This window comes from Variovorax stachyos, assembly GCF_051400855.1.
GTDB lineage: Bacteria > Pseudomonadota > Gammaproteobacteria > Burkholderiales > Burkholderiaceae_C > Variovorax.
In genome coordinates, this window is record NZ_JBLFFN010000017.1 from 56,510 (window position 1) to 107,020 (window position 50,511).

Sequence of the window (50,511 nt, forward strand, 5' to 3'; positions counted from 1 at the left end):
GCCTGCGAGTGGTTACGCAAGCAGTTCGGCCCGCGTTTCCCGAACATCCCGGACCGGGTGAAGGTCTCGACCGCGACCGCGGCCGTCCTGGCCACGCCCGCTGCCGCTGTGGCGTCTCCGCTGGTCGGGCGCACTCGGGCGGGGTGAGCGCGATGTGCGGCGCCAGTGTGCTGCAGGAGCTGTCGCATGCCTTAGGCGCGCGCGGGTTTGCGTACGCCGGCATGACGCCTGACGGATGGCCCTGTTTCCATGGTCGGCTGACGGCCGCTGGAGCGGCCCACGCCGCGAGGGTGTCGGTGGATTTGACGGGGCAGGAGCTTCCCCGTGTGTACGTCGACCCTCCTGCTGGCGCACCGCCTGTGATGGCGCACGTGGGGGCCAATGGCTTCGTGTGCTACGCCGTCAAAGGGAGCTTGGTTCTCGACATCTTCGACATCCCGGGCCAGACGCTCGCCTGCCTGGACCGCGCAGCAGTCGTTCTGGACCTCGCGCTGCGCGGGGAGATGCAGCAGGACTTGGAAGATGAGTTCTTCGCATTCTGGGGCGGAGAACTCTGCTTCGTGGACGTGGGCCCCACGGACAAGTCGCCCCTGACTGTCCTGCACTTCGAAGACGCAGGTCTGGCGTTCGTCACCAACAACCAGGAGCGGACGCAGCGCAAGCTGAAGGCCATGCAGCTTCACGGGGCGACCGAGGCGTCGGTGGTCGCCGGCATCAAAGTGGTGAGCACAGCCAAGCCGAAACCCACCCAGGGTGTATGGCCGCCGCGGACCGTGAACGAACTTCTGCGCTGGCAAGAACTGCTTGACCCGAAGGCCCGCCGTGACATGGAGCAGCAGCTGCTGCGCGCCTGCGCGCGCCGCAAGCGAATGGCCTTGTGCGTAGTCAAGACGCCCAGGACGCAATATGCCTTCTGGGTTCCCTTGACCAAGGACCAGAAACAATCCCCTGCCCAGGCTCTCGCAACTGCAAGGCCCCGGCTTCTTGCAGCGAAGGTGTACCCCATGACCACAGTGCGCATCGACGACGACTACGCGAGCCAGCGCAACACGCCAGGCAAGACCACGCTGGCCGGCAAGCGCATCGCCCTCATCGGGTGCGGCACCATTGGCGGGTTCCTTGCCGAACTGCTCGTGAAAGCTGGCGCAGGCTTGGACGGGGGCGAGCTACTGCTCGTTGACCACGACATCCTGATGCCGCAGAACGTTGGGCGCCACCGCCTCGGCCTGCACTACGCACTGAAGAACAAGGCGACGTCGCTGAAAACTGAACTCACGTTGGGCGCCCCGACCGCGAACCTGCGTGACCTGCCGGTCAAGGTGCAGGAGGCCGAACTCGGCACGCTGGACCTGCTCATCGACGCCACCGGAGAAGAGGGCCTGAGTTCTCAGTTGACGCGCCGTCTTTCTGATTCCGGCAAGTTCGTCCCGTCGCTCACGACATGGGTCGAGGGCCTGGTGTAGCAGTCCGAGCCCTCCTGCGTGACAGTCAAGACCAAGGCTGCATCCGCTGCATGTGCAAGGCCCATGGAGAGCAGCTGTTTCCTGTGGTGCAGGGAGCGATGCCTGACGAACTCGCAGGGCACGGCTGCGAGAGCCTGTACGTTCCGTTCCCGGCTACCGTCTCCATCCAAGCCGCATGCCTGGCAGCAGATGTGGTTTCCGACTGGCTTGCCGGCACCCCCGCCCCGCGGCTGCGGACCGCGTTGACGCGAAGAGGCTTCATCAACGCGATGGAGGACAACGACGTTCCGCGCCGCGAGAACTGCCCTGCATGCAGTTCGTAAGTGAGTGGGCCACGGCCGACCGGCGCCGGCTAGTGGTCCTCAACGAAGCCGTGACGCAGGTCTTGGTGCGTCACAGGCAGCGCTTTCCCTGGCAGACGGAAGCTGGTGGCATTCTGCTCGGGCGCCGGCGCGGCAATCACTTTGAGGTGGTCGAAGCCACGGAGCCGACGCACCGCGACCGCAGGTTGACCTACTTGTGGGAACGGGAGGCCTTCGGCCATGCACAAGCTGCTACGCGCGCATGGAGGCTCGCCGTGGGGACCGTCGACTACGTCGGTGAATGGCACACACACCCACAACGCGTGCCCATCCCGTCATCGTTGGATCGGCGCGAGTGGCATGCGCTGGCTTTGGATTGCCCGACGGTGTTGCGTCTAGTGATCGTCGTCGGAACCAGTGAGCTGCACATCGAACTGGTCAGTGCAGCAGGGCAAGTAGAGCTCATGCCGCTCTCATGACATGGCGCGAATGCCCTCGGCCAGACGCACAGTTCACCGAAGCTCACTGCACAGTCGCACAGCCGGGACACGCGACCGACGCAGCCATCACACTGACTAGCGAAAACGCACCATTACCGCTAGCTGCCCGGAGCTGCACGTCCGCTTCCGACCGCTCGCGTCGTTCGCGCGTCTTCAGGTCGCTAGCGTGGCTCAATGACTGCATTGGAACCGAGACCGCAAATTGGGCTTCCACCGGTGACCGACTGCAATCGCTGCCTATGTGCCCTTCGGACGGGTGCAGCGCAGCGGGCCAAGGCTGCCGACGGCGGTGGGGGATTGTCGTCGGCGTGACTATCGCTGGTCCGGGTTCGACCTCTGCGGGCGCTGCCGACCGTCCGGTTCACAACCACGCACACGTTCTAGAGCCGTACTATTTCCAATCTGAGTCGGTCCAGGCTCTCTTCCGTTCCACGTATGCGCTGGGCTCGGCCGAAAGTCGCGAAACGGCGCTCCGGGCCAAACGCCATTCCGCCAGCCTGAGTAGCGGACATTCGCCTCGTACATTGCCCTCCCGGCGCGTTCTCGGGGTTGTGGCCGCCAGCCCTCCCCTGAACCAAGGTTCAGTGCGCCCAACCATGTGCGCAGGCACTCTGCCCGACGGTTGGTGACCGCCTGCGTTTCTTGGGCGGCGATCGTGCGCGCCGATGCCAAGAGCTCGAACCGCTCGACCACGGCGCAATACAAGCCAACCACAGTGCCCGGCATCCTCACTCCCGGGTTGTGAACGTTTGCAGTCACACCTGAATTCATCATCCAAACCATCGAAGGAAACTGAAATGAAGACCTCAAGTTACATCGCCACCTCCGCATTCTCGCTTTTCGCAGCGGTCGGCGTACTCGTCAGTGCCGGCGCACAGGCTGAAACCTACCAAGGCGTGCATGCGCCTGTGTCGGCCAACAGTCGGGCCGACATTCGCGCCCAGGCCGTGATCGCAGCGCACAGCGAGAACCCTTATGCCGAAGGCGCCTCCTCGCGCGTCGCGCCCCGGTTGATCGCTTCGACCGACCGCGCCACGGTGCGTGCCGAAGCGGTGGCGAGCGCGCACAGTGCGAACCCCTATGCTGAAGGTTACGGGCAAGGCGTCGCTTCGGTGCCGGTTGGCACAGTCGATCGCGCCGCGCTACGCGCCCAGGCTCGCGCAGCCGCGCGCAGTCAGCACCTGCCACTGTAAGAGGAGTCCGCAATGACCAACAAGATTCAAACCGTGCTGCTCACCGGCAAGACCCATACGACGGCAAGCCGTCGTGAAGGCGCCTCTCTCGGCGATGACCGCGTCGACATGCAGCTCTCGACCCCTGGCAATGCCGGCAACGAGATCGCGTTCACGGCAATTCAGCTGCATCCGACCGCGGAGCAGCTGTTCGCCGGCGCCTGGTCGGCCTGCTACACCGGCGCGCTTGGCCTCATCGCCAAGACGAAAAAAGTGGCGCTCCCCTCCGACATGTCCGTCGACATCGAAGTGGATCTCGGCAAGACGGGCAATGCGTACTTCATCCAGGCGCGGATCGAGGTCCGCATGCCGGGCGTTCCGCTGGAGGTGGCAGATGCCATCGCGCAAGCGGCGCACGACATCTGCCCGTACTCGAAGGCCGTTCACGGCAACATCGACGTCACCACGAACGCCGTTGCCACGGACGCCTTGCCCGCGTGATGCGGCATGCCGCCGGGCTTGCCCCGGCGGCATGTCGGTCGAGGATGGCAGCAAGCTCTCGCGCAGCCGTCCTCCCCCACCCATCTCGGAGAGCACGATGATTCACTTCACCAGCGCACAACGCCAGTTCGCCGAAGCCGGCATCGACGGCATCCGCTTCGCTTCCATCTGGGGCGAGAACGGCAATGGCTCGGACTTCATCGAGGTCATGGCCGACGCTCGCTTCCCGCTTCACGACCATGGAGGCCCGGAGGAGATCCTCATGATCTCGGGACGCATCCGCTTCCGCGATCTCGAGCTGTCGGCGGGCGACTACCTGAAGACCGGCCCTGGTGAGCAGCACGACGCGCAAGCGCTCGAGGACTCGCTGTTCTTCCTTGCCCACGTGAGCAGCGCAGTGATCAAGGAATGACATTGGCTTGCGGCGTTGGGCTGGCCAGCCGTTCGAGCCAACTTCGGTAGCCACAAGAGCAATACCAACACCGACCCTGGGGCCCTTGCCTCCCGCCCCGGATGCGCGGAGGATAGGGCACGAACAGGGGGCAATGTGACAACTTGCAACGTGGAGCGCTTCCGTGGAACTTCAATCGTTGACGAAAGGGGTGTCGGACTCTGATGCCTGCGTTGTGGTCATCGACGACGACACGGAATTTCGTGATTCGCTCGGACGACTCTTGCGGTCGGCCGGGCTGAATGCACTCGCGTTCGCGTCGGTTGCCGAGTTCGCGAAATCCAAGCCGCCCGATAGCCCTACATGCCTGGTTCTCGACGTGCGAATGCCGGGAAGGAGCGGGCTGGAATTCCAGCGCGATCTTGCCGCGGCGGGCGAGACGCTCCCGATCGTCTTCATCACCGGACATGGAGACATTCCGATGACGGTGCAGGCGATGAAGGCGGGCGCCATCGAGTTTCTGACGAAGCCATTCCGCGACCAGGATCTTCTGGACGCCGTGAACGTGGGGCTCGCCCGAGATCGCGCACGCCGTGAGAACGATCAATCCCTGAGCGCGCTCAAGGCCCGGTTCGAAGACCTGACGCCGCGAGAGCGCGCGATTCTGGTCCAGGTCGTTCAGGGCCGCCTGAACAAGCAGATAGCCGGCGACATGGGCATCACCGAGACCACCGTGAAAGTTCACCGGAGCAACATGATGCACAAGATCGAGGCCGCCTCGCTTCCGGAACTGTGCCGCATGGCGGACAAGCTCGATCTGCTGCCGAAGAAGGTTGAGCGCTCGTAGCCGCCAAGGCCACCTTGAGTCAATGGTTCTGCAGCTGCCCGCCCGCTCACACCTAAACCAAGGCTTAGAGATCTAACCTCGCTACGGCAGTACGCTTGGCAACAGTGCGGTACGGCCGTGCCATCGGGCACGTTGTTGAGGCTGCAAGTGACGAACCGGAAACTGTCGTGCCCGAGCCATCCCTGATCTCCATCGTCGATGACGACCAGTCCTTTCGCGACTCCATGCGAAGGCTGCTCAAGTCGCACGGCTATACCGTCGCGGTGTTCCCGTCCGCGGCCGAATTCCTCGCATCCGCCCAACTGCCAGCGACCGCCTGCCTGGTGGCCGACATCCACATGCCCGTGATGACAGGCGCGGAGCTCTACAGGCACCTGATCGCGTTGGGGCATGCGATCCCGACCATCCTGATCACGGCCCATCCGGAAGAAGGCGTCCGGCAACGCATGCTGAGCCTGGGAGTCGGCTGCTACCTTCACAAGCCATTGGATGAGGCCGTCCTGATCGATTGCCTCCGCCGCGCCTTCACGCGCGACAAGGCGCATCGGGTCGCGCCATGAACGCTCCCGGCGCCGGCTTGGACTCGCCAGAAGTGCTGTGGGAGGACGCCGAACGTGCCTTCTGCAGACTGCGCCGAGAGGGCGCCGAGGGCGCCCGGCACGCTTTCATACCCGTGACCTCCGGCGCCGGGCAGCCGACGCAAGAGAGCATCGATCGCCTCTCGCACGAGTACGAACTCAAGGACTACCTCGATGCGGCATGGGCATTGCGCCCGGCGGAACTCGTGCGCGAGCCCGGACGGACGATGCTGGTGGTCGACTTTGCAGGAGGTGAGCCGCTGGACCGCCTGATCCGCCAGCCCATGCAAATCGGACGATTTCTGCGCCTGGCAGCGGCGATGGCGTCAGCACTCGGCCGGCTTCACGGGCGTGGCCTCATCCACAAGGACATCAAGCCTGCCAACGTTATCGTGGATCCGGCGACGGAGCGAGTCTGGCTCTCCGGCTTTGGCATCGCATCTCGCCTCCCGCGCGAGCGGCAGCCGCCTGAACCTCCGGAGTTCATTGCAGGAACGCTCGCCTATATGGCACCCGAGCAGACTGGGCGAGTGAGCCGCTCCATCGATTCCCGAAGCGACCTGTACTCGCTCGGGGTCACGTTCTATGAAATGCTGACCGGCGGTCTTCCGTTCACGGCATCCGAGCCGATGGAGTGGGTGCACTGCCACATTGCGCGACAGCCGACGAACCCCAGCGAACGATTGACGAGTATTCCGATAGCCGTCTCCGCCATCACCATGAAGATGCTCTCCAAGACCGCCGAGGAACGATACCAGTCGGCGGCGGGTGTCGGGCGCGACCTCCGGCGCTGCCTCTCCGAATGGAACGCGCAGGGGCGCATCCACGATTTCGCGCCGGGCGATCATGACGCTCCAGATCGCCTCATGATCCCCGAGAAACTCTACGGGCGCAGATCGGAGGTCGACACCCTTCTCGCCGCGTTCCATCGCATCGTCGCCGGGGCCAGGCCCGAGTTGGTGCTCGTCTCCGGGTACTCGGGCATCGGCAAATCCGCAGTTGTCAACGAGCTGCAAAAGCCGCTTGTTCCACACCGAGGCTTGTTTGCGGCGGGCAAGTTCGACCAGTACAAGCGCGACATTCCGTATGCCACGCTGGCGCAGGCCTTCCAGGGACTGATCCGGCCGCTCCTGAGCAAGAACGAAGAAGACTTGTGCAAATGGCGCGACGCCCTTCGCGAGGCGCTGGATCCGAACGGACTGCTCATGGTCGAGCTCGTCCCGGATTTGAAGCACATCATCGGGGAACAGCCCCCTGTGCCCGAGCTTCCTCCGCAGGATACGCAGGGGCGCTTTCAGCTGGTATTCCGGCGCTTCATCGGCGTATTCGCGCGGCCCGAGCATCCGCTCGTGCTCTTCCTCGACGATCTGCAATGGCTGGACGCGGCCACGCTCGACCTGCTCGAGGAGCTGCTGACGCGCTCCGACCTGAAACACCTTCTGCTGATCGGCGCTTATCGTGACAACGAGGTCAGCGCCACCCACCCATTGGTGCGCAAGCTGGACGCCATCCGCCAAGGCGGGGCCGTGTTGCAGGAAATCGTCCTCGCCCCGCTGGATCGCGACGACCTGGGACGCCTGCTGGCGGACTCTCTTCGCTGCGAACCTGAGCACGTCAGCCCGTTGGCGCAACTGATCCACGAGAAGACGACAGGAAATCCGTTCTTCGCGATCCAGTTCATCTCCACATTGGCAGACGAGGGCTTGCTCGCCTTCGACTACGGTGAAGGGCGATGGTCATGGAATCTGGACCTCATCCATGCCAAGGGCTACACCGACAACGTCGTGGAGCTGATGGTCGGAAAATTGAACCGCCTGCCCAAGGCAACGCAGAAGACGCTGCATCGGTTCGCTTCCCTGGGGAACAGCGCCGGGTTCGACGTGTTGCGGGTGGTGTGCCAGGAATCGATCGAGGAGTTGCATGACCACCTGTGGGAGGCGGTTCGCGCTGGCTTGATCTTCCGCTCGAACGACGCTTATTGCTTCCTCCACGACCGCGTGCAGGAGGCGGCCTATTCACTGATCCCGCAGGAACTGCGTGCCGAGACGCATCTGCGCCTCGGCACGCTCCTGGCCGAGCACACGCCTGCGGAGAGGCGCGAGGAGGCGATATTCGAGATCGTCAATCAGTTGAACCGCGGCTCCCATCTCATCACCTCGGTCGAGGAGCGGGAGAAAGTTGCAGACCTCAATCTGGTCGCTGGTCGGCGCGCCAAGATCTCGACCGCCTATGTCTCGGCGCTCAAGTACCTCAGAGCGGGCAGCGTCCTCCTTGCGGAGGAGACCTGGGAGAGCAACTACTCGCTCATGTTCTCCATCGAGAGCCTGTTGGCCGAGTGCGAACTGCTGACGGGAGATATGTCGACGGCCGAGAATCGGCTCTCGCGCTTAGCCGAGCGGGCCAGGAGCCGCCATGACTACTGCGCCGCGACGCGCCTGCGGATCGTGCTTTACACCAATTGGGACAGAAGCGATCAAGGCCTCGACGTATTCCTGGAGTGGCTCCGTCGCGATGGAACCTTCTGGTCGAAACGCCCGACCAGGGAGGAGGCGATGCGCGAATATGCGCGAACCCGCACGCTGCTTGGGGGTCGGCAGATTGAAGAGCTCGTGCACCTCCCGCTGATGACGGACCCTGAGATCCTGGACACCGTGGACGTCTTTTCGGAAGCCGCTACACCGTCCTACTTCTTCGATGAACACCTGTCGTCACTCGTGGTCTGCCGCCTGGTCGGTCTCAGCCTCGAGTACGGAAACTGTGATGCGTCGTGTTTCGGCTATGTCTGGATGGCCTTCTTCGCCGGACCGCGCTTCAACAACTACACAGACGGATTTCGGTTCGGCCAACTGGCATATGACCTAGTCGAGAAACGTAGCTTGATTCGCTATCAAGCGCGAACATACCTGTGCATGGGGGCGCTCGTCATACCGTGGAGCAAACACCCTGGCAGCGGGCGCGAACTGGTGCGCCGTGCGTTCGACGCCGCGTATCGCGGCGGTGAACTCGCCTTCGCGGGATATAGCTTGGAGAGGTCGATCACGATCAGCTTGGCGGTAGGCGATCCCCTCGCGGAAGTGCAAAAGGAGGCCGAGAACGGCCTTGCCTTTTCCAGCAAGGCCCAGTTGGGTCTTGTTCATGCCATCTGCGGCTCGCAGCTCGGGCTGGCACGGAGCCTGCGCGGACTGACGGCGGTTTTCGGGAGGCTGGATCACGAGGGATACAGTGAGCGCGCTACCGAACGCGATCTGGCCAGCGATCCCAATCTGGGGCTTGCGGAATTCGACTATTGGGTCCGCAAGTTGCAGGCACGGTCTCTTGCGGGAGACCACGCCTCTGCCATCGACGCGGCGCTGAACGCCCAACGGCTCCTTTGGCGCGCGGCGGCCAACTTCGAAGCCGCCGAGTTTCATCTTTACGGGGCGCTCGCACATGCTGCAGCCTTTGATTTCGCCGCTGGCGACCAGAGGCGGCAACACCTCGAGGCTTTGGTCGGTCACCACAGGCAGATCGAAGTATGGGCCGAGCACAACCCCGTGACCTTTGAGAACCGCGCAGCGATCGTTGGTGCGGAGATCGCCAGGATCGAAGGCCGCGTGCTCGAGGCTCAAGACCTCTATGAAAAAGCCGTGCGCTCGTCGCACACCCACGGCTTTGTCCACAACGAGGCGATCGCCAACGAGCGGGCCGGATGCTTCTACGCGGCGCGCGGCTTCGACAAGATTGCGACCACCTACCTGCGCGATGCGCGGGCCTGCTACCTCCACTGGGGCGCTGATGGCAAGGTTCGACAGCTCGAGCAGTTGTATCCGCACCTCAGGGCGGACAAGCCGATCTCGGAGCCCAGCACCACGATACAGACGTCCGCCGAGCTTCTCGATCTGGCGACCGTGATGAAGGTCTCGGAAGCGCTGTCGGGCGAGATTGTTCTGGAGAAGCTGATCGACACGCTCATGCGTACGGCCATCGAGCATGCCGGCGCCGAACGAGGTGTGCTGGTTCTTCCGAGAGGCGATGAATATCGGATAGAAGCGGAAGCCACGACCAGCAGTGGCAAGGTGGAGGTCCAGCTCCGACAAGCGAGCGTCACCGCAGCAGATCTGTCCGAGTCCGTCTTCCGCTACGCCCTGCGTACCAAGGAAAGCGTGCTGCTGCAAGACGCCTCGGGCGAGAACCCGTTCGCTGCCGATGACTATATTCGCAAGCACCATGCGCGGTCGGTACTCTGCCTGCCGATCCTCAAACAGGCCCGCGTGCTCGGAATGCTGTACCTGGAGAACAACCTCACGCCGCATGCATTCACGCCCGCTCGAATGGCCATCCTCAAGTTGCTGGCCTCCGAGGCGGCGATCTCGATGGAGAACGCTCGCCTCTATCGGGATCTCGCCGAACGAGAAGCCAGGATCCGGCGTCTGGTGGATGCCAACATCATCGGGATCATCATTTGCGATGTCGATGGTCGAATTCACGAGGCCAATGACGCGTTTCTGCGCATGGTCGGATACGAGCGTGAAGATCTCGTGTCGCAAAGCATCCGCTGGACGGATATGACGCCGCCGGAATGGCGCGTGAGGGACCAACAGCAGCTGGTGCCGGAGCTGAAGACGACAGGCAGCCTGCAACCGTTCGAAAAGGAGTTCTTCCGGAGGGACGGCAGCCGCGTGCCTGTGTTGATCGGCGTGGCCAACTTCGAGGATGGCGGACATCAGGGCGTCGCGTTCGTGCTCGACTTGACGGAGCGCAAGCGCGCTTCGGATGCGCTTCGCGCGCTGCAGATGGATCTGGCGCACGCGAACCGCCTGGCCACCATGGGACAGCTCGCGGCTTCCATCGCGCACGAAGTCAACCAGCCGATTGGGGCGGCACGCAACAACGCTCACGCGGCGTTGCGCTTTCTGGCCCGAGATCCGCCGGAGCTTGCGGAAGTCAGTGAGGCTCTCGAGTGCGTCGTGAGCGATACCTACCGGGCTGGCGGCATCATCAGCCGAATCCGCGATCAAGTCAGGAAAGTGCCTCCCCGCAAGGAGAGCGTCGACCTGAACGACGCCATCGGGGATGTGATGGCGCTCGTGCGAGGTGAGCTGTCCAAGAATCAGGTGTCGATCGAGACGCAGCTCGCGCAGAGACTGCCGCCGGTTCATGGGGATCGGGTTCAGTTGCAGCAGGTCATGCTGAACCTGATCCTCAATGCGATCGAGGCCATGGGTGGCGTCGACGCCGAGGTGCGGAAGTTGGTGATCTGCACCGAATCGAGCCCGCCGAAGGGCCTGCTCGTCACGATCGGCGACTCGGGCCCCGGCATCGCACCGGAGGACCGCGAGCGGGTTTTCGAATCCTTCTACACCACCAAGGCCAGCGGAGTGGGCATCGGCCTCTCGATTTGCCGCTCCATCATCGATGCCCACGACGGAAGACTGTGGGCGGACGCCCATCAGCCTCGTGGCGCGGCTTTCAGGTTCACACTGCCAGCCCTCTTCTGAACCAAGGTTTAGTGCGCCCAACCACGGGTGCAGGCTCTCGGCCCGTTGGTTGAAGACCGCCTGCGGTTCGCGTGCTGCAGTCTTGCGCGTCGATACCAGGAGGTCGAACCGATCGCCTACGGCGCAATACAAGCCAACGGCCGCACGACGCATCCTCACTCCCGGGTTGTGAACATTTGCAGTCACACCCGAACGCAACCACTGGTTGCCGAGGAGTCCGTCATGCAATCGACCGCTTCGCAAGACGTGCACTTTCCGCTCGGCGCGCACGTCGTGACGCCTCGCCGCTGGTACACGCATCACGGCATCTACGTCGGAGCAGGCCAGGTCGTTCACTACCAGGGCCTGTCTTCGTCGATGCGCTGCGGTCCGGTCGCGAAGGTCAGCCTCGCCGAGTTCGCCCATGGCCAGCCGGTGCGCATGCACGGTGAAACAGACGTGGCGTACTCCGGAATGGAAGTCGTAGCCCGTGCCTGCTCTCGCCTGGGCGAAGACGCCTACGACGTACTGCGTAACAACTGCGAGCACTTCTGCTCCTGGTGCCTGATCGGAGCCGCCCGCAGCCCGCAAGTGGAGCGCCTGTTGTCGAGTCCGCGCGCGGTGGCGCTCGCCGCCCGAGTTCTGGCCGTCCTCGTCAGCGGGTGGAGTACCGCCCGCGAGGCACTGCCTCTCATCAGCTGACCGGTGCGGTGCGCACAACGCTACGCATCCGCCAAGGAGTCCACCATGGCCCTCGACAAGCTGCGGTACGCCGCTGAGAACCACCTGGCTGCCAGTCGCGGCGGCCGCATCCTCCTTCACATGCTCGCGATGCTGGGTGACCGATGCGTGCGCTTCCATCTGGCAGGCATACGCAGGGAGTTGCCGTCCTATCGCACGGCCTCGTCCCTTCCTTCGAACCGAGGGGCGGTGGTATGACTGGCCCGCAAATGCTTTTCGTGCAGCTGGTCCAACTGGCGCTGCTTGCCATCTGCGCCTTCGTTGCGAGGCGAGTTGCCGCGCTGCCGTTGCGAGGGCTTGTGAACGCCGCAGGCGCCTTGGGTCTTGATCTCAAAGGAACGCCACTGCCAGAGGGTGGGCCCACAAAGGTGGCCCGTGCATCCACGGCCCTGGGCATCTCCATGCAGGATCACGGCGTAAGGCATCGACTCCTGGCGATCCTGGCTGCTGACGCGGTTGGATACTCGCGCATGATGGCCGCAGACGCCAAGGCCACCCTGCAGGCGCTCGATGCGGCTCGCCAGGTTTTTCGCACCACCATCGAATCCTCGGGTGGACGAGTCGTCGACACGGCAGGAGACTCCGTGCTGGCCGTTTTCGGTACGGCAACTGGCGCAGTGGCTGCTGCGATGAGAATCCAGACGCGGTTGTCCTCCGACAGGGATAACGGTCACCAGGATGTGGCGATGCAATTTCGTATCGGCGTTCATCTCGGCGAGGTTCTCGAGAAGATGGATGGCACTGTCTACGGCGATGGGGTCAATGTCGCTGCTCGCCTGCAGGCGCTTGCGGCGCCAGGAGGGGTCGTTGTCTCGCACGCGGTACACGATGCGGTCTCTGGTCACATCGAAAAGGTGTTCGAAGACATTGGCGAGCATATGGCGAAGAACGTTGCCGAGCCGCTGCGTGCATTCCGATGGCTTCAAGTCCCGACGCGGCGCGCTCCGCGAACGCGGCAGCGGCAAGCTCTCGCGCTTCGGCCCGCGCAGCGAGCGATCGATCTGCACGGGCAGGCTCGGCAATGCCGAGGGACTGGGCGGCGTTCTCGTGGCCGCGCCTCCGAGTAGCAGCTGGAGCAGTCGGCGCGCGGCGAGATGTACACGACCGCGGTGTCACCGACGATTGCCTGTTGCGCCAGCCTGAGCCTGATCGTAGGCGGCGGCGGCAGAACGCGGCATGCATGACCGCAGCAACTGATCGGCATGCTTCGCGCGATTGCAGCGGCGGCAGATCTGCCGTGCGCTGAGCTGCGTGGCGTCGCACCGACTCGGCAACCGGCGCGCCTCGCCGAAGAAAAACCGCTGGACGGCTCTGCCCCCGCGATCAGGTCCTGGTTGGCGCTGTCCACCCATCGGCCTCGCGCCACCGCTGTCAGATTCACGCTGCCAGGCCTTCCCTGAACCAAGGTTCAGTGCACCCAGCCATGTGCGCAGGCTTTCGGCCCGCTGGTCAAGTTCGCATGCGTTTCGCGTGCCCTAGTCATGCAAGTCGATACCAAGAGCTCGAACCGCGCGACCACGGCGCAGTACAAACCAACCACAGTGCCCGGCATCCTCACTCCCGGGTTGTGAACATTTGCAGTCACACCCGAACGCAACCAACGGTTGCCAAGGAGTTCGTCATGCAACAGACGCCCGATCTCGGTCGCCGTCTCTTTTTCGGAGCTGCAGCGGCAACCGCTGCAAGCACCCTGGGTCTTCTCACTCTTTCAGAGAGGTCTCAAGCCATGAATCAAGTTATGCAGCAGATGGGCAGCGACGGGATTGCCATCCGTCCTTTTCATGTGAATTTCCCGGAATCGGATCTCGCCGAACTGCGCCGGCGCATCAACGCGACAAGGTGGCCCGAACGGGAGACGGTCGCGGACGATTCGCAAGGCGTGCAGCTCGCCACGATTCAGGCGCTCGCACGCTATTGGGGGAAGGACTACAACTGGCGCAAGGTCGAGGCGAAGATGAATTCGTACCCGCAATTCATCACCGAGATCGATGGGCTGGACATCCACTTTCTCCACATCCGTTCGAAGCACGAGAACGCGTTGCCCCTCATCGTCACACACGGATGGCCCGGATCGATCATCGAGCAGATGAAAATCATCGATCCGCTGGTCAACCCCACGGCCCACGGCGCCAGCGCATCGGACGCATTCGACGTCGTGATCCCTTCCATGCCCGGCTACGGCTTCTCGGGCAAGCCCACCACCCCCGGCTGGGGCCCCGAGCGCATGGGCCGCGCCTGGCACCAGCTAATGACGCGGCTGGGCTACACGCGCTACGTCGCGCAGGGCGGCGACTGGGGCGCCTTCGTGGTCGAGCAGATGGGCCTGCAGGCGCCGGCGGGACTGCTGGGCATCCACACCAACCTGCCCGCGATCGTGCCGGCCGACGTGTATAAGCCCCTGCTCAGGGGCGAGCCGCCGCCGGCGGGCCTCTCGGCCGAGGAACGGCGCGCGTACGAGCAGCTGGAGACAACTCTTAAGCGCGTCGCATACGCCCGGATCATGTCGTCGCGGCCGCAGACCCTGTACGGCATCGCGGACTCGCCGGTTGGCCTGGCCGCCTGGCTGCTCGACCATGACGATGCCGGCGGGCAGCCGGCCGCGGCCATGACTGCCGGACTGCGCCGCACCCACAGCACGAGCGGCGAGCTGACGCGCGAGGAGATCCTGGACAACATCACCCTGTTCTGGTTGACGAACACCGCTGTCTCGGCGTCGCGTCTGTACTGGGAATACAAGGGCGGCTACTGGGACGCCAAGGGCGTCAACATCCCGGTGGCGGTCAGCGTCTTTCCCGGCGAGCAGTACGAAGCGCCGCGCAGCTGGACCGAGGGGGCCTACCCGAAGCTCATTCACTTCAACAAGGTGGACAGGGGCGGCCACTTTGCGGCCTGGGAACAACCGAAGATCTTCTCGGAAGAGGTTCGCGCGGGCTTCAGGTCGCTGCGCGCGTAACGTGCTCGCGCAAGCTCCACGGATGAAGCATTGCCCGTGGAGCTTCCGGAGCCCGCCTTGCGCGTGTGCCCAAGAATCACAGGAGAAAGATCAATGGAACCATTTCGCGTCGAAGTGCCCGATGAAGTGCTCAACGATCTGCACGCGCGTCTCAAGCTCGCACGCTGGGCTGACGACTACGCCAACGAAGACTGGCAGTACGGCACCAACACCGCCTACCTCCAGGAACTGGTGGCCTACTGGATTGAAGGCTACGACTGGCGCACGCAGGAACGCGCGATCAACGCATATCCGCAGTTCCGCACCGAGATCGATGGTGTGCCGATCCACTTCATCCACGTGCGCGGCAAGGGACCCGCTCCCAAGCCGCTGATCCTTTCGCACGGCTGGCCCTGGACGTTCTGGGAATACCGAAAAGTGATCGGCCCCTTAAGCGATCCCGGTGCGCACGGTGGCAATCCCGCCGATGCCTTCGACGTGGTGGTGCCGTCCTTGCCGGGATATGGATTCTCCACGCCGCTACGCAAGCCCGGCGTCAACTTCTGGCGCACTTCCGGCCTTTGGGTGAAGCTCATGGAACGGCTGGGCTATCCGCGTTTCGCCGCGCACGGCGCCGACTGGGGCGCGCTGATCACGGCCGACCTGGGACACCGCTATCCCGAGCGCCTGATGGGCGTGCACTTCACGATGATGCTGCCATTGGACCTCTTCAGCGGCGGTACGCCGGCGCCCGAGGACTACGACGCCGACGAAGCGCCGATCGCCGCACGCCTGCAGAACTTCTTCGCCGCCGAGTCGGCCTACTCGGCACTGCAAAGCACCAAGCCGCAGACCATCGCGGTGGCGCTCAACGATTCACCAGTGGGACTGGCGTCGTGGATACTCGAGAAGCAACGCAGCTGGAGCGATTGCCACGGCGATGTCGAAACCCGCTTCAGCAAGGACGATCTACTGACCACGATCATGATCTACTGGGTCACGCAGAGCTACGGCACGTCGGCGCGCTACTACTACGAGGCCGCACACGATCCCTGGACGCCGATACGCAACCGCACGCCCGTGGTCGAGGCTCCGACCGCCATCTCGGTGTTGCCGGAGGAAGTTTGCAGCGCCCCGCGCCGCTGGGCCCAGCGCTACTACAACCTCAAGCAGAAGCGGTGTCACCCCAGCGGCGGCCACTTCGGAGCCTGGGAAGAGCCGCAGGCCATCATCACGGACGTCCGCGATTTCTTTCGCACGCTGAGCTGACCAAGCCTTCAGTCCGCTTGTGGCGGCGGCCTCGCAGTCGGACGGATCGACCAACTTCTTCGATGCATGCACGCAATCAGGGAATGACGTGCGTTGCGTGCGGCTGACTGGTCCTGAAGCGGGTGCGGATGAGTGGCCGCTTGGGGGCAGACTGCGGAAGCTCAGTATGCTGCGGGCAACGACCGCTTCCGCTGCATTGCGGGCATCCAGCGCCTTGGGGCGAGCCGCAACTAAGCAGCCATCTCCTCAAGGGTTTTTCCCGCGTCTAACGCTTCTTTCGATCTCGAAGACGCAGCGCCAGTCGCGAATTCCTCCAGCGTCCTGCCAGCGGCGAGTGCATCGCGCAGCCAGTACGGGCGCTTTCCGATCCCTGACCATGAGTTGCCTTGGCCGTCGCTGTACTTGGCCGGACGGTTGGCTGCTGCCTTACCCGCTTTCGCGTTTGCCTTCGCACTGTTGGCGGTCGCGCCGAAGCCCAACTGCTCCGCGGTGAGTCCGTAGTGCGTGATGGCAACCTTGATACGGGCGATCACGCCATCGACTTCTCGCGCGCGAAGCTTCTCGGCGTGACGCTGGAGGGCCGCGATCTGCTTCTGAATCTGCTTGTAGCTCTGAGTCATTGACCTAGGGAGATGCTGATCAATAGATCGCGGCGGGCACGGCGCATGCATGCGTGAAGACACCGCAAATCACAGCACCACAGAGATGAACCAACGCAGCTTTGCCAGTGCCGAGTACGCGATGAAGAAGAAGCGCACGCGGCGCGAGAAGTTTCTGGCCGACATGGAGCGCGTCGTGCCGTGGGCGCGCTTGATTGCCGTGATCGAGCCGCTGTACCCGACGAGCGGGCGCGTCGGCCGCCAGCCGATCGGCGTTCCAAGGATGCTGCGCATGTACTGCCTCCATGTATGGACCCGACGCCTTTTGCAAGCCCTGTGAATCGGAAGATGGTCTGCGCACATGTATACGGCTCGCTTGTTGGGCAAGCTCTCAGCATGCCCGCAGCCTCGATGAGATTCGCGCATCCCGTCCTTAGCAACAGTTCGGCTCGAGAGGGAGGCTCAGCCGGGAGGCAGTTCAGGGTCTTGAGATGCTGGTCTGACCGGTTCGTCATCACTTGGTTGGACTTTGCAAACCTGGGATGGATTGGTTCTCCTTGTCGTGTGACCCTCTCCAACTGACAGAAGGCGGGATAGGTGATTGATCTGTGTATTAGCCCGCGACCGCTGGTCGGTAGGCGCGCTCGCTGCTGAGCACCGCTTGGATGACGCGTGCGTTCTTGTTTGCAAGAGCGACCGCTGCGCAGTTGTACCCGCGGCGATCAATCAAGGCACGCAGCCATCGGCTTTGAGCATCTTGCTTGTCGCCCAGCCATCGAAGAACCGATCTTGCTCCGTGGATCAGCAGCGTCCGCAGGTATGCGTCACCGCGTTTGCTGATGCCATAGAGGCGCGAGCGACCGCCCGATGAGCGCTGCCGGGGCACAAGGCCCAGCCACGCAGCCATGTGCCTGCCGTTCTTGAAGGCGCTGGCATCGCCAACCGCGGCGACGACGGCCGTGGCGGTGAGCGGCCCAACTCCTTCGATCTGCCCGAGCCGTCGGCACAGCTCGCTGTGCTTCATCAACTGCTTGACTCGCGCGTCGGCATCGTCAATGCGCTGCTCGATACTCTGGAGGTGCTGCAACGCGTCGAGCAGCAGGCCACGGCAGTCTGCTGTGATCTCGCCATCCTGTGAGGCCAACACCGCGGGCATCGCCCGATGGAAGGCCGCCGGCGACTTGCTGATAACAAAGCCACGTTCCGCCAGGGCGGCACGCACGTGGTTGATGACTGCGGTCCGTTGGTGAACATACAGCTCGCGCAAGCGATGGAGCGCTTGAATGTCCTGCTGCTCAATACTCTTGATGGCGACGAATCGCATGGCCGGCCGACGCGCAGCCTCGACGATGCCCTCGGCGTCATTTCGGTCGTTCTTGTTGGTCTTCACGAACGGCGCGACGAACTGGGGGCTGATCAGCTTGACCGTGATGCTCCTGGCCAACAGCAGGCGCGCCCAATGATGGGCCGAGGCGCACGCCTCCATCACAACCATTCGCGGGCTCAGGCGCTCGATGGCCTGCAACAAGCTTGGACGGCTGACCTTGGAGCGATGAACCGCCATGCCACTGCTTGTCACGCCGTGGAGCTGGAACACACGCTTGGCGAGGTCGATCCCGAGAACATCGATCTGCATGTTGGCCTCCAATTAGAGCTAGGGTGGGCCTTCAGTGTGACGCCGAAAAGGTGGCGTCGGGTCCATCTCAGTAACAGTGGTACGGCCTGGCCGACGAGGCGCTGGAAGATGCGCTGTACGACAGCCAGGCGCTGCGCGACTTCGTGGGCATCGACCTGTCGCGCGAGTCGGTGCCCGACGCCACCACGCTGCTGAAGTTCAGACGACTGCTGCTGGACAACGACCTCACCAAGGCGCTGTTCGAGGAGATCAACGCCCACCTTGCCGAGCAAGGGCTTCTGATGCGAGCGGGCACCATCGTGGACGCGACCATTATCGCGGCGCCCAGTTCGACCAAGAACGAGGGCAACACGCGCGATCCCGAGATGCACCAGACCAAGAAGGGCAACGCTTGGCACTTCGGCATGAAGGCCCATGTCGGTGTGGATGCCGGGTCGGGTCTCGTGCACACGGTGGTCGCCACGGCGGCCAACGTCCACGACGTCACGCAAGCCGGCGCGCTGCTGCACGGCGAGGAGATGGTGGCCTTCGGCGATGCTGGCTATCGGGGTGTCGACAAACGCGAAGAAGCGCAGGGCCCGCAGTGGCACGTGGCGATGCAGCCGGGCAAGCGCCGGCAATTGGACCCGACGCGCAAGTGGGCGCGGCTGCTCGAGAAGGCCGAGCAGCTGAAGGCGAGCATCCGGGCCAAGGTCGAGCACCCGTTCCATGTGATCAAGAACCTGTTCCGTCACAAGAAGGCCCGCTACAAAGGCCTTGCCAAGAACGAGGCTCAGCTGTTCAGCCTGTTCGGGCTGGCAAACCTCGTCATCGCCAAGAGGTCGTTGCTGGTCGCTCATGCCCGAGGTGCGTCTTGAACACCGAAAGTGGCCTCGAGAGAGGCTCGAAACGCCTGGCGAGCAGACCTCATGGCGCGAAGTCGACCAGTATCGCGAGCGCCTCGCGTTGTGATGTCCACAGGTCCAACAGCGCTGCTCATTGATCAGCATCTCCCTAGAACTCGATACTTCCATCCGAATAGTTGTTGATTGCTCGGAACGAATTTGAGTCCTCAGGTAAAGTCGAACTCAGCGTGCGGGAGACAAAAAGTGCGCTCAGGTAACTCCGACGATCTACGAGTGCGGGACTTGACCGCCGCTAGGCCCTGCAGGCGTCAAGCGCGGCGGTGCGAAACCGCGCCGCGGCAGGGCTCTCAGTCTCTGCCATGTACGCCAATGCAAGCCCAACAGAAGCGCCATCTGGCAGCTCAAGCAGTGGACGGTACTCGATCTTGTCGCTGGCGTAGCGCTGCATCACCGAGGGCACGAGGGCGATGCCGAGGCCGCTCTCCACCAACGCCAGCAACGTCTGAACCTGCACGCCTTGTTGTGCGACGCGTGGAATGAAGCCCGCGCTTTGGCACGCCAGCATGGCGGCGCTGTGAAGGCCGGCGGCGGCGCCTGCGCCGTACATCACGAAGGATTCGTTGGCCAACTCGCGCAGGTGCAATGGCCCCTTGCAGGCGAGAGCGTGACCGCGGGGCAATGCAACGATGAACTCGTCGCGTTCAAGCGGCACAAGGGTGGCGGACGTGTTGCGCAACAAGGGCGTGCGCACCAGGCCAACGTCCAGGCCATGATCCTCCAGCTGTTGCAGGATCGACACCGACGTGGCCTCATGCAGCACCAACTCGACACCGGGATATTCCGCGCGAAATCGCGGCACGACTTTCTGAAGCATGCCGTAGGTGGTCGTACCGACGAAACCCACGTGCAATGTGCCGCCAGTGCCTTCGAGGGCGCTGCGCGCTATAACCCCCAGCTGGCTGCCATGGAACAGCAATTTTCGTGCTTCGACGAGCACCGTGCGGCCTGTGGGTGTGAGCGACACGCCGCTCGCGCCGCGGTCGAACAGTTTGGTGCCGAGTTCCGCCTCCAATTTCTGGATTGAGACTGTCAAAGGCGGCTGCGCCATGTGCAGCTTCTCGGCCGCGCGGCGGAAGTTCAAGGTCTCGGCAAGGACGACAAAATGACGGATTCGGCGCAGGTCCATGGTGGGGTTATGGTGTTGCCACCATGCATAGCCGAGCGGCACGTCAGCCCCTGCCGCCAACGTCGGCAAGGCGCCCACGGCGTCATCCCTTGAAGACGGGCGTGCGCTTCTCGAGGAAGGCCGAGACCGCTTCGCGGTGGTCGTCGGTCTGGTGCGACAACGCCTGGAACGACGCTGCCATCTCCAGAAGTGTATCGAGCCGCGAATGCATGGCTTCGCGCAGAAGTCGCTTGGTCAGGCGCACCGCATGGGGCGGATTGGCTGCGATGCGCCCGGCCAACTCGTTGGCCGAATCCAGCAGCTTGTCCGAAGGCACGACGCGAGAGACCAGGCCCCAGTCCAGCGCCTGCTGGGCGCCGATCACATCGCCCGTGAACGACAGTTCGCTGGCCCGCGAGAGGCCAATCAGTCGCGGCAGAAGCCAGGCGCCGCCGTCGCCGGGGATGATGCCCAGCTTGACGAAGCTCTCGGCGAACTTCGCATGCTCGGAAGCGATGCGAATGTCGCACATGCACGCGAGGTCCATGCCGGCACCGATGGCCGCGCCGTTGACTGCGGCGATCACCGGTACCTCGAGATTGAAGAGCGCGAGCGGCAGCCGCTGGATGCCCGTACGGTATTCGTGGCGTATCTGCATGCCGCCGACGGCGCCCGACGACTGGCGCTCCATGTCCTTGATATCGCCGCCGGACGAGAACGCGGTGCCGGCGCCCGTGAGGATCACGGCGCGCACGCCGCGGTCGCCATGGATGCGCTCGATGGCGTCGAGGAAGTCGGCCACCGCGGTGTTGCCGGTCAGCGGATTGCGCCGCGCGGGCTCGTTCATCGTCAGCGTGACGACGGGGCCTTGCTGTTCATAGAGGAGGAAGGAGGACATCGCGGCTTTGGTTGTTCGGTGGAAGGCCGAGATTAAGGACCGAGCCAGCGAATGTCCAATAGTAAAAGCCTTTGAATCGATACCGACTGAGTATCGACAAGTTTAGGTGGAATCTCAAAATCCCGCCGGCGTGTGCGCCAGTGGCAATACCGTTCATGTATCGGAAGCCATCGATTAAATATTGGAGAAAAAATCTCACCGCTTCTATTCTTGCCGCCACGGCATGAACACGGAGACACCATGAAAACAGCGCTGGGCCACCTCAAGGTGCTCGACCTCACACGGATCCTCGCGGGTCCCTGGGCCACCCAGAACCTCGCCGACATGGGAGCCGAGGTCATCAAGATCGAGCGTCCGCGCGTGGGCGACGACACGCGCGCCTGGGGCCCGCCCTTCCTCAAGGACGCCGACGGTAAGGAAACGCGCGACTCTTCCTACTTCTTGAGCGCCAATCGCGGCAAGCAGTCGGTGACGGTCGACCTCGCGACCCCCGAAGGGCAGGAGATCATTCGCCAGCTGGCCGCGGATGCCGATGTGGTGGTCGAGAACTACAAGGTCGGCACCCTCGCGCGCTACGGCCTCGCCTACGAAGACCTGCGCAAGATCAATCCCGGCATCGTCTATTGCTCGGTCACCGGCTTCGGCCAGGACGGCCCCTATGCGGCACTGCCGGGCTACGACTACGTCTTCCAGGGCATGGGCGGCCTCATGAGCATCACCGGCGTGCCCGACGGCGAACCCGGCGCCGCGCCGATGAAGAGCGGCATCGCGATCAGCGACCTGCTGACCGGCATGTACGCGACGACGGCCATCCTGGCGGCGCTGGAGCACCGTCACATCAGCGGCGAAGGCCAGTACATCGACATGTCGCTGCTGGACTGCATCGTCACGATCAACTCCTACCAGGCGATTAACTACTTTCTCTCGGGAAAAATCCCGCAGCGCATGGGCAACGCCCACTCGAACATGGTCCCCTACCAGGTGTTCGGCTGCAAGGAAGGCAACATCATCATCGCCGTCGGCAACGACGGCCAGTACGCCGCCTTTTGCCGCGTGATCGGCCGCGAGCACCTTGCCGTCGATCCGGCCTTCGCCACCGGACCTCAGCGCAATCGCAACCGCAAGGACCTGATTCCCCTGATCGCCGAAGCGATGCTGGCGAAGACGATGGAGGAGTGGGTCGTCCTGCTGGAGGCCAACAACGTGCCCTGCGGCCCGATCCACAACATGAAGCAGGTGTTCGAGGATCCGCAGGTGCGCCACCGCGAGATGCAGCTGACGCTGCCGCACGGCGCCGGCGTGCAGGTGCCGAGCGTCGCCAATCCGATCCGCCTTTCCGACACGCCGATCCGCTACGCCAGGTCCGCGCCCTTGCTCGGCGAACACAACGAGGCCGTCCTGCAAGAGCGCCTGGGCCTGTCGGCGACACGGATCGCCGAGCTGCGGGCCAAGGGCGTGGTCTGAGCCGGCCGCCCATTCCCGATCAACTTCCGGAGACATAGCGCATGCGCATTTCAATCACTCGTCGTTCACTGGCCGCGCTGGCCCTGGCCGCGGTCGTCACGCCCGCTCTGGCGCAGAAGCCGCCGATCAAGTTCGTGGTGCCCTACCCGGCGGGCGGTGCCGCCGACCAGATCACGCGGCTGGTGGCGCACGAGACCTCGCTGGTGCTGGGCACGCCGATCATCATCGACAACAAGGGCGGCGCCGCTGGGATGATCGCGGGCGAAATCGTCGCGCGCGCCGAACCCGACGGCAAGACCTTCTTCGTCGGCTCCAACGCGCCGCTGGTCATCAACCAGGCGCTCTATGCCACGATGCCCTACGATCCCGAGAAATCCTTCGTGCCCGTCTCGGGCATGGGCAAGTCGCCGCTGCTGCTGGTGACGCGCCAGAACCTCGGGGCGAAGGATATCAACGCCCTCATCGCGCAGGGGAAGAAGGAGCCGGGCAAGCTCACCATGGGCAGCGCCAGCAGCGGCAACATCACGCACCTGGCCGGCGAAGCGGCGTCCACCCTGATGGGCTTCAAGGTCACGCACATCCCGTTCAGCGGCAGCGCGCCCGCCATCACCAGCATGATGGGCGGCAACGTCGACATCATGTTCGACGCACTGCCCTCGTCGATGCAGCAGGCCAAGGCGGGCAAGATCGTGCCGCTGGCGCTTCTCGACATCGCTCGCTTTCCCCAGCTGCCAGACGTGCCGACGCTCAAGGAGGCGGGCTTCGCCAACGCCGAGGCCAGCGCCTGGTTCGGCGTGGTCGCGCCCGCCAGGACGCCTGCGTCCGTGGTCAAGGAACTCAATGCCGCGATCAACGAAGCGCTCAAGAAGCCGGAGCTGATCGAGAAGCTCCGCAACATCGGCGCGGTGCCGATGCCCGGCTCGCCGGAAGTCTTCGGCAAGTTCATCGCCGACGAGCGCGCCAAGTGGATCCCGGTGGCCAAGTCCCTGGGCGTGAAGGCCGACTGATGCGCAGAAAATCATTCGATTCCATCGCCGCGCTGAAGGCCTTCGTCGGCGAGCCGGCCGTGAGCGGGGAAGCCATCGTGGTCGATCAAGCCATGATCGATGCCTTCGCCGACGTCACGCACGACCGGCAATGGATCCATGTCGACCCGCAACGCGCAGCGCTCGAGTCGCCCTTCAAGACCACCATCGCGCACGGGCTGCTCACGCTGTCGCTGGTCACGGGGTGGTATCACCGCTGCTTCGACTTCCCGAACCGGAAGCTGGCCTTGAACTACGGCTTCGACAAGGTGCGCTTCACGAGCCCGGTGCCCTGCGGCACGCGGCTGGTCGGCAGCTTCGAGCTGGCGAAGGTGGAAGACCTGAAGCCGGACGAGATCCGCTGCTTCTGGAACGTCAAGGTGCAGGGCGAAGATGCCGAGCGCCCCGCGATGGTCGCGCAGTGGCTGATGCAGCTGCGGTATTGAACGAGGCACCATTCATGTCCATCCTCCTTGTGGAACGCCTGGGCGGCACCGCGGTGCTGACGATGAACCGCCCCGAGCAACGCAATGCACTGAGCCTCGAGCTGCGATCGGCCTTCGAGCAGGCCGTCGCCGAAATCCGCGACGACCCGTCGGTGCGCGCGGTCGTGATCGCCGGCGCCGGCGGTCACTTCTGCGCTGGTGGCGATGTCAAGTCGCTGGCGTCGGGCGACGGCAAGCGCGACGTCTTCGAAGGCCGCGAGCGCATTCGCAAGATCCACCGCTGGTTCGACGAACTGGTGGACCTCGAAAAACCCGTGATCGCGGCGGTCGACGGCGTGGCCTTCGGCGCCGGCCTTTCGATGGCCCTGGCGGCCGACTTCGTGATCGCTTCGCCGCGCGCCAAGTTCTGCAGCGTCTTCGCCCGCCTGGGCTACGTGCCCGACATGGGCGCCATGTACCTGCTGCCGCGCGCCGTCGGACTGGCGCGTGCCAAGGACATGGTCTTCAGCGCGCGCGTCGTCGATGCCGACGAGGCGTTGGCCATCGGCCTGGCGCAGCAGGTGGTGCCGGGGGACCTGCGCCAGGCGGCGCTGGACTTCGCCGAGCGCTTCCACACGGCGCCGACCGAGGCGCTGGGCCTGGTCAAGGGCGTGATGAACCACGCCTTCGAGTCGGACCGGCGCAGCGTCTATGCGCAGGAAGCCATGGCGCAGGCCATGTGCCGTGAGAGCGACTTTCACCAGGAGGCCGTCCGCCGTTTCCTGGCCAAGGAGCCAGCGCTGTACCAGTGGGCGGACACCGCCAAGCCCCGGACCTGATCTGCGAAGGACAAGAGCCACATGCATCCCGAACAAGAGTATTTCGCGCACCTCGTGCAGGGCCGCTTCATGCTGCAGCGTTCGCGCAGCAGCGGACGCTTCTACTTTCATCCGCGTGTCGCCGAGCCGGTGACCGGCGCCCGCGACCTCGAGTGGGTGGCAGCGAGCGGCCGCGGCACGGTCCACGCCACGACCGTCGTGCGCCCCAAGCCGCCGCAGCAGCCCTACAACGTGGTGCTGGTCGACCTCGAAGAGGGACCGCGCGTGATGTGTCGCGTGGAAGGCATCGAGCCCGAAGCCGTGCGCATCGGCATGGCGGTGCAATCGCGCATCGGCAGCCAGGACGACAAGCCGATCCTGCTGTTCGAGGTGGTGGGGGTCGCAGCATGACGAAGGACCGCTTCCCCCGCGGCCGCACCGCGATCGTCGGCGCCAGCACCTACGGCATGGGCGAATCGCCGGGCCTGAGCTCGATGGACCTCGCGGTGAGCGCCAGCCTGCGCGCGCTCGATCAGGTCGGCCTCGCGCCCGGTGATGTCGACGGGCTGTTCATCGGCCTGCCGGACGACTTCCTGTCCGGCCTGACCTTCGCCGAGTACCTGGGCATCCAGCCACGCATCACCGAGAACAACCGCACCGGCGGCTCGGCGTTCCTCACCCACGCGATGTGGGCCGCGCTGGCCATCGAGGCCGGGCAATGCGACGTGGCCCTCATCGCCTATGGCAGCAACCAGCGCACCGCTTCCGGCGGCCTCGTGAGCGCCATGCGCCCCACGGCCTACGAAGCACCCTACAAGCTGATGCGCCCGGCCGGTGCCTACGCGCTGGCGACCTCGCGCTACATGCACGAATACGGCCTCCGGCGCGAGCAGCTCGGCGCGGTGGCGATTGCCGCGCGCCAGTGGGCGCAGCGCAATCCCGACGCCTTCATGCGCGAGCCGCTGACGATGGAGGACTACCTCAAGTCGCGCATGGTGTGCGATCCGCTTGGCGTGCGCGACTGCTGCCTGGTGACCGACGGCGCCGCCGCGGTGGTGATGGTGAGTGCCGATCGGGCGCGGGACCTTGCGCGGCGGCCGGTCTACCTGCTCGGTGCCGCGGCCGCCACCGACCACCGCGACATCACCTCGATGCCCGATCTGACGACCACGGCGGCCGTGCATTCCGGGGCCCGCGCCTTCGCCCAGGCCGGCGTCAATCCGTCTGACATAGACGTCGTCGAGCTGTACGACGCCTTCACCATCAACACCATCCTCTTCCTCGAGGACCTGGGTTTCTGCGGCAAGGGCGAAGGCGGCTCCTTTGTCGAAGGCGGTCGCATCGCACCGGGCGGCGAGCTGCCGGTCAACACCAACGGCGGCGGCCTGTCGTGCGTGCACCCCGGCATGTACGGCCTCTTCACCATGGTGGAAGCCACGCAGCAGCTGATGGGATTGGCGGGCGAGCGGCAGGTCGCGGATGCACGGCTGGCGCTGGCGCACGGCAACGGCGGCGAGTTGTCCAGCCAGGCGACCCTGGTCCTCGGCACCGAAGACACCCTTTGAAAACACAGAGAAAGCAAGTCATGACCGAACAAGCATCGAGCCTTCAGGGCAGGAACATCGTGGTGACAGGCGCGGCGCAGGGCATCGGCCGCGCCCTTGGAGAACTGGTGCTGGAGCTGGGCGGCACCGTGACCGCGATCGACCTCAATGCCGACGGCGTGCAGGCCTTCGCCGCGCAGGCGGGCGGCGACCGCGTACTCGCGCTGGCCGGCAGCGTGGCCGACAACGACTTCGCGCAGGCGGTGGTCGAGCGGAGCGTGGCTCGCTTCGGTGCCGTGCACGGCCTGGTGAACAACGCCGGCATCACGCGGCCCGCGATGATCGAGAAGATGACGCTGGACCAATGGCAGCAGGTGGTGGACGTGCACCTCACAGGCTCGTTCAATTTCCTGCAAGCCGTGGGGCGCCACATGCTGGCGCGCTCGCGGGCCGGCGACATGTCGGGCGGCTCGATCGTCAACGTCTCTTCCGACGCCGGGCGGCGCGGCACAATCGGCCAGATCAACTACGGCGCGGCCAAGGCCGGCGTGCTGGGCCTCACGATGTGCGCGGCGCGCGAATGGGCCCGCTACAACGTGCGCGTCAACACGGTGGGCTTCGGCGTGGTCGAGACCCCGATGACGGAGACGATCCGGAGTGAAAAATTCGCCGACACCTACCTGCAACAGATCCCGCTGGGTCGCTGGGCAGAAGCGCGCGAAGTCGCGCGCCCGGTCTGTTTCCTGCTGTCCGACGCCGCCTCGTACGTCACAGGCCAGCACCTGTCAGCCAACGGCGGCTATACCATCGGCGTGTGAGGCTGCCATGAGCCAGTTGCTCTCAGCCTTCCGCCACGCGGAACTCCCGCCGGCCGCACAGGACTTCCGTGCCGAGGTGCGTGAATTCCTGCGCACCGCGTGGACGCCGACCGCGCCGCAGGTGCGCGCCCGTTCGTGGATGGGCTTCGATGCCGGCTTCAGCCGCAAGCTGTCGCAGCGCGGCTGGGTGGGCGTTACCCTGCCCAAGGCATATGGGGGAGCGAGCCTGGACGCGTTCTCCCGTTTTGTGCTGGTGGAGGAACTGCTAGCGGCCGGCGCGCCCGTGGGGGCACACTGGATCGCCGACCGCCAGAGCGGTCCGCTGATCAACAGGTTCGGCACCGAGGCGCAGCGCAGCTTCTACCTGCCGAAGATTTGCGCGGCCGAAGCCTTCTTCTGCATCGGCATGAGCGAACCCAATGCCGGGTCGGACCTCGCCAGCGTCGGCAGCCGCGCGGTGCGCGAGTCGGACGGCTGGCGCCTGAACGGCCGCAAGATCTGGACCACCAACGCGCACCACTCCCAATACATGATCGCGCTGGTGCGCACGTCCGGCGAACCGGCCGACCGGCAGAAGGGCCTGTCCCAGTTCATCGTGGACCTGAAGCTGCCCGGCATCACGATCCGCCCGATCCGTGACTTGGCTGGCGACGAGCACTTCAACGAAGTGTTCTTCGACAATGTCATGCTTGCCGACGATGCGCTCGTGGGCGAGGAGGGCGGCGGCTGGTCGCAGGTGAACGCCGAGCTCGCGTTCGAGCGCAGCGGTCCCGAGCGCATCTATTCAAGCGTCATCCTGCTGGAACACTGGATCACCTGCCTGCGTGGCACGCCGCAGGCGGCTCGCCACGCCGAAACGATCGGACGGCTGGCCACGCACCTGGCTACGCTGCGTGCGATGTCCATCGCCGTGACCACCAAGCTGGTCAAGGGCGAAAGCCCGAGCGTCGAAGCGGCGCTGGTGAAGGACATCGGCACTACCTTCGAGCAGTCAATTCCCGTCATCGTGCAAGCGGCACTGGGGGACGACCCCCGCGCCGATCTTGATACCGACCTGCTGCAGGCAGCCACGTACCTCGCCCATGTGGCTCCCACGTTCTCTCTGCGGGGCGGCACCCGAGAGATCCTGCGCGGCATGATTGCGCGCGGTCTCGGCCTGCGATAAGGAGCCGACCATGTTTGCTGAAGCCATCGACGACATCCTGCGCGACCAGTGCACGCCCACCGTGGTGCGTGCCATCGAAAGTGGCGCCGACCCGTTGCCGCTGTGGCGCGCGGTCGCCGACGCGGGTTTCCTGAACCTGATGCAACCTGAGGAAGAGGGCGGCGCGGGCCTGCCGCTGCCCGAGCTGTACGCCGTTGTCGCCCAGTTCGGCCGCTACGCCGTGCCGCTGCCGCTGGCCGACGCCATCGCCGCACGTGCGCTTGTCCCCGCCGGCGTGCAGTTGCCCGACGGCCCATTGGCGCTGGCACCTGCTCTGCTGCACCGCACTGACGGCAGCGTGCACGCGCCGCTGGTTCCGTTCGGCGCCATCGCGCAGCACGTGCTTGCCGCTGACGGCGACCGTCTGGTCCTGTTGTCCTGCGAGGAGGCCCGCCGCGTGCCCACCGGCATCCCCCACAGCCTGGCGGCGACCCTGGAGTGGGCCAACGGAGGCGGCGCGGAACGGCTGACGCGCGAAGCCGTCGCGCTCGCCCCGTTCGCGGCTGCCTTGCAGGCGGCCATGCTGGCCGGCGCGATGACGCGTGTGTTCGACATGACGCTGCAGTACTGCAACGAGCGCAGCCAGTTCGGGCGAACGCTCGGCAAGTTCCAGGCGATCCAGCATCAGCTGGCCGTGATGGCGGAACTGGTGGCCGCCGCCGGCATCGCCGCGGAAGCCGCCTACCAGTCGCCGGGCCGGGTTCCGCGCCTCCTCGCCGCAGCAATGGCCAAGGCCCGCGCCAGCGAGGCAGCGCCCGCGGTCGCCAACACGGCCCATGCCGTGCACGGCGCAATCGGGGTCACCGAAGAATACGACCTGCAGCTGTTCACGCGCCGGATGCATGCAATGCGCATCGCGCACGGCTCCGAGAGCCACTGGAATCGCATCGTCGGGCAGCAGGTGCTCGCCGGCAGTGGGTCCCTGACCGAGTTTGTTCGCGGCGCATGAAGCGCAGTCGACGCAGGCGCGCTGCTCGGACTCGAGCAAGAGTTCGCTCGCGACCTGCCAGCATGCCGTTGCCAATCGGCCGTGCCGCGTTCAATGAACAGCCAGCATCCGACGCACACTTTCCACCAATTGCGCACGAACTGAATCCAGATCCATGCGGCCTTCGATGAGGACGTACTGGCCGATCATGCCCCGCATCAGGGCGACGATGACCATCGCTTGCGCGTCGGGAATGACGTCGCGGCGAATCTCACCCAACTCGATCCCGCGACGAATGTGCGTTTCGATGATCAATCGAGTCTCTTCCGTGAACATCGTCATCTCTTCTCGCAGCGCGCCTCCTGCCATCAAGGCCTGCATGAACATGAAATAGAAGGCGCGTCCGCGGACCATTCTTTCCTGGTTTGTGGACAGGTACTCATCCACCGTTTTCAGGATTCGCGCCAGTCCCTCCAAGTTCGCACCAGAGCGATCGACCATACTTCGAAAATCCGCGCGCACCCGAATGATGATGGCTCGGAGGACACCCTCCTTGTCACCGAAATGATGCGCTGCAATGGACCGGCTGAAGCCCGCCCGGTCGCCGATCTCTGCCAAGCTGGCACCGTGAAAACCACGCTCAGCGATCAGCGCGATCGCGGCGTCTATGAGCTTGCTTTGGGCTTCAGCGCGCCTCTCCGCCTGGGTGCGCCGCCGGGTTCGCTTTTCGCGAACATCAAGCGGTTCGTTCGTCGTCGTTGGTGAATTCATGGGGCAAATGTTACTTCGAACTTGCTTGTCAATCGACAAGTAAATACGCAGATTTACTCCCGTTGTCAATCGTACTTGCACGATCCCCTCCAACAAACTTGTTGGTTAACATGCGAGTATGTTGAAAGAGAACCCCCAACGAACGACGCCACCTCGCGGCATCCTCGACAACGTACGTGTCCTGGATTTCGGGCGTTACGTCGCGGGGCCGTACTGCGCCACCCTTCTGGCTGAATTCGGTGCGGAAGTCATCCGCGTCGAAAAGATCGGTGGGAGCGAGGACCGCTTCCTCCTCCCCGCCGTGAACGGGGAAGGCGCGCTGTTCCTGCAAATGGCTCGGAACAAGAAGTCCATGACGCTCGACCCGATGAAGCCCGAGGGGCGCGAGATCGTGCGGCGACTATTGCTGAACTGCGACGTGGTGGTAGCCAATGTTCCGGAGGGTACGTTGGCGGCGATGGGACTTGATTTCCCAACGATCTCCGCCATCAACCCACGTACCATCCTGACCCTCGCCACCGGCTTTGGTCGCACCGGTCCGATGGCTGGCCACCTCGCCTTCGACTCGGTGGGGCAGGCCATGTCGGGAGGGGTTTACCTCAGCGGAGAAGAAGGAGGGCCGGCCCGCACGCAGATGCTGTGGTGCGACTTCACCACGGCAATGCACTGTGCCTATGGCACGGCCATGGCTCTGATGGCACGCGAGCGCACTGGCCGCGGGCAGATTGTCGACAGTTCGCTGTTTGCATCGGCCGCCCTTCTGGGCAGTTCTTTCGCCGCAGAGGCAATGCTCAAAGGGCACGATCGCGTGCCCGTCGGCAACCGTAGCTTCGCCGCCGCGCCCGCCGACATATTCGCGACGAAGGACGGCTGGCTCATCTGCCAAGTCGTGGGCCAGCCTCTGTTCAGGCGTTGGGCTTTGCTCATCGGCGAGGAGCAATGGTTGCACGACGAGCGCCTCGCGTCGGACGACAGCAGGGCGGCGCATGGCGCGCTGATCAGCGCGCGGATGCAGGAGTGGTGCAGCACCCGCACCAATCAACAGGCTCTGAGCGAACTGGCCGAAGCGCGAATTCCGGCCGGGCCCGTGCTTCGGCCAAGCGAGCTCATCGACCACCCCCAATCCCGTGCCGCCGACCTGTTTCAGGTGATGGACTACGGCGATCCGCCTCAGCCAGTTCCGCTCGTCCGCGCGCCGGCATTCCTGTCAGAGCACCCTGGCCAGATCCGTACGCCACCGCCGAGGTGCGGCGAACACACGGATGCAATTCTGGACTCCATTGGCTACGGAGCCGAGGACATTCGCGCCCTGCGCGCAGCCGCCGTCATTTGATTGGGAACAGTATGCAACCGAAATTCCACAACGCTGTCGTCGTCGACGTCGTGCGCTCTCCAGTAGGCAAAGGCAAGCCTGGGGGTTCGCTCTCCAGCCTGCACCCGTCGGATCTGCTCGCGCAAGTCTTGCTGCAGCTCATCAAACGCAACGATCTGGACCCAGGGGCGGTGGACGATGTGCTCATAGGCTGCGTCAGCCAGGTCGGTGAGCAATCCGCCGTTCCGGGACGCAACGCTTGGCTGGCCGCTGGATTCCCTGAACACGTGCCTGCTGCGACCATCGACAGGCGCTGCGGTTCAGGCCAGCAAGCAATCGCGTTCGCTGCCCAGTCCATCATGTCCGGCGCCTGCGACATCGTGGTGGCGGGCGGCGTTGAGTCGATGAGTCGCGTGCCGATGGGAAGCGCGCGCAAGGGTGCGGACCCGTATGGGAACGGCGTGAACCGGCGCTTTGCACCGGGCTTGGTTGGCCAGGGCGTCTCGGCTGAACTGGTCGCGGCGAAATGGAACCTGACGCGCGCTGCAATGGATCAGTACGCAGTCGAGTCGCATCGGCGCGCCGCGGCCGCGCAACAGGCCGGATGGTTCGACAACGAAATCGTCCCGATAGAGACGCCCGAAGGCATCGTGAGTCGAGACGAAACCATCCGCGCCGGCAGCTCGGAGGAAAGCCTCGCCGGCCTCAAGCCCTCTTTTGAAGACGAGCAACTTGCATCCCGCTTTCCACAGATCAACTGGAGCGTGACGGCTGGCAATTCGTCCCAAATCTCCGACGGCGCAGCTGCGGCGCTGATCATGAGCGAGGAGACGGCTACCCGTTTGAATCTGAAGCCTCGGGCCCGCTTTCTCGCGTTCGACGTTCGCGGGGACGATCCGCTTCTCATGCTCACCGCTCCGATCACCACCACGCGGCGGGTGCTTGCCAAGGCGGGGTTGAGGCCTGAGGACATCGACCACTATGAAATCAACGAGGCCTTCGCGTGCGTGCCACTCGCCTGGCAGCACGAGATCGGCGTCGACGGCGCGCGGCTGAACCCACATGGCGGGGCCATTGCGCTGGGGCACCCGCTCGGAGCCTCCGGTGCCCGCCTCTTCGCCACGCTCCTCAACGGGCTGGAGCGTTCAAAAGGCCGCTATGGGCTGCAGGCGATGTGCGAAGCCGGAGGCACGGCGAACGCGACCCTCATCGAGCGCCTCTAGTTTTTACCTTCACCACGGAATCATCTATGAACATCGAAGGAATCAGTTGTGTCGTTACCGGCGGGGCCTCTGGCCTGGGCCTGGCGACAACAGAACACCTGCTGGCGCAGGGCGCGGAGGTTACTCTGGTAGACCTGCCGTCTTCGGAGGGAAAGGCGACTGCCGGAAGGCTTGGGCCGCGTGCGCGATTCTGCCCCGCAGACGTCACCGACGAGGCCACGATGCGGCGCGCCTTCGAAGTCGCCAACGAACGCGGTGCCTTGCGCGCCGTTGTGCATTGCGCTGGACGCGGCGGACCGCTCAGGATTCTCGACAAAGAAGGCAAGGCAGGCTCGCTGGAAGCCTATGAAGCCATCGTGCGGACCAACCTCGTGGGGTCTTTCAACGTGTTGCGCCTCGCTGCTGAAGCGATGTCTGGAAACGAGCTCATCGGCGAGGAGCGCGGCGTGTGCGTGCTCACCGCATCGGTCGCCGCGTTCGAAGGCCAGATTGGTCAGATCCCGTACGCGTCGTCGAAAGCGGGAGTTGTGGGAATGACGCTGGTGGCCGCGCGCGATTTGGCCGGCCGCAAGATCCGCGTCTGCACCATCGCGCCCGGAATATTCGATACGCCAATGCTCGGGCGCGTTGCCGCAGATGTGCGGCAGTCGCTCGCCGCATCCGTTCCGAATCCTTCTCGCCTGGGACATGGCAGCGAGTACGCGCTGCTGGCCGGGCACATCATTCTCAACCCGATGCTGAACGGCGAAACCATTCGCCTGGATGGCGCATTGCGCATGGCGCCGAGGTGAACATGACCACCGCACCCCTTGCATTCCCACAAGATTGGGCCGAATCAAGGCCCGGCGCGATCGCCGTCGTCGACGGCGACACGAGTCTGACCTGGAAAGAGCTCGAGCAACGCGGGAACAGTCTCGCGCATGCGCTCCTAAAACGCGGCGTCACTGCTTCCGACGTGATCGTTAGCCGGATGCACAACCGCCACGAGTGGGTCATCCTCGTCGTCGCGCTCGCGAAGATTGGGGCCACGATGGTCGGCATGAACTGGCGACTGACAGTGGACGAATGCCGACACCAGTTGGAGAACAGCGGCGCTTCGGTCTTCTTCTGCGACGACGCGGACCCTGCGCAGCTCTCTCCCGCGTGGGCAGGGCTCGCGCTGAAGCTTTGCGTCTCAGTGGACGTTCCTTTCGCGGGCATGGAGATGTTCCAGGACCTGCTTCTGGAGGAGGGGCCTCCCATCAAGGCGCTGCGCCCGCCAGGGCTGATCATCTATACCTCCGGAACGACCGGCCGACCCAAAGGCGTTCTGCACCAAGCACGAGACGAAGGTCCCGAGTTGCAGGCGTACCAAGCGAGTCTTCAGCAGTACCGCAGGAATTTCGATAACGGTGTCGCACTGGTGACCATGCCGGTTCACCACGGCTCCGGACCATCGCAGATCTGGGCAGCGATTCACCGCGCAAACAAGATCGTGCTGATGCGACGCTTTGATCCCGAAGCTACTCTGAAGCTGATCCAGGAGCACCGCATCGATCTCTGGACGGCCGTGCCGACGATGCTGAAACGCATCTCGGCGCTTCCGCCGGAAACTCTCGCAAAGTACGACGTCTCTTCGATCTCCATCCTGAGCGTCGGTGGCTCCCCGGTGCCAGCCGATCTGAAGGACTGGATCCTGACGAAGTTCCCAAAAGGTTGCCTGCAAGAGGGCTACGGCGTCACTGAAGTGGGGATGGTCAGCGCACTCACGCCGGAGATGCACTACTCGCGGCCTGGCTCTTGCGGACTGCCACATGGTGGCGTCTCGATCCGCGTGCGCGACGCTGCCGGTAGCCTGCTGGGCCCCGGAGCCACTGGCGAGATCTGGGTGAAATCGCCCCACACCATCCGCTCCTATCACAACGAGCCGCCCCTCGGCCCAGATGTGCTCGATGAGGATGGCTACTTCCGCACAGGCGACGTTGGGCATCAGGACGCAGACGGATATCTGTACATCACTGACCGCGTCAAGGACTTGATCATCTCTGGCGGCGTGAACATCTATCCGGCCGAAATCGAGGCCGCATTGCGCAAGCATCCAGCAGTACTGGACGCTGCAGCGATCGGCATTCCCGACGAAGAGTTCGGCGAACAGGTGCATGCGTTCTGCGAACTTCGGCCCGGAGCCTACGCCAGCCAGGAGGAGTTGCTCGCGGCATGCGCGGCGCACCTGGCCTCTTACAAACGCCCACGCCGCATCGAAGTGGTCTCCGAGCTTCCGCGCAACACCATGGGCAAGGTGCTCAAGCGGGAACTGCGGGCGCCGTTCTGGCAAGGGCGCCAGCGAGCCATTTGATCTCCACGACAAACCGAAACAGGACCTTTCATGAATACGGATAAAGACATACTCACGCTCGACGACAAAGTCGCGCTGGTCACCGGCGGCGGCCAAGGCGTTGGCCGCGGTATCGCCCGCTTGCTCGCGGCGCATGGTGCATCCGTCGTGGTGAACGACTACCACCTGGAGCGCGCGAAGTCGGTCGCCGCCGAGATCACTGAGCAAGGTGGACAGGCCACCGCGGTCCAGGGCGACGTCACCGACTTCGCGAGTGTCGGCCGGTTCTTCGAGGAGGCGACCGCCTCCTTCGGGCGCGTGGACGTGCTGGTGAACAACGCCGGCAATGCGGGAGTCACGACGGGAGCCAACAAGCCTTTCTGGGAAAGCGGACCGGAGGATTGGAAGCGATTCACTTCGGTCAACCTCGACGGCGTGATGAACTGCTGCCGGCTTGCGATTCCTGGAATGATCGAGCGCAACAGCGGACGAGTGATCACCATCATTTCCGATGCCGGCCGCACCGGCGAGGCGCGCGGCCTTGAGGCGTATTCCGCAGCCAAGGCAGGAGCGGCAGGTTTCATGCGCGGACTGGCGCGAGGGGTAGGCCGCTATGGCATCACCGCCAACACGGTGGCAATTTCTGCAGTGGCCACCCCCGCGATCGAGGCACGCCTGAAGGACGAGGAGTACATGAAGAAGGTCCTCTCCAACTACGTCATCCGCCGCGTCGGTCAGCCGGAGGACATTGCAGCCATGGTGCTGTTCCTCGCCTCCAGCGCATCGGGCTGGATCACCGGTCAGACCTATCCCGTCAACGGCGGCTTCTCGTTCAACCTCTGAGATTCTCATGTCTGCAAAACCTCTACTCACCGAACGCCGCGACGGGGTGCTGCTGATCACGATCAGCCGCCCCGAGGCGAAGAACGCATTCGACCTGGCAGCGGCGCAGGCAATGAATGAAGCGTGTGACCTGCTCGAGCGCGAGGATTCGCTCTTCCTTGGCATCATCACGGGTGCAGGCGGAACATTCTCGGCAGGCGCTGACCTGAAGGCGTCTGCTCGAGGCGAGCGCGCCTACACGCCGGACCGTGGCGGATTCGGCATCTTCAAGCGCCCGCCAGCCAAGCCGCTGATCGCAGCGGTCGAAGGATACGCGGTGGGCGGTGGCATGGAGCTGTGCATGGCCTGCGACATCGTGGTCGCGGCGCGGGACGCCAAATTCGGCCTTCCCGAAGTCCGGCACAACGTGATCGCTCTGGGCGGCGGCTTGTTCCGTGCTCCGAAACGGATCCCCTATCACCTCGCCATGGAGATGCTGCTCACGGGGGACTTGCAAGACGCACAGGCCATGATGGAGCGAGGGTTCGTCAACCGGATCACCGAGCCGGGCGGGGCGCTCGCCTGTGCGCAAGCACTCGCCGAGCGCATTCTTCGCAACGGCCCTACAGCGCTGGCGGCCACCAAGGAGGTCGTGCGTCGCGCGGTCGACTGGACAGAATCCGAAGCCTGGGAACTGCAGATGGAGTTCGCGAAGAAGGCCCTCGAGTCCGAAGACCGGCAGGAGGGCTTGAAGGCTTTCGCCGAGAAGCGTCGCCCCGTGTGGAAAGGCCGTTGACATGGGGCTGCCATCTCGCATCCGGGACCGGCTGCGTCTGCCGTTGATTGCGGCACCGATGCTGCGTGTTTCGGGCCCACGCCTTGTAACGCAGGCATGTCGACAGGGAGTGATCGGTGCGTTTCCGACCGCCAATGCGGGCGAGGAACTTGAATCGTGGCTGGAGGAAATCACTTCCGATCTCGCACAGGTCTCGACAGCAGCCCCGTGGTGCCCGAACCTGATCATGAGCCGAAGCAAGACGCTCGATCGCGATGTGGAGATACTTGCCCGCTACGGTGTGGAGATGGTGATCACCAGCGTTGGTTCGCCGGCACCCGTGATCGCGCCCTTGCACGCTGCAGGTTGCCTGGTACTCGCCGATGTCGCCACCCTGCGCCACGCCCACCGCGCAGTCGAGGCGGGCGCAGACGGTCTGATTCTGCTCAGCGCCGGCGCCGGTGGCCAGACCGGCTGGCTGAACGGTCTTGCCTTCGTGCGTGCGGTACGTTCGTTCTTCGCGGGTCCCATCGTGCTGGCAGGGGGAGTTTCCGACGGGCAGTCCCTGCTTGCCGCGCAGGTTCTCGGTTGCGACCTTGCTTACATGGGAACGAAGTTCATCGCGACCGACGAGAGCCTGGCCGCTGCCGAGTACAAGCAGATGCTGTTGCGCTCGGAGGCCGACGACGTGGTGCTCACCCGCGCGTTCACCGGCCTCCAAACCAACATGTTGCGCCCTTCCATCGTTCGTGCCGGTCTGGACCCGGACAGGCTGGACGAGACGACTTCGGCAGAGAGAGCGCGAGCGGAGTTCGGCGCAGCCGGAACGGGTGAAAAGCCAACCCGGTGGAAGGACATCTGGAGCGCCGGCCACTCGGTGAGCGGCGTGCGCAGGCTCGCCAGCGTAGCCGACACGATTAGCGAGATCGAACAAGGGTTTCGCGACGCGGTGCAGAGCTTCACCCGGCAATTCGCGCCCATTGAACATGGAACAGGAGTATGCGAATGAGTACGCTACGACGCCCCGCGCTCTATACCGAAGCGGGCACACCGGCCTTGCCTACTGCACCTGCTTTGAGGGCTGTCCGCTCCAAAGCCGGCCATATCACTTTTCCGCCACAACGCTTCGGCTGCCAGGTGTCCGGGCAGCACGGTGAGGAATTGACGGAGGTGCTGCTGACCGGCCGAGGTCGTCTTCAGGCATTCGCCACGGTTCATCGGCATGCCAAGCCGTTCCCGAAAACGCCCTTCACCGTTGTCGAAGTGTTGATGGAAGACGGCCCCGTTGTCCGCGGCTTGCTGAGCGCCGCGGAATGCAGCCCCCTCACGCCGGGCGCCACCATGGTGACGGTGCTCGAAGAGGCCATGGACGCGGACGGCAATTCAGTGCGTGACCTTCGCTTTAAGGCCGATGACAATGAAAAAGGAATTTCCTAATGAGCAGGAAGTCACTCGCGCAAATGCGCCCGGTGTATGTCATCGGCGTCGGCTGGCATCGCTATCAGGCCCCTTCAGAAACGCCGTACGTCCAGCTAGGCCTCACCGCGGTGAGGCAGGCGCTCGCGGACGCCGGTGTTCCATGGGACGCCGTGGAAACCAGCTATGTGGCGACGGCAAGGCTGGGAATGGCGAGCGGCCGCCCCATGCTCAGCCATCTCGGTCGCAACGAAAACCCGATCGTCCACATCGAAAATGCGTCGGCTTCGGGGTCAGCAGCCTTCCGGCACGCCTGCATCGAAGTGGCGTCTGGCATGAGCGACGTCGGCCTGGTCGTTGGCGTGGACAAGGTCTTTCCCAGGGAGATCGCATTCAGCCAGACCGGCGTGGAGCAGCTTGCGGCGGAGGAAATCGTTCCTTTCACCCGCTTCGCTTTGCTGGCCAGCGCCTATGCCTCGCGCCACGGGATCAGCTTGGAGGACATCGCGCAAGTCGCAGTCAAGAATCACCGCAACGGCTCCCTCAATTTGAATGCCCATCGGCAAGCGGTCCGCAGCCTTGAGGAGGTCCTGATGCGTCCGATCTCAGGCTCGCTCACCTCGCTCCAGTGCTGCCCCGTCGATGAGGGCGCTGCAGCGGTGATCGTCGCTTCGGAGGATGCGATTCGGCGCCTAGGCGTGAACACCAGCCGCGCTGTTCGCGTTGCAGCATCGGCGGGGATCACGCAGGTCGTGTACGAGCCGGGTCGCGATCACGACATCGAACTCACGGGCCGCGTCACCGCCATGGCCTACGAGCAATGCGGCGTTCGGCCTGACGAACTGGACGTGGTCGAACTGCACGACGCGTTCACCGTCGAGGAACTCCAGTACGTGGAAGCCATGGGCATCTGTCCCACCGGCCAGGCCTCGCGTTGGCTCAACGAGGGCCGATTCAACATTGGTGGTCAAGTGGCGGTAAGCCCATCAGGCGGCTTGATTGCCATGGGACATCCCGTGGGCCCGACCGGAGTTGGGCAGATTGGTGAGCTCACGTTGCAGCTTCGTGGCGAAGCCGGCGCACGCCAGCATCGAAAGTCAAGAACAGGTTTGGCGCACATGGTGGGCCTCGGCGCGGTCGCATACGTGCACATCCTGCGCCGTGATTGAACACAGAACTTCCCACATAACCTTCCACACGAGACACCATGAAATCCAATCACATACTCCGCATGTTTACTGCCGTCCTGCTGGTGGTCGGAACGGCCGCCGCGGTCGCGCAGGTCCCAGCCCAGGCGCAAGGCTTTCCTTCCAAGGTAATCCGCGTCGTGGTACCTCTGGGCGGGGGCAGTGGCTTCGATACCGGAGTTCGGCGCTTTGCAGAGCAGTTCTCGAAGATTGTCGGGCAGCCCGTTATCGTGGAAAACAAGCCAGGCGGGGGAACTTCAATCGGGGTCGGCGAAGCGCTGAGGGCTCCTGCGGATGGGTACACCGTGCTGGCGCTGACTGGAGCAACCGTGACCATCAACCCCGCATTGGGTGAGAACATGACGTACGACCTGAACGACATTCGGCCGCTGGCCGGCGGCATGCGTACTTCGTCAGTGATCGTAGTTGGGCCCCAATCACCTTACAAGACGTTGCAGGAGCTTCTGGCTGCTGCCAAAAAAAACCCAGGCACGGTCTCGATTGCTGCCTACGGCCAAGCGTACAAGCTTGGAATCTTGAACCTTGAAAAACATGCCGGTGTTCGTCTGCTGCAGGTGCCGTACAAGAGCCCTGCGGAAGCGACGCAGAACACCGTCGGGGGCCAGGTGGATGCATCGTTCCTCGAATCCAGTGCAGCTGTGCAGCTCATCAAGGCGGGACAACTGCGGGCGCTTGCACAGACCGGTACGGACAGGCATCCTTTCCTTCCTAGCGTCCCGACGGTGGCGGAGAGTGGTCTGCCGGACTACTCCCTCTATATTTGGTCGGGGTTTGCGGTCAGTGCCAAGACGCCCGAACCAATCGCCAAACAGCTCGAGTCCGCAATGTTAAAGACCTATGCGAGCGAGGCTATCCGCGACTATGCCTCCACGACGGGAGCAGAGCTGCACCAGTGGCCGGAGAAGAATCTCAAGGCCATGATCGCCAAGGAACTGCAAAACAACAAGAATGCTGTCGCTTACGCCAACAAGCGCTAGCTGCCTGCAAGGCAGGCTGCTATCGATGAAAGAGTCGGAGTGGGCAGCCGATGCCTGTGATGTAGCAAAGCAGACAGGGGTTTGCGCGGTTTGCGCCTTCGAGCGGCCCTTTGGTAACGCCACGGCGTGAAGATCCATCGCCGCGGCCGAACCAATCCGCAGACCAACCGGTATCGCAACTAGGCTATGAAGCACCGTCGCCGTACGCGACATCCGATTCTCGGAGTACTCCAGCCCTGACTACAACTAACGTCACAAGCTAAGTTCCATGACATCTGTAAAGTTTATTGAACCCGATGGCAATGAAGAGACCATCAATGCCGCTGACGGAATGTCGGTCATGAGCGCCGCGACCGCTTCTGGGGTGCGGGGCATCATCGGAGAGTGCGGCGGGAATCTTTCGTGTGCCTCGTGTCATGTCTTTGTGCATAAGGAGTGGTTCCACAGGCTCGATCCGATCGGAGATTTGGAAGACGAGATGCTCAACGCTACGTCCGAGGACCGTACCGATTGCAGTCGCCTGTCATGTCAAATCGTGGTGAAGCCTTCGTTAGAAGGTATGACCGTCACTGTGCCGCCGAGTCAGCAGTGACCAGCGAAAAAAATGGCGCTCAGCTGGCCGGGCGGGCCTTACGAGAAGCCGCGACCCGGCCTGCCGGTGATCATTCATCTATGCTTACCTCGGAGCGAAGCCGAAATTTGCGATTTGCGTATGACCTGAAGCCCATCCCGCTGCCCAGCACTCGCGCGTCGAACCCCCCAGCTGCTATATCCGGCGGGCCGTCGCAGTCATGATGGCTGAGGATGCGGTCGGCCTTGAATGGGGCTTCAAAGAGAGCTTCCGTGACTACCTGGCACGCATGCGCGGTACGGTTGAAGTGATCGAACCCGCGGAAACCGTCGGCAATTCGTTCTTCTTTCCCTTTGCCGGCCGCTCCAAGATGGGATCGGCCCTCGTGCTTCGGTTTGGGGGCGAGGTCGGGTTCACTGGACATGGTGGGTTGCTGCGTCTCCGACTCGCGCATCCCATGCTTGTCTTCGACCAGAGATCGGTCTGCTTTGCCGTGACGCACCCGCAGAACGATGGCGGTCTTGTCGTTATCGCACATCTGGTGCCAGGAGTGGCCGCTGGGCCCATCCCGGCCACACTTTCGCAGGCTGGGTCCGACCTTCTCATGGGCACATACCCGGAAGGGACGGAGCTGGATCCAATCCTCTTGCGTCTCCCCAACCTATCTAAGGACAAGCGCTAGATGTGAAGGTTCAATGGGCTCTTGCGGGTGTTCACCCGGAGAGGTTTTGAGAGACAGGAGAACGCCCAACCCCAAGTGAACTCAACCTGCCTAACCGATGAACACCCATAGGAATCCCGATTGAGGTACCTTGGTTGCCTGTAAGAGGTTCAAGACATCCTCGAAGGCGGCCTGTCTGCGTCGGAGGCTGCTGCCAAGCAGGGGTCGGTGCCGTGACTGCACGCAAGTGGCTTGGCCGGTACCCTGCTGACCAGCAGCCGGTTTGTTGGACAAGTCCTCCCGCAAGTCGCCCCATGTGGCCCTCGCCATCGTGGAGCTGCGCCGCAAGCTGTCCTTGCAAGCGCGCATTGCGTGGTACATGGGCGTGTCCAAGCCGACGGTCAGTCAGGTGCTGCGCCGAGCGGGCCTGTCTCGCCTGGGCGATCTCGGCCCTGCTGAGCCGGGGCTGCTGTGCGAGCGCGAACACCGGGGTGAGGGTCTGTACATCGACATCAGGAAGCTCGGTCGATTGGACGAGTCCGGCCACCGCGGCACTGGTGACCGTAGCCAGTGCGCCAGCGACATCGGATGGGACTACGTCTTCGTTGCCGTGGATGACCACGGCAGAGTGGCCTTCACGAAGGTTTATCCGGACAAGACGCGGCACAGCGCCGCGGCCTTCTTGCCAGGCCGCTGTGCTCACTTCGACAGCTGGGGAGTGTCGGTCCAGCGCGTACTTACGGACAACGGCATGTCGTTCCACTCCACCCTGTTCTCCGAAGCTTGCCTGGAACGGCAATGCCGGGCGCTTCATCCAGTCGGCACTACGCGAATGGGCTTACGGCCGTCGGTACGAAAGCTCAGAGCAGTGGCAGCAGGCCCTGCCCGTCTGGGCGCACTTCCACAAATGGCAACTGCCCACACCTAGGCATCAACCCGATGTCACCCGCGTCTCGGCTTTCCAGTCCTCGAAAGAACCTCTTGACACTTCACAGCTAGGCCGATGCGGGAGCCTGTGCGATCAGCGCTCAGGAGATGGAAACGCGCTCGCGTGGGGTGAAGGTCGCCCGAACGCTCTCGAAGCCATTGAACGCCTTGTCAGCGTAGGGGACGATGTCTGCTTGGGCGATGTGAAAGTCCGGAATGCGCTTGAGGATCTCTTCGATCATTATTCGTAACTCCATCCGTGCCAGCGGAGCACCGAGGCAACGGTGCGGGCCGGCGCCGAAGGCGAGGTGGTCTTTGGCATTGGGGCGGTCGAAATTGATAGTGTTGGGATCTTCGAACTTGCGCGGGTCGCGGTTGCCGGCCGCGTAGCCCAACATAGCCATTTCGCCGGCCTTGAGTTCCTGTCCGCCGAGCTCGATATCCTTCATGACGGTACGCGAGGTTCCGAAGAACGGACTGTTGTATCGGAGGATCTCGTCAATCGCATTCGGAATCAACATCGGGTTGTCGATTAGTCGCTGCCGGTCGCTCGGGTTCCCGCTGAGGTAGATCATCATATGGGCCAGCGTAGCGGTGGTGGTGTCGGTCGCGGCGAATGTGAGCCCGTTCAGAATCGTTGCGGCTTCTGCCTCGTTCACTGGAGTGCCTTGGATCGAACCGGCAAGCAGGGCGCTCGCGACATCGCCCTTCGGGTTCTTCGCACGCTCGGAGACCAAAGCAACGATCTTCTGTCGGGTTGCGAGGACGCGACGCCGGCTCTCCTCGGATCCGCCTCGCGCCCCAGTTTCTTGAACCACGAGTGCGAAATCGAGCCAGTCCGCCTTGTCGAAACCAACGATGCCGATCGTGATCATGGTCGTGATCCGAAGAGCGAAGTCCATGATGAGTTCGACGGACCCGGTCTCGATTACCGCATCCAGAGCTTCCGAGACCAGACGCCGGACCTCCTCTTCGTGGCCACGGACGGCCTTGGGCGTAAAGAACGGCACCTCGAGCCGGCGGATATCGGTATGCATCGGCGGGTCGCACTCACTCGGCACAAAGCGGATCCCGGCTCCAGTCCTACTGAATGGGATGTTTACACCGCCGCGGGTAAACGGCAGCGGCCTAGGAAGGTTCTCGAGGTCACGCGGGACGAATGGGTCACCAATGATCCCGTCATGAGCGGATGAGAAAACGTCCCAGTTGCCTGCGGCTGCGTTGATCTCTTCAAAGCCCGCAAGCACCCAAAACCCGTCCCACGCTGGCGTATAGGCCACCTGGAAATCGGCGGCCATCTCGTTCAGCTCATCCGAATAGTTCGACGCGAACTCCGCGCTGTGGTGGTCGAACTGACGTTCAACCCGATGGCTCTTTGTTGCCGTTGGCATCGCTTCACTCCTTCTTCCATGTAGTGGGTGCGCTCAGCGCCCCGGTTTCGTTACTTCTGCTGGAGAACGCACAGGATCATTGTGAGTTCCATGATGTGCTCACCCGTTTTCCAGAGTTTGTCGCTATCGGTTGGCTCAACCGCCTTCCCGAACGATGAAGGGGCCCAAGAACCATCGGGGTTCTGACATTCCAAAAACCATTGGCCCATCCGTATTGCGTGGACAGTAAGGTCCGATGCTGGGTCCACAGGTATTCCATTCGCTACACCCCACGCGAACTTGCAGATCTGCACCGATCGCGGATCGTTGTATTGCTCCTGGGTACCATCGATGTTCAGTTGCAGATACTGGCGGCCTAGCGAGATTGCTGCGCTATTACCAGTCAACGATCCGTAGTCGTAGAGGAACGCAGCGGCAATGGCCGGGTTGTAGTACGCCTGCAGCGGAGCGGAGAGGTCGACCTTGTACTTGAACTGAGAGGAGAAGCCTTCGTCTGACGGCTTGACCAGCTGCCCGTCGTCATCGATGAACGGGTACAGGATGGCCGGTAAGTCAGGTTGGGCGGCCCACAGACGAACCAACCAGCCGTAGATGGGGTCCGCGATATCCCGCCGATTGGCAACAATGGCGGCCAGCCCGAGCTGAGCGGTCTTGAGAACATCCTGCTCGGTGTTTATTCGCTCTCGCTGGTCATAAACACCGCCCGTCACAGGGCTCTGGAAGGTCGCACATCGATCGAGCAGGCGATTCGCCAGCGCATAACGACCTAGCCGCCAAGCACCAATCGCAAGTGCGGAGAGCTCATAGACCGGGCTTGCGCCGGGGCTGATCTCCAGCGGGCCTCGCCTTAGGTCGCACTCCTCGTTGAAGGCATTGCGCTCGGCCCAAGCAAGCACCGAGGCGGCCGCGACTGAGTCTCCCGCAAGGCTCAGAGCCCAAGGAAGCCGCCACCAGCGATTCGCGAAATCTGCACCAGTGGGCTTGCCGTCAGCCGCTACATGGGAGCGCAGCCATTCGAGGGCGGCGCTACGGCTCTTCTCGAAGGCTACCAGCTGCGTGCTGCTGACTACGCCGGGCTGATCGGCCATTCTTGATTCTCCTGCAATCGATACCCCGCTCGTCACACCTGTTCGCGTGGAACTCACATCTTCCTACATTGTGGCGCTAGGTGTCAATATGGCATACACTGACAGAAGTCGCGGCATGGTTGTCCGCAGGCGTATCCATGCTTCAGACGTGAGGCTTCAAAGAATGAAACTTGATGAAGTAGCGCTTTTTTCCCGGGCTTCCAAAGACCCCGAATTTCTGTGGAAGCTCCGGGGCTTTGATGGCACGGTCCGCATCGGACTGGGCGAACAAGTAATCGACCTGATCATTGATGGGGGCCGTCCGTCCGCGCTTGGGACGGGAGAGGGCGAAGCCAAGGTGACGCTCGCCGAATCTGCCGAATTCTGGGCGAACGCTCTGCTCGCGAAGCCAAAGCACGGTTATGACAAGTTCTTCTTCAACCTTAAGGGCGATTGGATTGAAGACGTGGCACCTTACGTGGGGGCGTGGATGCGCCTCTTCCATATCGTGCGCGAGACGGCGAACGGCTGTTCCCTTGAGGTTCCGGGGATCCGGGACCCTTTCGTCGACTCCGATGACCCGGTTGGCAGATACGTGCGCTATGCCGTGGACGGGACGGAATACCGGGTCTACTACGAGACGGCAGGGACCGGCCCGGTTCCGGTTCTTCTACTGCACACTGCCGGAGCTGACGGACGTCAGTGGCGACACCTGCTTGCCGATCCAGAACTGCAGAAACGGTTTACCCTCATTGCCATTGATTTACCGTACCACGGCAAATCAATGCCCCCCACGACAGTGCGCTGGTGGGAGGGCAAGATGGTCTTCACCAAGAAGATGCTAGAGGACTGGGTCGTCGGGTTTATCGACGCAATTTCGCTCGACCGGCCGATCTTCGTTGGCTGCTCGGTCGGCGGGCAACTCGCGTCTGATCTCTGCGCCGACTACCCCGACAAAATCCGCGGCGCGGTTGGCATCAATGGGATGTACCACATGGACAGCTTCAACGGTTTTGACAATGACATGTTCCGGGATCCTCGCGTGCCGACGGAGCTGTACGCAACGATGATCTTCGGGGCGACCTCGCTGTTTGCACCGGAGCCGTTCCGCCGCGAGTTGTATTGGATCTACAAGGCCAACTTCCCGGGCGTCTACGCCGCCGACAACGAGTACTTCATGCACGAACACGACCTCCGCAAGAACGGGCACCTCATCGACACGACCAGAACCCCATTGACGATCCTGAACGGTGAATACGACCTGAGCCAACGTGCTCCGGATGCCGGCGGTCAAATGATCGCCGACATGATCCCCGGCGTGAAGTACCACACCATGATCGGTCAGAGCCACTTCGCCCCGGCCGACGACCCGATTGGATTCAGACAGTGGCTGCTCCCTGCGCTGGACGAAGTCGCCGCAGCCAGTACGCCGACAAAGCAATGACCGCTGCCGGGAACGGGCACTATGTCGCCGACCATTCCCTACCGTCTCACGGGGCCCACCCAGCCAGCCGCAACAAGGATGCGAGCGATGGTCAAGCTCTACCCGATAACTGCGGCTGGCTTAACGCACCGAGCGGCTTCTTCCTGGCTGGCAAGACCGCTCGCGTGCGGGTACCGGTCCCGGCTTATCTGATCGATCACCCGCGAGGCAAGGCGCTGTTCGACACGGGCTTGAACCTGCGCTTCGAGCAGCGGGTGGATGCCAGCAACACGGGTTTGGATTTGTCATCGAGCTGAGCGCCCCGGAAGAAATCAGCGCACGGCTTCAAGCGATGAACGTCGACCCAGCCGAGATCATGGCGCTGTCGGACAACGCCCGCATCGACTTGGCGTCCAGCGGCGTCGGCGTCTCCATCCTGTGCCCGGCGCTAGTCCGCACCAGCCTGTTAAACAGCATGGCGCACCGGCCGGATCGGCTTGGCGGTGCCCGTGAGATGAAGCCGAAAACGGCCGAGGGCGATGCGTATATGGCGACCGGCCACGATCCCGAGACGACGGTCCGCATCGGGCTCGACGGTGTCGACTGGCCGTTCGTCATCGTGCCGCATGAAGTGCGCGGTTTTGCCGAAGCCCGCATGCAGCGAATTAGCGATGCCATCATCGAATCCGAACAACGCGACGCTCCTGATGTCCATTCAACACACTGGGCTCGGCCAAAGCGGCCTTCAAAACACCCGCGTGTGGCTGGGCTGCAGCCTACCGCGCGCCCATGCCGACTTGGCACAGGGCGCTTGAATCCCTCGAAAGCCTTGTATCGCTTGGGGCGGCCCAATGATTTCAGCTGCATCTCGATCATCAGCTTTTGAACGGTCTTGTGGCTCACGACCAGACCGCAGCGTCTGAGCTCAGCTGTGATCCGTCGATAGCCATACCTTCCTCGGTGCTGGTCGAAGGTGTCGCGGATCCGCGCTTTCAGTTCGAGGTGCTTGTCGCTGACCTGGAGGGCTTTGTGTTAATAGTAGAAGCTGCTGCGTGCTAGGCCAGCGATGCGCAGCAAGCCCACCAGAGGAAAGTAGTGCCTCAGCTCGAGCACGATCAGCGTCCTTCCACGGGAGCTGAGCGCGTCTTGGCTCGAGCCAAGGCTTGCGCTTTTTTTAGGTAGGCGTTCTCCATGCGAAGCTGCTGAAGATCGCGCAGCAGCTCCTCGGGGCTGCGTTGATCGGCCGGCAGCATCTCTTCTTCCCCGCGCTGGCGCGGCTTCTTGGTCATTTTCCTCTGCTCGCCTTTCCAACCTGGGTACAAAGCCGCTACGCCATGGGCCGCGTATAAGCCGCTCCATTCTTGGTTCAGCCGTCTACGCCCACGCCCTGTGGCTCGGCAGTGGCGCGCAAGCCCCCGATCCCCTTGCTTTAGGCCCTGACGGCCTCGACCTTCTGCTTGTCGGTGTACCTGGTCATCCGAAACTCTTGGTTCGTCCAGGTTTCGGGGGTCAGTTCAATCCAGGTGGACACGAGGCTCCTGTACCCTTATGGGGCGCCTCACGATCGTTGGACTGGACGGTCACGCTGCTAACTTCGAGGGCAGGTCGGCACCGCAGAGCCATCATGGCGACTTACTGCGAAGGAATTGGGCCAAACTGGATAAGAAAGTAGCGATCCAGGTGAGTAGCCAGCTTCGCCCCGGGAGTAACGGCGCGGCGTCGCCATCCGGCACGAAGTCCCGCCATCGTGAAGGCAGCATAGAAGCCAGGGCGATCATCTTGCGTGATGTCGACGTTCATCCTTATGCCAATCGCGATTGCCAGATCGCGCTCCCACAACTCCCAGTGCTCTAGTATCCCGCAACGCAGGCTCGGAGATTCTTCGGAGAGGCGCCCGATTAACCTGAACGCCTTCTTCTGGTCACCTGTCAATGATGTGAATGGATCGAGGCAGCGGCGGAGTGCTTCCATCATCGGTTCAGAAGCTGGGCGTTCGAGCAACCGTAGCCGAACGACCGGGCCGAGGTCGTCCAGCCAGCTCAAAGCAAGCTCTTCCTTCGAGCTGAAATATCGGTAAAAGGTGCGCGGCGAGATGCCGGCCAGCGAAGCGATATCGTCCACTGTCGCCGCTTCGAATCCGAGGCTTTCGAACAACTCTCGTCCCGCCTCAGAGATCTGTTTAGAGACAGCTCGCTTGCCTATCGCTCGTGCACCCTCGTTCAATACCACAGATCCGATACCCCCATTTACTACTGACGCTTACTGTAGCAGCAACCAATTCCACCTTCACAGATGATCGGAGTTCCGCGGATTTCCACCTTGCTATTCCGGCACGGTGAAGTGATCGCTGTACAACTCGGCATCGACATCGCGATTCTCAGTTCCCCCACCTGTGCTGATTTCGATGCCGCAGCGAACGCATCGCCTCGACCCTAGCCGGGAGCGGTGGTGGAACAGCGGTTCCGCGCCGCGGCCGCGGTCGGTCCGCGTTTAACACCGACGCATGTATCAACGGCGGTGAATAGCCATCGAGCTGCCATTAAATCCGCCGGGCCAAATGACTGCAACCGCTGCACTGCAGGCATCCGGCGCCCTGGGCGAGCCGAATGTAGGCAGCCATCTCCTCAAGGGTTTTCCCGCGTCCAGCGCTTCCTTCAACCAGCGTGGTCGCGGGCCCATGCCTGACCAAGTATGGCCAGCCTGATCGCGGTAGACGACCTTCGCCTTCCGTTTATTCGACGCCTTGAGTTTCGTGCTGTTCGCTTTCAAGGACGCAGCGCCAGTCGCGAACTCTTCGAGCGTCCTGCCGGCAGCGAGTGCATCACGCAGCCAGTACGGGCGCTTTCCCATGCCTGACCACGAGTTGCCCTGACCATCGCTGTACTTTGCCGAACGGTTGGCAGCCGCCGTTCCCGCTTTCGTACTTGTCTTTGCACCCTTGGCAGTTGCGCCGAAGCCCAGTTGCTCGGCGGTGAGGCCATAGTGCGTGATAGCCACCTTGATACGTGCTATTACGCCATCAACTTCTCGCGCTCGAAGCTTCTCGGCCCGGCGCTGAAGGGTCTCGATCACAGGCCATGTCGTGAGCGCGCTGGGTTGGGGCACCCACGCACTGGCACCGCTGTCTTTTCGCGGCGCCACCTATTCCGGTGTTTTCACGCTGATGCCGATGCTGAGCGGCAAAGGCCGCTCCAATCACGGGAAGATCTTGACGCAGATTGCCGAGTGGGTCGAAGCAGGCCAGGTCCGGCCTCTCCTGGATACCCAGAGGTTCACGCTCACTCAGGTTGAACATGCGCATGCTCGCGCGACCGGAGGTCGGGCAGCCGGCAAGATTGTTGTTGACGTCGGTTAATGTAGAAAGTGCGGGCGTGACGGGCCTGGTCACTCAAGGGCAAATGCAATGCCACGCCTATACGGGTGACCTGTCGCACTCGTGATCCGGTGTGTCCGGATTTTTGTATGAGTCTCACTTCAGAAGGAGAAGGCGTCGGCCTTTGGACCGTTGCTGGCAAAGCGCTGCTGACCAAAAGATTTGAAGCCTCGTAGGCCTCACTCAGGAAGCGCGGGTGAGGTCGAAAGTCTGGTTGTAGCCGCGTCCTGCCACACGCAGGACAAGGCCCGCCGCCCCAACCCGCACTACTACAGCGGACGGAAAATCCTGCTACGAAGCGGCCGTTGAATCCTCGCGACGCCCGTGCGCCGGCGGAACTGTGAAAAAGTGAAGGGTGCAACTTTGAAAACGGCGCTCGTAAGCTGTTGATTTTCCTGGGTTGGAAAGTGCGACAACCTTGGAGGAACTCACTGAGTGAGCTCGTTCATAGTTAGACCAAGATTCCATCAAGATTAAGGTCTAACTTTGACGGCGGCCCGCGCAAGTGGTTGATTCAAATGAGAAAACGGTCGCCGTGAGTTGCTCGAGCCCATGTTTGGCGTTCCCTCAAGTAGGGTGGGGCAGGGCGGGCCGTCACCATCGAAAGGGGTAGGCCGGTCGCCACTCTGGAAACCGGTCTTGACGGGTGCGCTGACCGCTCGACGGCAATAAAGTTATCCAGCTAGGGAGATGCTGATCAATAGGTCGCGGCGGGCACGGCGCATGCATGCGTGAAGACACCGCAAATCACAGCACCAC

General features: G+C 63.3%; 49 protein-coding genes and 4 pseudogenes (1 of these 53 running past the window's edge). 42 read left to right on the forward strand and 11 right to left on the reverse strand.

What is annotated here, in order from left to right; translation table 11 throughout:
- The 14 genes from ACMGEZ_RS23730 to ACMGEZ_RS23795 form a co-directional block, all read left to right on the forward strand.
- A protein-coding gene (locus ACMGEZ_RS23730; protein WP_436824737.1) for a CBASS cGAMP synthase crosses the window boundary here: on the forward strand, positions 1 to 147 show its final stretch. The gene continues 993 nt to the left of window position 1, outside the view; 147 of the gene's 1,140 nt are visible here — the last part of the coding sequence; the start codon falls outside the window, past its left edge; it ends in the stop codon at positions 145 to 147.
- A gap of 20 nt (positions 148 to 167) precedes the next feature.
- Positions 168 to 1,463, forward strand: a complete 1,296-nt coding sequence (locus ACMGEZ_RS23735) for a ThiF family adenylyltransferase (RefSeq protein ID WP_436824738.1) — start codon at positions 168 to 170, stop codon at positions 1,461 to 1,463.
- 310 nt (positions 1,464 to 1,773) lie between these two features.
- Positions 1,774 to 2,244, forward strand: coding sequence for a Mov34/MPN/PAD-1 family protein (locus ACMGEZ_RS23740; RefSeq protein WP_436824739.1), 471 nt, complete (start codon positions 1,774 to 1,776; stop codon positions 2,242 to 2,244).
- 818 nt (positions 2,245 to 3,062) lie between these two features.
- Positions 3,063 to 3,458 carry a helicase SNF2 gene (locus ACMGEZ_RS23745; protein ID WP_436824740.1) on the forward strand — a complete coding sequence of 132 codons (396 nt, stop codon included), beginning with the start codon at positions 3,063 to 3,065 and terminating at the stop codon, positions 3,456 to 3,458.
- Positions 3,459 to 3,470: 12 nt separating this feature from the next.
- On the forward strand, positions 3,471 to 3,938 hold the full coding sequence (locus ACMGEZ_RS23750; RefSeq protein ID WP_436824741.1) for an Ohr family peroxiredoxin: 468 nt from the start codon (positions 3,471 to 3,473) through the stop codon (positions 3,936 to 3,938).
- Between the two features lie 97 nt (positions 3,939 to 4,035).
- Positions 4,036 to 4,350: a cupin domain-containing protein gene (locus tag ACMGEZ_RS23755; RefSeq protein WP_436824742.1), complete on the forward strand. Its 315-nt coding sequence runs from the start codon at positions 4,036 to 4,038 to the stop codon at positions 4,348 to 4,350.
- Between the two features lie 163 nt (positions 4,351 to 4,513).
- Entirely contained in the window at positions 4,514 to 5,176 is a 663-nt protein-coding gene (locus tag ACMGEZ_RS23760; protein ID WP_436824743.1) for a response regulator transcription factor, read from the forward strand.
- Positions 5,177 to 5,343: 167 nt separating this feature from the next.
- On the forward strand, positions 5,344 to 5,736 hold the full coding sequence (locus tag ACMGEZ_RS23765) for a response regulator transcription factor (RefSeq protein WP_436824744.1): 393 nt from the start codon (positions 5,344 to 5,346) through the stop codon (positions 5,734 to 5,736).
- Positions 5,733 to 11,231: a trifunctional serine/threonine-protein kinase/ATP-binding protein/sensor histidine kinase gene (locus tag ACMGEZ_RS23770; protein ID WP_436824745.1), complete on the forward strand. Its 5,499-nt coding sequence runs from the start codon at positions 5,733 to 5,735 to the stop codon at positions 11,229 to 11,231. Before ACMGEZ_RS23765 ends, ACMGEZ_RS23770 begins: the two co-directional genes overlap by 4 nt.
- A gap of 222 nt (positions 11,232 to 11,453) precedes the next feature.
- Positions 11,454 to 11,912: a lecithin retinol acyltransferase family protein gene (locus tag ACMGEZ_RS23775; protein ID WP_436824746.1), complete on the forward strand. Its 459-nt coding sequence runs from the start codon at positions 11,454 to 11,456 to the stop codon at positions 11,910 to 11,912.
- Between the two features lie 45 nt (positions 11,913 to 11,957).
- Positions 11,958 to 12,149 carry a hypothetical protein gene (locus tag ACMGEZ_RS23780; RefSeq protein ID WP_436824747.1) on the forward strand — a complete coding sequence of 64 codons (192 nt, stop codon included), beginning with the start codon at positions 11,958 to 11,960 and terminating at the stop codon, positions 12,147 to 12,149.
- A gap of 275 nt (positions 12,150 to 12,424) precedes the next feature.
- Positions 12,425 to 13,018, forward strand: coding sequence for an adenylate/guanylate cyclase domain-containing protein (locus ACMGEZ_RS23785; RefSeq protein WP_436824788.1), 594 nt, complete (start codon positions 12,425 to 12,427; stop codon positions 13,016 to 13,018).
- A 554-nt stretch (positions 13,019 to 13,572) separates the two neighbouring features.
- On the forward strand, positions 13,573 to 14,904 hold the full coding sequence (locus tag ACMGEZ_RS23790) for an epoxide hydrolase family protein (protein ID WP_436824748.1): 1,332 nt from the start codon (positions 13,573 to 13,575) through the stop codon (positions 14,902 to 14,904).
- Positions 14,905 to 14,997: 93 nt separating this feature from the next.
- Positions 14,998 to 16,152, forward strand: coding sequence for an epoxide hydrolase family protein (locus tag ACMGEZ_RS23795; RefSeq protein WP_436824749.1), 1,155 nt, complete (start codon positions 14,998 to 15,000; stop codon positions 16,150 to 16,152).
- Between the two features lie 230 nt (positions 16,153 to 16,382).
- On the opposite strand, the gene ACMGEZ_RS23800 is transcribed toward ACMGEZ_RS23795, so the two are convergent.
- Positions 16,383 to 16,772 (reverse strand): H-NS histone family protein, encoded by a 390-nt coding sequence (locus ACMGEZ_RS23800; RefSeq protein ID WP_436824750.1) that lies wholly within the window; start codon positions 16,770 to 16,772, stop codon positions 16,383 to 16,385.
- An 85-nt stretch (positions 16,773 to 16,857) separates the two neighbouring features.
- On the opposite strand from ACMGEZ_RS23800, the pseudogene ACMGEZ_RS23805 reads away from it, so the two are divergent.
- Positions 16,858 to 17,064: pseudogene (locus ACMGEZ_RS23805) on the forward strand (transposase); the annotation flags it as partial.
- 300 nt (positions 17,065 to 17,364) lie between these two features.
- Here ACMGEZ_RS23805 and ACMGEZ_RS23810 read toward each other — a convergent pair.
- Complete coding sequence (locus tag ACMGEZ_RS23810) at positions 17,365 to 18,387, reverse strand: IS110 family RNA-guided transposase (RefSeq protein WP_436824751.1); 1,023 nt, start codon at positions 18,385 to 18,387, stop codon at positions 17,365 to 17,367.
- 74 nt (positions 18,388 to 18,461) lie between these two features.
- Between ACMGEZ_RS23810 and ACMGEZ_RS23815 the strand changes: the two are divergent.
- A pseudogene (locus tag ACMGEZ_RS23815) lies at positions 18,462 to 19,244 on the forward strand (IS5 family transposase); the annotation flags it as partial.
- Positions 19,245 to 19,524: 280 nt separating this feature from the next.
- On the opposite strand, the gene ACMGEZ_RS23820 reads toward ACMGEZ_RS23815, so the two are convergent.
- Both ACMGEZ_RS23820 and ACMGEZ_RS23825 read right to left on the reverse strand, forming a co-directional pair.
- Complete coding sequence (locus ACMGEZ_RS23820; protein WP_436824752.1) at positions 19,525 to 20,418, reverse strand: LysR family transcriptional regulator; 894 nt, start codon at positions 20,416 to 20,418, stop codon at positions 19,525 to 19,527.
- 82 nt (positions 20,419 to 20,500) lie between these two features.
- Positions 20,501 to 21,295 carry a crotonase/enoyl-CoA hydratase family protein gene (locus ACMGEZ_RS23825; RefSeq protein ID WP_436824753.1) on the reverse strand — a complete coding sequence of 265 codons (795 nt, stop codon included), beginning with the start codon at positions 21,293 to 21,295 and terminating at the stop codon, positions 20,501 to 20,503.
- 240 nt (positions 21,296 to 21,535) lie between these two features.
- Here ACMGEZ_RS23825 and ACMGEZ_RS23830 point away from each other — a divergent pair, with 240 nt between their 5' ends.
- From ACMGEZ_RS23830 to ACMGEZ_RS23870, 9 genes are read left to right on the forward strand one after another with little or no spacing between them, the layout of a single operon-like run.
- Entirely contained in the window at positions 21,536 to 22,759 is a 1,224-nt protein-coding gene (locus ACMGEZ_RS23830; protein WP_436824754.1) for a CaiB/BaiF CoA transferase family protein, read from the forward strand.
- Positions 22,760 to 22,800: 41 nt separating this feature from the next.
- On the forward strand, positions 22,801 to 23,766 hold the full coding sequence (locus ACMGEZ_RS23835) for a Bug family tripartite tricarboxylate transporter substrate binding protein (RefSeq protein WP_436824755.1): 966 nt from the start codon (positions 22,801 to 22,803) through the stop codon (positions 23,764 to 23,766).
- Positions 23,766 to 24,230, forward strand: a complete 465-nt coding sequence (locus ACMGEZ_RS23840; protein ID WP_436824756.1) for a MaoC family dehydratase — start codon at positions 23,766 to 23,768, stop codon at positions 24,228 to 24,230. The genes ACMGEZ_RS23835 and ACMGEZ_RS23840 overlap by 1 nt, the downstream gene beginning before the upstream one ends.
- Before the next feature lie 14 nt (positions 24,231 to 24,244).
- Complete coding sequence (locus ACMGEZ_RS23845) at positions 24,245 to 25,048, forward strand: enoyl-CoA hydratase/isomerase family protein (protein WP_436824757.1); 804 nt, start codon at positions 24,245 to 24,247, stop codon at positions 25,046 to 25,048.
- Positions 25,049 to 25,069: 21 nt separating this feature from the next.
- Positions 25,070 to 25,438: a Zn-ribbon domain-containing OB-fold protein gene (locus ACMGEZ_RS23850; RefSeq protein WP_436824758.1), complete on the forward strand. Its 369-nt coding sequence runs from the start codon at positions 25,070 to 25,072 to the stop codon at positions 25,436 to 25,438.
- Entirely contained in the window at positions 25,435 to 26,592 is a 1,158-nt protein-coding gene (locus ACMGEZ_RS23855) for a thiolase family protein (RefSeq protein WP_436824759.1), read from the forward strand. The genes ACMGEZ_RS23850 and ACMGEZ_RS23855 overlap by 4 nt, the downstream gene beginning before the upstream one ends.
- A gap of 20 nt (positions 26,593 to 26,612) precedes the next feature.
- A complete protein-coding gene (locus tag ACMGEZ_RS23860; RefSeq protein WP_436824760.1) occupies positions 26,613 to 27,389 on the forward strand; it encodes an SDR family NAD(P)-dependent oxidoreductase in 777 nt (258 codons plus the stop codon).
- Between the two features lie 7 nt (positions 27,390 to 27,396).
- A complete protein-coding gene (locus tag ACMGEZ_RS23865) occupies positions 27,397 to 28,554 on the forward strand; it encodes an acyl-CoA dehydrogenase family protein (protein WP_436824761.1) in 1,158 nt (385 codons plus the stop codon).
- A gap of 10 nt (positions 28,555 to 28,564) precedes the next feature.
- On the forward strand, positions 28,565 to 29,542 hold the full coding sequence (locus ACMGEZ_RS23870) for an acyl-CoA dehydrogenase family protein (protein ID WP_436824762.1): 978 nt from the start codon (positions 28,565 to 28,567) through the stop codon (positions 29,540 to 29,542).
- Between the two features lie 90 nt (positions 29,543 to 29,632).
- Here ACMGEZ_RS23870 and ACMGEZ_RS23875 read toward each other — a convergent pair whose 3' ends face one another.
- Positions 29,633 to 30,292 (reverse strand): TetR/AcrR family transcriptional regulator, encoded by a 660-nt coding sequence (locus ACMGEZ_RS23875; protein WP_436824763.1) that lies wholly within the window; start codon positions 30,290 to 30,292, stop codon positions 29,633 to 29,635.
- Between the two features lie 118 nt (positions 30,293 to 30,410).
- On the opposite strand from ACMGEZ_RS23875, the gene ACMGEZ_RS23880 reads away from it, so the two are divergent.
- The 13 genes and pseudogenes from ACMGEZ_RS23880 (at position 30,411) to ACMGEZ_RS23940 (ending at position 42,570) form a co-directional block, all read left to right on the forward strand.
- The gene (locus tag ACMGEZ_RS23880) at positions 30,411 to 31,625 is read left to right on the forward strand and encodes a CaiB/BaiF CoA transferase family protein (RefSeq protein ID WP_436824764.1); all 1,215 of its coding nucleotides are present in this window, start codon (positions 30,411 to 30,413) and stop codon (positions 31,623 to 31,625) included.
- A gap of 11 nt (positions 31,626 to 31,636) precedes the next feature.
- Positions 31,637 to 32,827: a thiolase family protein gene (locus tag ACMGEZ_RS23885; RefSeq protein WP_436824765.1), complete on the forward strand. Its 1,191-nt coding sequence runs from the start codon at positions 31,637 to 31,639 to the stop codon at positions 32,825 to 32,827.
- A gap of 26 nt (positions 32,828 to 32,853) precedes the next feature.
- Entirely contained in the window at positions 32,854 to 33,618 is a 765-nt protein-coding gene (locus tag ACMGEZ_RS23890) for an SDR family NAD(P)-dependent oxidoreductase (protein ID WP_436824766.1), read from the forward strand.
- A 2-nt stretch (positions 33,619 to 33,620) separates the two neighbouring features.
- Positions 33,621 to 35,162 (forward strand): class I adenylate-forming enzyme family protein, encoded by a 1,542-nt coding sequence (locus ACMGEZ_RS23895; RefSeq protein WP_436824767.1) that lies wholly within the window; start codon positions 33,621 to 33,623, stop codon positions 35,160 to 35,162.
- Between the two features lie 30 nt (positions 35,163 to 35,192).
- Complete coding sequence (locus ACMGEZ_RS23900; protein WP_436824768.1) at positions 35,193 to 35,984, forward strand: SDR family NAD(P)-dependent oxidoreductase; 792 nt, start codon at positions 35,193 to 35,195, stop codon at positions 35,982 to 35,984.
- A gap of 7 nt (positions 35,985 to 35,991) precedes the next feature.
- Entirely contained in the window at positions 35,992 to 36,759 is a 768-nt protein-coding gene (locus ACMGEZ_RS23905) for a crotonase/enoyl-CoA hydratase family protein (RefSeq protein ID WP_436824769.1), read from the forward strand.
- A 1-nt stretch (position 36,760) separates the two neighbouring features.
- Complete coding sequence (locus ACMGEZ_RS23910; RefSeq protein WP_436824770.1) at positions 36,761 to 37,747, forward strand: NAD(P)H-dependent flavin oxidoreductase; 987 nt, start codon at positions 36,761 to 36,763, stop codon at positions 37,745 to 37,747.
- Entirely contained in the window at positions 37,744 to 38,175 is a 432-nt protein-coding gene (locus tag ACMGEZ_RS23915; RefSeq protein WP_436824771.1) for a Zn-ribbon domain-containing OB-fold protein, read from the forward strand. The genes ACMGEZ_RS23910 and ACMGEZ_RS23915 overlap by 4 nt, the downstream gene beginning before the upstream one ends.
- The gene (locus tag ACMGEZ_RS23920; RefSeq protein WP_436824772.1) at positions 38,175 to 39,323 is read left to right on the forward strand and encodes a thiolase family protein; all 1,149 of its coding nucleotides are present in this window, start codon (positions 38,175 to 38,177) and stop codon (positions 39,321 to 39,323) included. The genes ACMGEZ_RS23915 and ACMGEZ_RS23920 overlap by 1 nt, the downstream gene beginning before the upstream one ends.
- Positions 39,324 to 39,361: 38 nt before the next feature.
- The gene (locus ACMGEZ_RS23925) at positions 39,362 to 40,339 is read left to right on the forward strand and encodes a tripartite tricarboxylate transporter substrate binding protein (protein WP_436824773.1); all 978 of its coding nucleotides are present in this window, start codon (positions 39,362 to 39,364) and stop codon (positions 40,337 to 40,339) included.
- A gap of 268 nt (positions 40,340 to 40,607) precedes the next feature.
- Positions 40,608 to 40,931: a 2Fe-2S iron-sulfur cluster-binding protein gene (locus ACMGEZ_RS23930; protein ID WP_436824774.1), complete on the forward strand. Its 324-nt coding sequence runs from the start codon at positions 40,608 to 40,610 to the stop codon at positions 40,929 to 40,931.
- 199 nt (positions 40,932 to 41,130) lie between these two features.
- Positions 41,131 to 41,592, forward strand: coding sequence for an HtaA domain-containing protein (locus ACMGEZ_RS23935; protein ID WP_436824775.1), 462 nt, complete (start codon positions 41,131 to 41,133; stop codon positions 41,590 to 41,592).
- A gap of 156 nt (positions 41,593 to 41,748) precedes the next feature.
- A pseudogene (locus tag ACMGEZ_RS23940) lies at positions 41,749 to 42,570 on the forward strand (transposase family protein).
- A gap of 29 nt (positions 42,571 to 42,599) precedes the next feature.
- On the opposite strand, the gene ACMGEZ_RS23945 reads toward ACMGEZ_RS23940, so the two are convergent.
- Both ACMGEZ_RS23945 and ACMGEZ_RS23950 read right to left on the reverse strand, forming a co-directional pair.
- Positions 42,600 to 43,889 carry a cytochrome P450 gene (locus tag ACMGEZ_RS23945; RefSeq protein WP_436824776.1) on the reverse strand — a complete coding sequence of 430 codons (1,290 nt, stop codon included), beginning with the start codon at positions 43,887 to 43,889 and terminating at the stop codon, positions 42,600 to 42,602.
- A gap of 50 nt (positions 43,890 to 43,939) precedes the next feature.
- Entirely contained in the window at positions 43,940 to 44,977 is a 1,038-nt protein-coding gene (locus tag ACMGEZ_RS23950; RefSeq protein ID WP_436824777.1) for a hypothetical protein, read from the reverse strand.
- Between the two features lie 163 nt (positions 44,978 to 45,140).
- Here ACMGEZ_RS23950 and ACMGEZ_RS23955 point away from each other — a divergent pair, with 163 nt between their 5' ends.
- Genes ACMGEZ_RS23955 through ACMGEZ_RS23965 form a run of 3 tightly spaced genes read left to right on the forward strand, consistent with a single transcriptional unit; the run spans position 45,141 to position 47,265 of the window.
- Positions 45,141 to 46,400 (forward strand): alpha/beta fold hydrolase, encoded by a 1,260-nt coding sequence (locus tag ACMGEZ_RS23955; RefSeq protein WP_436824778.1) that lies wholly within the window; start codon positions 45,141 to 45,143, stop codon positions 46,398 to 46,400.
- Entirely contained in the window at positions 46,397 to 46,696 is a 300-nt protein-coding gene (locus tag ACMGEZ_RS23960) for a hypothetical protein (protein WP_436824779.1), read from the forward strand. The genes ACMGEZ_RS23955 and ACMGEZ_RS23960 overlap by 4 nt, the downstream gene beginning before the upstream one ends.
- 35 nt (positions 46,697 to 46,731) lie before the next feature.
- Positions 46,732 to 47,265 (forward strand): SDR family oxidoreductase, encoded by a 534-nt coding sequence (locus tag ACMGEZ_RS23965; RefSeq protein WP_436824780.1) that lies wholly within the window; start codon positions 46,732 to 46,734, stop codon positions 47,263 to 47,265.
- 8 nt (positions 47,266 to 47,273) lie between these two features.
- On the opposite strand, the pseudogene ACMGEZ_RS23970 reads toward ACMGEZ_RS23965, so the two are convergent.
- The 4 genes and pseudogenes from ACMGEZ_RS23970 to ACMGEZ_RS23985 form a co-directional block, all read right to left on the reverse strand.
- Positions 47,274 to 47,375: pseudogene (locus ACMGEZ_RS23970) on the reverse strand (IS3 family transposase); the annotation flags it as partial.
- A gap of 119 nt (positions 47,376 to 47,494) precedes the next feature.
- Positions 47,495 to 47,668 carry a hypothetical protein gene (locus ACMGEZ_RS23975; protein ID WP_436824781.1) on the reverse strand — a complete coding sequence of 58 codons (174 nt, stop codon included), beginning with the start codon at positions 47,666 to 47,668 and terminating at the stop codon, positions 47,495 to 47,497.
- Positions 47,669 to 48,011: 343 nt separating this feature from the next.
- Positions 48,012 to 48,608, reverse strand: coding sequence for a TetR/AcrR family transcriptional regulator (locus ACMGEZ_RS23980; RefSeq protein WP_436824782.1), 597 nt, complete (start codon positions 48,606 to 48,608; stop codon positions 48,012 to 48,014).
- 279 nt (positions 48,609 to 48,887) lie between these two features.
- Positions 48,888 to 49,451 (reverse strand): H-NS family nucleoid-associated regulatory protein, encoded by a 564-nt coding sequence (locus ACMGEZ_RS23985; protein ID WP_436824783.1) that lies wholly within the window; start codon positions 49,449 to 49,451, stop codon positions 48,888 to 48,890.
- A 10-nt stretch (positions 49,452 to 49,461) separates the two neighbouring features.
- Between ACMGEZ_RS23985 and ACMGEZ_RS23990 the strand changes: the two genes are divergently transcribed.
- On the forward strand, positions 49,462 to 49,734 hold the full coding sequence (locus ACMGEZ_RS23990) for a zinc-binding dehydrogenase (protein ID WP_436824784.1): 273 nt from the start codon (positions 49,462 to 49,464) through the stop codon (positions 49,732 to 49,734).
- Positions 49,735 to 50,511: the final 777 nt, after the last annotated feature.

Bases quoted from the DNA above. Each gene is read 5' to 3' on its own strand.
- ACMGEZ_RS23740 (WP_436824739.1), top strand. From the start codon at position 1,774: ATGCAGTTCGTAAGTGAGTGGGCCACGGCCGACCGGCGCCGGCTAGTG.
- ACMGEZ_RS23745 (WP_436824740.1), top strand. From the start codon at position 3,063: ATGAAGACCTCAAGTTACATCGCCACCTCCGCATTCTCGCTTTTCGCA.
- ACMGEZ_RS23750 (WP_436824741.1), top strand. From the start codon at position 3,471: ATGACCAACAAGATTCAAACCGTGCTGCTCACCGGCAAGACCCATACG.
- ACMGEZ_RS23755 (WP_436824742.1), top strand. From the start codon at position 4,036: ATGATTCACTTCACCAGCGCACAACGCCAGTTCGCCGAAGCCGGCATC.
- ACMGEZ_RS23770 (WP_436824745.1), top strand. From the start codon at position 5,733: ATGAACGCTCCCGGCGCCGGCTTGGACTCGCCAGAAGTGCTGTGGGAG.
- ACMGEZ_RS23775 (WP_436824746.1), top strand. From the start codon at position 11,454: ATGCAATCGACCGCTTCGCAAGACGTGCACTTTCCGCTCGGCGCGCAC.
- ACMGEZ_RS23780 (WP_436824747.1), top strand. From the start codon at position 11,958: ATGGCCCTCGACAAGCTGCGGTACGCCGCTGAGAACCACCTGGCTGCC.
- ACMGEZ_RS23785 (WP_436824788.1), top strand. From the start codon at position 12,425: ATGGCCGCAGACGCCAAGGCCACCCTGCAGGCGCTCGATGCGGCTCGC.
- ACMGEZ_RS23790 (WP_436824748.1), top strand. From the start codon at position 13,573: ATGCAACAGACGCCCGATCTCGGTCGCCGTCTCTTTTTCGGAGCTGCA.
- ACMGEZ_RS23795 (WP_436824749.1), top strand. From the start codon at position 14,998: ATGGAACCATTTCGCGTCGAAGTGCCCGATGAAGTGCTCAACGATCTG.
- ACMGEZ_RS23800 (WP_436824750.1), bottom strand. From the start codon at position 16,772: ATGACTCAGAGCTACAAGCAGATTCAGAAGCAGATCGCGGCCCTCCAG.
- ACMGEZ_RS23810 (WP_436824751.1), bottom strand. From the start codon at position 18,387: ATGCAGATCGATGTTCTCGGGATCGACCTCGCCAAGCGTGTGTTCCAG.
- ACMGEZ_RS23820 (WP_436824752.1), bottom strand. From the start codon at position 20,418: ATGGACCTGCGCCGAATCCGTCATTTTGTCGTCCTTGCCGAGACCTTG.
- ACMGEZ_RS23825 (WP_436824753.1), bottom strand. From the start codon at position 21,295: ATGTCCTCCTTCCTCCTCTATGAACAGCAAGGCCCCGTCGTCACGCTG.
- ACMGEZ_RS23830 (WP_436824754.1), top strand. From the start codon at position 21,536: ATGAAAACAGCGCTGGGCCACCTCAAGGTGCTCGACCTCACACGGATC.
- ACMGEZ_RS23835 (WP_436824755.1), top strand. From the start codon at position 22,801: ATGCGCATTTCAATCACTCGTCGTTCACTGGCCGCGCTGGCCCTGGCC.
- ACMGEZ_RS23840 (WP_436824756.1), top strand. From the start codon at position 23,766: ATGCGCAGAAAATCATTCGATTCCATCGCCGCGCTGAAGGCCTTCGTC.
- ACMGEZ_RS23845 (WP_436824757.1), top strand. From the start codon at position 24,245: ATGTCCATCCTCCTTGTGGAACGCCTGGGCGGCACCGCGGTGCTGACG.
- ACMGEZ_RS23850 (WP_436824758.1), top strand. From the start codon at position 25,070: ATGCATCCCGAACAAGAGTATTTCGCGCACCTCGTGCAGGGCCGCTTC.
- ACMGEZ_RS23855 (WP_436824759.1), top strand. From the start codon at position 25,435: ATGACGAAGGACCGCTTCCCCCGCGGCCGCACCGCGATCGTCGGCGCC.
- ACMGEZ_RS23860 (WP_436824760.1), top strand. From the start codon at position 26,613: ATGACCGAACAAGCATCGAGCCTTCAGGGCAGGAACATCGTGGTGACA.
- ACMGEZ_RS23865 (WP_436824761.1), top strand. From the start codon at position 27,397: ATGAGCCAGTTGCTCTCAGCCTTCCGCCACGCGGAACTCCCGCCGGCC.
- ACMGEZ_RS23870 (WP_436824762.1), top strand. From the start codon at position 28,565: ATGTTTGCTGAAGCCATCGACGACATCCTGCGCGACCAGTGCACGCCC.
- ACMGEZ_RS23875 (WP_436824763.1), bottom strand. From the start codon at position 30,292: ATGAATTCACCAACGACGACGAACGAACCGCTTGATGTTCGCGAAAAG.
- ACMGEZ_RS23880 (WP_436824764.1), top strand. From the start codon at position 30,411: ATGTTGAAAGAGAACCCCCAACGAACGACGCCACCTCGCGGCATCCTC.
- ACMGEZ_RS23885 (WP_436824765.1), top strand. From the start codon at position 31,637: ATGCAACCGAAATTCCACAACGCTGTCGTCGTCGACGTCGTGCGCTCT.
- ACMGEZ_RS23890 (WP_436824766.1), top strand. From the start codon at position 32,854: ATGAACATCGAAGGAATCAGTTGTGTCGTTACCGGCGGGGCCTCTGGC.
- ACMGEZ_RS23895 (WP_436824767.1), top strand. From the start codon at position 33,621: ATGACCACCGCACCCCTTGCATTCCCACAAGATTGGGCCGAATCAAGG.
- ACMGEZ_RS23900 (WP_436824768.1), top strand. From the start codon at position 35,193: ATGAATACGGATAAAGACATACTCACGCTCGACGACAAAGTCGCGCTG.
- ACMGEZ_RS23905 (WP_436824769.1), top strand. From the start codon at position 35,992: ATGTCTGCAAAACCTCTACTCACCGAACGCCGCGACGGGGTGCTGCTG.
- ACMGEZ_RS23910 (WP_436824770.1), top strand. From the start codon at position 36,761: ATGGGGCTGCCATCTCGCATCCGGGACCGGCTGCGTCTGCCGTTGATT.
- ACMGEZ_RS23915 (WP_436824771.1), top strand. From the start codon at position 37,744: ATGAGTACGCTACGACGCCCCGCGCTCTATACCGAAGCGGGCACACCG.
- ACMGEZ_RS23920 (WP_436824772.1), top strand. From the start codon at position 38,175: ATGAGCAGGAAGTCACTCGCGCAAATGCGCCCGGTGTATGTCATCGGC.
- ACMGEZ_RS23925 (WP_436824773.1), top strand. From the start codon at position 39,362: ATGAAATCCAATCACATACTCCGCATGTTTACTGCCGTCCTGCTGGTG.
- ACMGEZ_RS23930 (WP_436824774.1), top strand. From the start codon at position 40,608: ATGACATCTGTAAAGTTTATTGAACCCGATGGCAATGAAGAGACCATC.
- ACMGEZ_RS23935 (WP_436824775.1), top strand. From the start codon at position 41,131: ATGATGGCTGAGGATGCGGTCGGCCTTGAATGGGGCTTCAAAGAGAGC.
- ACMGEZ_RS23945 (WP_436824776.1), bottom strand. From the start codon at position 43,889: ATGCCAACGGCAACAAAGAGCCATCGGGTTGAACGTCAGTTCGACCAC.
- ACMGEZ_RS23950 (WP_436824777.1), bottom strand. From the start codon at position 44,977: ATGGCCGATCAGCCCGGCGTAGTCAGCAGCACGCAGCTGGTAGCCTTC.
- ACMGEZ_RS23955 (WP_436824778.1), top strand. From the start codon at position 45,141: ATGAAACTTGATGAAGTAGCGCTTTTTTCCCGGGCTTCCAAAGACCCC.
- ACMGEZ_RS23960 (WP_436824779.1), top strand. From the start codon at position 46,397: ATGACCGCTGCCGGGAACGGGCACTATGTCGCCGACCATTCCCTACCG.
- ACMGEZ_RS23965 (WP_436824780.1), top strand. From the start codon at position 46,732: ATGAACGTCGACCCAGCCGAGATCATGGCGCTGTCGGACAACGCCCGC.
- ACMGEZ_RS23975 (WP_436824781.1), bottom strand. From the start codon at position 47,668: ATGACCAAGAAGCCGCGCCAGCGCGGGGAAGAAGAGATGCTGCCGGCC.